At 47.1% G+C, this 57,671-nt stretch carries 42 protein-coding genes and 1 pseudogene (1 of these 43 running past the window's edge); 17 read left to right on the top strand and 26 right to left on the bottom strand.

Annotation, left to right across the window (positions count from 1 at the left end; genetic code table 11):
- The 3 genes from kaiC to NC994_RS20690 all read right to left on the bottom strand — a co-directional run.
- Positions 1-496, bottom strand: partial view of a circadian clock protein KaiC gene (kaiC, locus tag NC994_RS20700; protein WP_190415940.1) — the 5' portion only. It extends 1,070 nt beyond the left edge of the window; the window shows 496 of its 1,566 coding nt (coding positions 1-496); it begins with the start codon at positions 494-496; the stop codon falls past the left edge of the window.
- Between the two features lie 94 nt (positions 497-590).
- A complete protein-coding gene (gene kaiB / locus NC994_RS20695) occupies positions 591-905 on the bottom strand; it encodes a circadian clock protein KaiB (protein WP_190415941.1) in 315 nt (104 codons plus the stop codon).
- Positions 906-1,009: 104 nt separating this feature from the next.
- Complete coding sequence (locus NC994_RS20690; RefSeq protein ID WP_190437320.1) at positions 1,010-1,957, bottom strand: circadian clock protein KaiA; 948 nt, start codon at positions 1,955-1,957, stop codon at positions 1,010-1,012.
- Between the two features lie 371 nt (positions 1,958-2,328).
- Between NC994_RS20690 and NC994_RS20685 the strand changes: the two genes are divergently transcribed.
- The 3 genes from NC994_RS20685 to NC994_RS20675 all read left to right on the top strand — a co-directional run bounded on the left by NC994_RS20685 (position 2,329) and on the right by NC994_RS20675 (position 8,147).
- The gene (locus NC994_RS20685; RefSeq protein WP_190437317.1) at positions 2,329-5,718 is read left to right on the top strand and encodes an ATP-binding protein; all 3,390 of its coding nucleotides are present in this window, start codon (positions 2,329-2,331) and stop codon (positions 5,716-5,718) included.
- A gap of 288 nt (positions 5,719-6,006) precedes the next feature.
- Complete coding sequence (locus tag NC994_RS20680) at positions 6,007-7,014, top strand: hypothetical protein (RefSeq protein WP_190415944.1); 1,008 nt, start codon at positions 6,007-6,009, stop codon at positions 7,012-7,014.
- A gap of 56 nt (positions 7,015-7,070) precedes the next feature.
- Positions 7,071-8,147, top strand: a complete 1,077-nt coding sequence (locus NC994_RS20675) for a hypothetical protein (protein ID WP_190415945.1) — start codon at positions 7,071-7,073, stop codon at positions 8,145-8,147.
- A gap of 122 nt (positions 8,148-8,269) precedes the next feature.
- Here NC994_RS20675 and NC994_RS20670 read toward each other — a convergent pair whose 3' ends face one another.
- From NC994_RS20670 to NC994_RS20660, 3 genes are read right to left on the bottom strand one after another with little or no spacing between them, the layout of a single operon-like run.
- Entirely contained in the window at positions 8,270-8,800 is a 531-nt protein-coding gene (locus NC994_RS20670; protein ID WP_190437313.1) for an isochorismatase family cysteine hydrolase, read from the bottom strand.
- Between the two features lie 33 nt (positions 8,801-8,833).
- Entirely contained in the window at positions 8,834-9,040 is a 207-nt protein-coding gene (locus NC994_RS20665) for a hypothetical protein (RefSeq protein WP_190415947.1), read from the bottom strand.
- A gap of 10 nt (positions 9,041-9,050) precedes the next feature.
- Positions 9,051-9,188 (bottom strand): hypothetical protein, encoded by a 138-nt coding sequence (locus NC994_RS20660; RefSeq protein WP_190415948.1) that lies wholly within the window; start codon positions 9,186-9,188, stop codon positions 9,051-9,053.
- On the opposite strand from NC994_RS20660, the gene NC994_RS20655 reads away from it, so the two are divergent.
- Together NC994_RS20655 and NC994_RS20650 are read left to right on the top strand one after the other, a co-directional pair.
- Positions 9,187-9,777, top strand: a complete 591-nt coding sequence (locus NC994_RS20655; RefSeq protein WP_190415949.1) for a Crp/Fnr family transcriptional regulator — start codon at positions 9,187-9,189, stop codon at positions 9,775-9,777. The two genes, NC994_RS20660 and NC994_RS20655, sit on opposite strands and share 2 nt — an antisense overlap.
- An 85-nt stretch (positions 9,778-9,862) precedes the next feature.
- Positions 9,863-10,054: pseudogene (locus tag NC994_RS20650) on the top strand (DUF202 domain-containing protein); the annotation flags it as partial.
- 46 nt (positions 10,055-10,100) lie between these two features.
- Here the strand turns inward: NC994_RS20650 and NC994_RS20645 are convergent.
- From NC994_RS20645 to cysK, 4 genes are all read right to left on the bottom strand, one after another.
- Positions 10,101-11,117: a sulfate/molybdate ABC transporter ATP-binding protein gene (locus NC994_RS20645; protein ID WP_190437310.1), complete on the bottom strand. Its 1,017-nt coding sequence runs from the start codon at positions 11,115-11,117 to the stop codon at positions 10,101-10,103.
- A gap of 576 nt (positions 11,118-11,693) precedes the next feature.
- Positions 11,694-12,224, bottom strand: a complete 531-nt coding sequence (locus NC994_RS20640; protein ID WP_190437347.1) for an MgtC/SapB family protein — start codon at positions 12,222-12,224, stop codon at positions 11,694-11,696.
- A gap of 176 nt (positions 12,225-12,400) precedes the next feature.
- Positions 12,401-12,529, bottom strand: coding sequence for a hypothetical protein (locus NC994_RS20635; protein WP_277881135.1), 129 nt, complete (start codon positions 12,527-12,529; stop codon positions 12,401-12,403).
- A gap of 100 nt (positions 12,530-12,629) precedes the next feature.
- Positions 12,630-13,592 (bottom strand): cysteine synthase A, encoded by a 963-nt coding sequence (gene cysK / locus NC994_RS20630; RefSeq protein WP_190437307.1) that lies wholly within the window; start codon positions 13,590-13,592, stop codon positions 12,630-12,632.
- A 32-nt stretch (positions 13,593-13,624) separates the two neighbouring features.
- Here cysK and NC994_RS20625 point away from each other — a divergent pair, with 32 nt between their 5' ends.
- On the top strand, positions 13,625-13,753 hold the full coding sequence (locus NC994_RS20625) for a hypothetical protein (protein WP_277877696.1): 129 nt from the start codon (positions 13,625-13,627) through the stop codon (positions 13,751-13,753).
- Between the two features lie 11 nt (positions 13,754-13,764).
- Here the strand turns inward: NC994_RS20625 and NC994_RS20620 are convergent, their stop codons facing one another.
- Positions 13,765-14,052 (bottom strand): Rrf2 family transcriptional regulator, encoded by a 288-nt coding sequence (locus NC994_RS20620; protein ID WP_347276948.1) that lies wholly within the window; start codon positions 14,050-14,052, stop codon positions 13,765-13,767.
- 215 nt (positions 14,053-14,267) lie between these two features.
- Between NC994_RS20620 and cysE the strand changes: the two genes are divergently transcribed.
- Complete coding sequence (gene cysE / locus NC994_RS20615) at positions 14,268-15,002, top strand: serine O-acetyltransferase (RefSeq protein WP_190437305.1); 735 nt, start codon at positions 14,268-14,270, stop codon at positions 15,000-15,002.
- 87 nt (positions 15,003-15,089) lie between these two features.
- Here the strand turns inward: cysE and NC994_RS20610 are convergent, their stop codons facing one another.
- Complete coding sequence (locus NC994_RS20610) at positions 15,090-18,575, bottom strand: GAF domain-containing protein (RefSeq protein WP_190437302.1); 3,486 nt, start codon at positions 18,573-18,575, stop codon at positions 15,090-15,092.
- A gap of 151 nt (positions 18,576-18,726) precedes the next feature.
- Entirely contained in the window at positions 18,727-20,736 is a 2,010-nt protein-coding gene (locus tag NC994_RS20605) for an AAA-like domain-containing protein (protein ID WP_190437288.1), read from the bottom strand.
- Between the two features lie 597 nt (positions 20,737-21,333).
- Between NC994_RS20605 and NC994_RS20600 the strand changes: the two genes are divergently transcribed.
- From NC994_RS20600 to NC994_RS20575, 6 genes are all read left to right on the top strand, one after another.
- Positions 21,334-21,561 carry a hypothetical protein gene (locus tag NC994_RS20600; protein WP_190415961.1) on the top strand — a complete coding sequence of 76 codons (228 nt, stop codon included), beginning with the start codon at positions 21,334-21,336 and terminating at the stop codon, positions 21,559-21,561.
- A 426-nt stretch (positions 21,562-21,987) separates the two neighbouring features.
- A complete protein-coding gene (locus NC994_RS20595; RefSeq protein WP_190437286.1) occupies positions 21,988-22,818 on the top strand; it encodes an Npun_R2479 family HD domain-containing metalloprotein in 831 nt (276 codons plus the stop codon).
- A 466-nt stretch (positions 22,819-23,284) separates the two neighbouring features.
- Complete coding sequence (locus tag NC994_RS20590; RefSeq protein ID WP_190437284.1) at positions 23,285-30,064, top strand: HAMP domain-containing protein; 6,780 nt, start codon at positions 23,285-23,287, stop codon at positions 30,062-30,064.
- 91 nt (positions 30,065-30,155) lie between these two features.
- Positions 30,156-30,992 (top strand): protein-glutamate O-methyltransferase CheR, encoded by an 837-nt coding sequence (locus tag NC994_RS20585; RefSeq protein ID WP_190411949.1) that lies wholly within the window; start codon positions 30,156-30,158, stop codon positions 30,990-30,992.
- 164 nt (positions 30,993-31,156) lie between these two features.
- Positions 31,157-31,771, top strand: a complete 615-nt coding sequence (locus NC994_RS20580; protein WP_190411999.1) for a chemotaxis protein CheB — start codon at positions 31,157-31,159, stop codon at positions 31,769-31,771.
- Between the two features lie 182 nt (positions 31,772-31,953).
- A complete protein-coding gene (locus NC994_RS20575; protein ID WP_190437345.1) occupies positions 31,954-34,002 on the top strand; it encodes a response regulator in 2,049 nt (682 codons plus the stop codon).
- A gap of 409 nt (positions 34,003-34,411) precedes the next feature.
- On the opposite strand, the gene NC994_RS20570 is transcribed toward NC994_RS20575, so the two are convergent.
- The 6 genes from NC994_RS20570 to NC994_RS20545 form a co-directional block, all read right to left on the bottom strand.
- Positions 34,412-34,546 (bottom strand): hypothetical protein, encoded by a 135-nt coding sequence (locus NC994_RS20570; RefSeq protein WP_277877538.1) that lies wholly within the window; start codon positions 34,544-34,546, stop codon positions 34,412-34,414.
- 24 nt (positions 34,547-34,570) lie between these two features.
- A complete protein-coding gene (gatB, locus tag NC994_RS20565) occupies positions 34,571-36,055 on the bottom strand; it encodes an Asp-tRNA(Asn)/Glu-tRNA(Gln) amidotransferase subunit GatB (protein ID WP_190437282.1) in 1,485 nt (494 codons plus the stop codon).
- A 72-nt stretch (positions 36,056-36,127) separates the two neighbouring features.
- Entirely contained in the window at positions 36,128-36,535 is a 408-nt protein-coding gene (locus NC994_RS20560) for a hypothetical protein (protein WP_190437280.1), read from the bottom strand.
- A gap of 58 nt (positions 36,536-36,593) precedes the next feature.
- Entirely contained in the window at positions 36,594-36,776 is a 183-nt protein-coding gene (locus tag NC994_RS20555) for a hypothetical protein (protein WP_190437278.1), read from the bottom strand.
- Positions 36,777-37,239: 463 nt separating this feature from the next.
- On the bottom strand, positions 37,240-39,900 hold the full coding sequence (locus NC994_RS20550; RefSeq protein WP_190437276.1) for a zinc metalloprotease HtpX: 2,661 nt from the start codon (positions 39,898-39,900) through the stop codon (positions 37,240-37,242).
- A 102-nt stretch (positions 39,901-40,002) separates the two neighbouring features.
- The gene (locus NC994_RS20545; protein WP_199299685.1) at positions 40,003-46,347 is read right to left on the bottom strand and encodes a CHAT domain-containing protein; all 6,345 of its coding nucleotides are present in this window, start codon (positions 46,345-46,347) and stop codon (positions 40,003-40,005) included.
- Between the two features lie 210 nt (positions 46,348-46,557).
- Here NC994_RS20545 and NC994_RS20540 point away from each other — a divergent pair, with 210 nt between their 5' ends.
- From NC994_RS20540 to NC994_RS20530, 3 genes are all read left to right on the top strand, one after another.
- Entirely contained in the window at positions 46,558-48,636 is a 2,079-nt protein-coding gene (locus NC994_RS20540; RefSeq protein ID WP_190437274.1) for a prolyl oligopeptidase family serine peptidase, read from the top strand.
- Positions 48,637-48,774: 138 nt separating this feature from the next.
- Positions 48,775-49,212, top strand: coding sequence for an NUDIX hydrolase (locus NC994_RS20535; RefSeq protein WP_190437272.1), 438 nt, complete (start codon positions 48,775-48,777; stop codon positions 49,210-49,212).
- Between the two features lie 162 nt (positions 49,213-49,374).
- The gene (locus tag NC994_RS20530; protein ID WP_190437269.1) at positions 49,375-50,493 is read left to right on the top strand and encodes a phosphodiester glycosidase family protein; all 1,119 of its coding nucleotides are present in this window, start codon (positions 49,375-49,377) and stop codon (positions 50,491-50,493) included.
- Between the two features lie 133 nt (positions 50,494-50,626).
- Here the strand turns inward: NC994_RS20530 and NC994_RS20525 are convergent, their stop codons facing one another.
- From NC994_RS20525 to NC994_RS20505, 5 genes are all read right to left on the bottom strand, one after another.
- Positions 50,627-51,109, bottom strand: a complete 483-nt coding sequence (locus tag NC994_RS20525; RefSeq protein ID WP_190437266.1) for a hypothetical protein — start codon at positions 51,107-51,109, stop codon at positions 50,627-50,629.
- A gap of 85 nt (positions 51,110-51,194) precedes the next feature.
- On the bottom strand, positions 51,195-52,544 hold the full coding sequence (locus NC994_RS20520; RefSeq protein ID WP_190437263.1) for a glycoside hydrolase family 3 protein: 1,350 nt from the start codon (positions 52,542-52,544) through the stop codon (positions 51,195-51,197).
- Positions 52,545-52,580: 36 nt separating this feature from the next.
- Positions 52,581-53,678, bottom strand: a complete 1,098-nt coding sequence (locus tag NC994_RS20515; RefSeq protein WP_190437260.1) for an FAD-dependent oxidoreductase — start codon at positions 53,676-53,678, stop codon at positions 52,581-52,583.
- Between the two features lie 153 nt (positions 53,679-53,831).
- Positions 53,832-54,302 (bottom strand): photosystem II protein PsbQ, encoded by a 471-nt coding sequence (psbQ, locus tag NC994_RS20510; protein WP_242029085.1) that lies wholly within the window; start codon positions 54,300-54,302, stop codon positions 53,832-53,834.
- Between the two features lie 79 nt (positions 54,303-54,381).
- On the bottom strand, positions 54,382-55,233 hold the full coding sequence (locus NC994_RS20505) for an alpha/beta fold hydrolase (protein ID WP_190429709.1): 852 nt from the start codon (positions 55,231-55,233) through the stop codon (positions 54,382-54,384).
- A 436-nt stretch (positions 55,234-55,669) separates the two neighbouring features.
- Between NC994_RS20505 and NC994_RS20500 the strand changes: the two genes are divergently transcribed.
- Complete coding sequence (locus NC994_RS20500) at positions 55,670-56,101, top strand: hypothetical protein (protein WP_190411960.1); 432 nt, start codon at positions 55,670-55,672, stop codon at positions 56,099-56,101.
- Positions 56,102-56,125: 24 nt separating this feature from the next.
- Here the strand turns inward: NC994_RS20500 and NC994_RS20495 are convergent, their stop codons facing one another.
- Together NC994_RS20495 and NC994_RS20490 are read right to left on the bottom strand one after the other, a co-directional pair.
- Positions 56,126-56,626 carry a hypothetical protein gene (locus NC994_RS20495; RefSeq protein WP_190437258.1) on the bottom strand — a complete coding sequence of 167 codons (501 nt, stop codon included), beginning with the start codon at positions 56,624-56,626 and terminating at the stop codon, positions 56,126-56,128.
- A gap of 331 nt (positions 56,627-56,957) precedes the next feature.
- Positions 56,958-57,374 (bottom strand): DCC1-like thiol-disulfide oxidoreductase family protein, encoded by a 417-nt coding sequence (locus NC994_RS20490; RefSeq protein ID WP_190437255.1) that lies wholly within the window; start codon positions 57,372-57,374, stop codon positions 56,958-56,960.
- Positions 57,375-57,671: the final 297 nt, after the last annotated feature.

The raw sequence follows: 57,671 nt of genomic DNA, 5'->3' as shown, positions 1-57,671 counted from the left end.
GAAAAATTTCTCTTCGTACCACAGAAGCAGCATCATATTGCTGAAAAACAGCGGTGACAGAATCGATAGAAACCCGCTTGGCTTTGTATTTACGAATGGCGTACTGAATCCGCTCAATTAGGGCGGAAAGGTCAAAGTTCCCGACGACTTCCTGCCCTTCCGGATCGGGTGAAGCATCCAGAATAAATAACTTTCCTTCATCAATTAAGCGTTGCAGATCCCAACCAAAACTGGAGGCATTTTTGATGATATCGGTAGGAGATTCTTCAAAGGTAACAAATACCCCAGGCTCATCAAAATAGGCAATTCCATGATAAAGAAATTGAACGGCAAATAATGTCTTGCCAGTTCCAGAAGTACCACTGAATAAGGTAGTTCTCCCTAAAGGTAAGCCTCCATGACTAATATCATCGAAGCCTTCAATCATCGTCCGGATTTTTTGTACTCCCACCGGAGCCAATTCGGCTTGTGGCTCAATCGGATTAGTTTTACTCATCGCTCTTCCGTCGCAAAAATTGGCTCTACTTGCAGAAACGGGCTAGGAAACCTACAACAGTTTAAAGTCTAAAGTCTTCAGTCCGAATTAAAGTTTATAAATCCGCTTCGGCTTCAGCAAGTTCTTCATAGAGAATATCTAGCCCTACCAAGACTTTTTCCCGATCTGAAAGATCCCCAATGATTTTACGGACTGGAGGCGGTAATACTTTTGCTAAGGTGGGTGTGGCTAATATTTTATCTTCCTCTGCCAGTTGCGGATTTTTGAGAACATCGATCACTTTGAGAGCGTAGACACCTTGAAACTCGTGTTCGAGGATATTTTTGAGTGTTGTCAAAGCTCGTACAGAATTGCTAGTATTTCCAGCAACGTAGAGCTTGAGAACATAAGTTTTCTTTAGCGCACTCATAGCTTAGGGATTAGGGTAAGAGTTTTGGAGTGGGAAATCGGGATTGTCTAAAGTCTAAGGTTTTTTTCGGAGTCTGCTTTAAATGAATCGCTTAAAGCGTAGGCTCATGACTCTCTAGGAATGGAACGGCGATACATTTCGCACAAGTGAGCAATGACATCAATTAAAGTCAATCGATAGTCCAGTAAGACTTCTTCACTCCGCCCCTCTAATTTCAGTTTTTTGGAAAAATCATCCATTAATTCCATGTGAATTTCAACAATTTGAGAAACAGAGAGATCGGCAAAAAAAGCCGTTGTCACAAATTGGTCGATTATTTGATTCAGTGTACTCTCTGTGGAAAAGTAACTGAGAACAATTTTGCGGTATTCTGCTCGGAGTTGCTGTAAAAGTTCTTGCTTCTCGGTTCGGGATAGATAGCGGAAAAAAGACTGTGGATTTCGCTTATAGTACACACCCAAGTATCCTAATCGCTCCTTAAGTTTTTCAGACAGCCGTCGCTGCTGTAGCATGAGAAAATTTTGAGTATGCAACTCGGTGATGGGATCGACGGTGATGGAGCGATCTGGCAGGAGACAGGTGGGAGCAAGAGTAAGAAACTGAGCGATCGCCCGTTCAATCAACCGCGCGATCTTGTCCGCTTCGGTTGCAGCTACATAAACTTCCCCAGGGTGGTAGATGTAAGTCTCCAAGGCTTGGGTAGAATTCGGGGCGGTACGGGGGGGATTTTGCCCCTCTAGGGTGGTCGATCCCTGACTGGCTTCGTCTGCTACCCCAGATAAAATCACAACTGGCAGCAGTATGCCTTGTTCGTACAAACGATTGACGAGGGGGCGCAACGATGAGTCTTCTTGTAAAACCAAACAATCAATTTGTTGCTTGTACTGCTCAACCCAGTCAAACAACTCCGGTAAGGACGATATCTGGTTTAGAAGATAGCGATGTTCTACGGCGATCGCTTCTTTGGGGGATTCGCTGCACAATGAATCGCGTAAGGACTGTGCCAGCGACTCCGAGCGCACAAAAGTACAAATAGACAGCGGATGATGCAAAACTTTAACTATTCTAGAGTAGAAATTAAATTACTGTTTGTCTGGAGACATCGCTCAGGAGGAGGATCTCTCACCGGCATTCTTCATTAACTACTTAATATTAATTTAATCATTAATCCAATTGTTATTAATTGTAATTAGTAGGCTCAAGAAGCCCCCTCGACCGAGGCATAATTGAGCAGTACCTTGTTTTTGCTTTTTTAAAACTAGCTCTACGAAATTCAACCTTTGTCAACTCCTTTTTAAATACCTATAGGCTGTAGGCAGGGAAAAACCCAAGCGCTCTCCGCACCTACTGAGCCTCAGCGATGAATTCGAGCGGCGACGTACTGCGTGCGTTCTTGTTGCACTTTCCCCTAGCTAGGTTGGTCATGTCCATATCCACTCCCAGTTTAAAGGAATTTATCGAGCCAGTTCCCGTTTGCGAACAAACAGTGGCATTGGTGAGGGTGCTGGAGATTTTTAGCTCTGGTAGTTGCGATCGCCTGGTGGTGGTCAGCGAACAACAACATCCACTGGGAGTCATCAATCTGCGGGCAATGATGCCTCATCTTCTAGTAACAAATTCGTTCAGCCAAAAAAATTATTTAGTTGCTCCTTTGACACTGGATTTACAGCAACCCCTGTGTCATCTGAATTTTCCGCTGATTGAACGGTTGACAACGTTACCGAGTCAGCTTTCTCTGAAGGAATTTCGCCTGTATTTGCGCTCATGCAATTCCCAAACACCGCAACATTGGGCTGTGGTCGATCCCACTCATCAATTCTTGGGTTTGTTAGATAGCCAGCGGATCTTGAAATTCATGGCAACCGCCGAAGGCAGCGAGGAATGGGGCATCGGCAGTAGTCAGAAGAGAGCTTCCCAAGCCTATACCCCAGGAGAACTCCAAGAAGACGCGATCGCCTTGCGGGAAGCAACCGCGCTCCGAGAAGCCGCCCTCCAGGCATCCGGACATCTACGCAAACCGCCCTTCCCTTGGTCAGTCGCAACAAACACAGTTCAACGCCCTGCTGCGGAGAAGCCGACAGGGGGACAAGTGGGGCAATCGCACGGCGGGCACAGAACCTTAGTGCAACTGTTGGAACAACTGCCATTGCCTTTAAGGTTGCAAACAAGTTCTGGAAAAGCGATCGCCCAGAACCTAACTTGGCGTCAGCAGATTGGGGAAAGCTTTAACCCACCCGTAGTACAGCAAGAGGCACCTGCCAGATTAGATTCCTTGCCCTCGGTGTGGAGCGAGATATTCGCCGGAAGTTCTAGCGCCCAGGAAATTCAGCCTGCTCGGCGATGGGAGCCTTCAAAGCAAAGCAACCGAATCGATTTGGGTGCAGATGAAGCCTCTGTTAGCAGTGATTCTGCCAGCGTGATGTCAGCGACAGAAGCCACCCTGACTCTAAATAACCCTCTCGATAATTCCTCAGCAACCCAACCTTCTAGAACCTGGAAAAAGAGCAACGAGCGCATTTGGCAGTTTGTCAAAATTCCCCTGTGGCAGAACGGGGCTGAGTTAGAACTTCTCGAAACCTTAGACAAAACCCCAGTACAGGAGTTCCGAGGAAATTCTTATCTTCCCGCTTCTTCCTCTTCACTGAATCCTGACCCGCAATCTTCAGCACTCGGCACTGACTTATGGCTGGTGATGGCAACTGATATCACGGAACAGCAGCAGGTTGCCAAGGAACTAACGGCTAAAAATGCGGATTTGGTGCAACTCAACCGGATGAAAGATGAGTTTTTAGCCTGTATCAGCCACGAACTGAAGACTCCCCTAACTTCCGTGCTGGGTTTATCCAGCTTGCTCAAGGATCGGGTACTGGGACAGCTGAACGAGCGTCAGGAACGCTATGCAAAGCTGATTCATCAGAGTGGGCGTCAGTTGATGACGGTGGTCAACGATATTTTAGATTTGACCCGCATGGAGACGGGGCAGTTGGAACTGTCGCCAGAACCCGTGAATCTTCTGACAGTGTGCGATCGCGCTTTATCTCAAGCGAGACAACTCCAGACCTTGAAAGACCAACCGGCGACGGGGCATGAACCAGTCAGCAACGCCAAAGAGGAACTGGGTTTTACGCTCAGTATCGAACCTGGATTAGAAACGATTGTGGCGGACGATTTGCGTCTGCGCCAGATGCTCACGCACCTGCTTTCCAACGCCCTCAAATTTACCGAAGCGGGCGGCGAAATTGGACTGAAAGTTAGTCGGTGGGAAGGCTGGATTGCTTTTACTGTTTGGGACACTGGCATTGGTATCCCAGAGGCAAAACAACATTTAATTTTTCAAAAATTTCAACAGCTAGAAGACCCGATGACCCGCCGCTTTGACGGGACGGGGTTGGGGCTGGTTTTAACCCAAGGTTTGGCTCGTCTGCACGGTGGGGATGTTTCCTTTATCTCCAAACCCGGTGAGGGAAGCCAGTTTACCCTGCTACTTCCTCCGATTCCCCCGACGCGCAAGGAGGAAGGAAGCCGGATGAAGGCTCAAAAAAATCGGGATGCATCCTTCACTCCCCATCGTTCATCCTTGAACCGCAATCGGTTGATTTTGATCGTTGAAGCCGCACCCCAGTACATCGACCATCTCACTCAGCAACTCACCAGTTTAGGCTATCGAGCTGCGATCGCTCGTTCCGGGACAGAAGCCCTCGAAAAAGCACGGCGATTTCAGCCACAAGCCATACTGCTCAACCCTTGCTTGCCGCTGCTTTCCGGCTGGGACGTGCTGACTCTGCTCAAATCAGACGACCAAACCTGCCACATTCCAGTCATCGTGACAGCCGCTAACGCCGAAAAAGAGCAAGCCGCCTCCAACCGAGCAGATGGCTTTTTAACACTGCCAGTCCAGGTGGAAACTTTACGCCACAGCCTGACTTGTTTAACCAAGCCAAAGCAATGCACCAACGTCAGCCTGACGATTTTACATCTCACTTCTCTTGAGCAAGCCGCGATAGAATTCTCGCCCACCGCATTGGGACTCTCGCCAAATCACCGGGTTCTAGAAGCCGACGATCTAGAACAGGCAGAACTTCTGGCTCGCGTTTGGCAGCCGGATGTCGTTATCCTCGATGGTGGGGGTCTAGAAGATCCGCTTGTCTATCTCCAACAACTTGCCTCACAGACGACCCTAGCTTCTCTACCTTTAGTAACGCTAGATCGCCCAACGACTGAGGCGGCAAATCAAGTGAGCAGTCTTTGTGTCTTTCCCTGTTTGGCAGGAGATGGGAACGATCACACCGCCGCCTTATTGCAGGTGATTCAGATTGCCGTCGGGATGAGCTGTAAGCCAAGCATTTTAGTCGTCGATGCGCGATCGCTGATGGATTTGTCGGCAAGCGTCAATCGCTACCCGACCACCGAAGCCTTCGACCCTCGATTGTTCGCGAAACCCCAGCGGGGCAGCTCGAAGGCATCGCCTCTGATTCACTACCTACAAAAAGCCGGGTTTAGAAGTATACTTTCGCGCTCTTGGACTGAAGTATTGCGGCAACTTCAACAGCAAAACGTTGATTTATTGCTGATCGATCTGGCAGACATGGAGCTAAATCCAGCCTTGATGGAGGCGCTGGCTTCCTTGAGACAGATGCCTTTTCTGCCGCCGATTTTGGTGCTTGAGCATCAAAATGATGGGGTCGATGAACCTACCTTAGAGTTGCCGGAAATCCTCAGCGCGATCGCTACCAAAATTCTGCGCGTGCCCACCCTATCGATGGCAGAAGTGTTAGACCAAATTCACCAAACCCTTACCCAATCAACCTACTAACTCTCATCCCCACCTCACCTTCTCGTTCCCCGGTGCAGGGGTACGGCATTGCCGTGCCTGCTGAAATGTTGGCATGGGCGACTACCTGCTCAGGCCATCTATAAGCAGTAACTTTTTATACACCTGTTTCCCGGCGTATTTTCCCTTGACAATGCCATAATTCCTTGAGTATATTGCACTAGTAGTAGAACATTTGTTCTATTTAAAGGCTGTGTTCCTGGTTAGATTGCGACACTCTGCTGTAGGAAATTTACCTACGACGGAGCAACTTTTTTATGGAGAAAAAGCATGAATAAATTGGCGTCCAAAGACAGCAAAGAACAGATTCTGGAAGCCTTCAAACAACTAATTGCAGACAAGAAAAGAATCGAGTCAAAAATCGCGACTAAGGAACAAGAAGCAGAAAAAGAAAAGAACAAAGAAGTTCTTCAAGCAGCTTCTAATTATACCATCGATAGTATTGTCAAAGGTCTAGCCGATCTGCAATTAGAGTTTGGCGGAATTGTTTTTGGACTCTCCGCAAAATTAACGGGTGAAACTTCAAAGTTAGACGAACTAAAACGGGCGCTAGACATTGAAACGCAGCATTTGCAAGAACTTCAGCAAATCAGAGTAGTAGCAGATGCGCTGCACATCTTAACGCAAGGACACCAAGAAAACCTAAAATCCCTTGAACAAAAAATAGCCAGCGAACGGGAAGCACTGGAAAAACAACAGTCTACCATCCGCAAATCTTGGCAAAAAGAACAGGAAGAATTTGAAACGACACTCCAAGAACAAAATGCTCTATTAACTGCCGAACGCCAGCGGGAAGTTGAAGAATATCAATACGATTTAGAACGTACTCGGAAAATAGAGACAGATGAGTACGAAGAAATTAAGCGAAACCTGGAACGGGAATTGCAACAATCTGAAAAAGAGAAAGAAAAACAGTGGTCAGAGCGAGAAAACAGTCTGACAAAGCGTCAAGCAGAATTTACGAAGCATCAAAAGAAAATAGAAGGATTTCCTAAAGAATTGGAGGACGCTGTTAAAAAAGCCAGAGAAGAGGCAATTAAAGACGTTCACCAAGACGCTAAAGTGCAAGCTGATTTGTATGAAAAAGAGTGGGAAGCGACTAAACAAGCGAATGAATTTAAAATTCAATCCCTAGAGCAGACAATTAAAAAACAATCTGAACAAATAACAGAAATGACTGCTCAACTTCAAGCTGCCTTGAAGCAAGCACAAGATATTGCCATGAGAGCCTTTGACAACTCCTCCGCTAAATTAACAGGCACGGAAAAGAGAAATTAGAAATTCGCTTTTATCTGGCTCCATAAATAGCGGTTCTCAAAAATAGGAGATTATCAATGGCAAGAAAACCCAACGACAAAAACACCAAGGCTGAAATCTTAGCGGCGTATGAGGAATTAAGTAAAGAGAAAGCAGCGTTAGACTCGCAACTGAAGCAACTGAATCAAAGTAAACCACCAGCGATTAAAGAGAAACAACCATTGGAATCGAGGATAACAATGAATCAGGCTGCTGCGGATCAACAAAAAATGGAGCGGGTAATTGAAAGTCTGGCAAAGCTGCAATTAGGATTCGGGAGTGCTGTCAGCGAGTTGTCAGAGAAACTGACATTAGAAGCTTCTAAGCTACAAGAACTCAGGGGTTCAGTCGCCACAGAAGTTAAACAATTAGAAGAACTACATAATTTAGAAATCGCAGAAGGAATGTTGGATACGCTCATCCAACAGTATGAAGAAAGTTCCAAAACTTTTGAAGAGGAACTTAGCCAAAGACGTGAAAATTTAGAACAAGAAACACTAGAGCAAAAAAACGCTTGGTTCAAAGAGCAAGAAGAACGTAAACGCTCGATTAAGGAGCGCAATGAAACGCAAGCTAAAACGCGCCAGCGGGATGCTAAAGAGTATAAGTACGATCTAGAACTCCAACGCAACATCAACCAGGACGAGTACGATCAAACCAAGAAAGGTTTGTATAAGCATCTGGAAGAATTCCAACAAGAAAAGGAAAAACAGTGGGATGAGCGGGAGAAAGCGATCGCTGAAGGAGAAAAACAATATGACGAGGCGAAAGCTAAGGTAGAAGTATTTCCTAAGGAACTGGAAGCGGCTATCAAAAAATCCAAGGAAGAAGGCAAAGGCATCGCCCATTACCAAACCAAAATTAAGTCTGATTTGTATGCTAAAGATGTGGAAATGCAAAAGCGTTTGCACGAACAGAGAATTCAGTCGTTAGAGGAGACGATTCGCAATCAGGATGCGCGAATTCTCAGTCTCTCGAAACAACTCGATTCAGCCCTCAAGCAGGTTCAGGATCTGGCTGTTAAAGCGATTGAAGGGGCATCAAATGCTAGTTCCTATCAGTCATTGAAAGAAATCACGCTGGAGCAAGCGAAAACCCTCCAGAAAAACAAATAAGATGATTCGTTCGGTTGCATAGATTGTAGAGACGCGAAGCGGTGCTGCTTGGCGTCTCTCGCGTCTCTATAGAGGGAAAATTCTCGCGTCTTTTTACTAACCGAACTATTTATCTGCTGCTTCTACGGCGCAGCTAGCATGCCTCCTCCAAGACCCGCATCGTGCAACCTTTGGGCACCAATATTGCGGCTGAGTACCGCTAGTCCCGCCAAATGCGCTTGCAAACCGGCTGTACTGGCGCAGCAATCAGTCAGTACAAGTGGTTCAATGCCGATATCGAACAGATCCATTGCAATCTTCAACACGCACATATCGGTATCGATACCGACGACAGAAATCCGCTCAATCGAATTTTCGCGCAGGTAGTTCACCAGTTCTTCTGGCATTCCGCACAGTCCCGACTTTGAGAACACAAGTTCTGGTTTGGCAAAGGATTCGAGTTCTGAGACAAGGTTTGTTTCTGCGTCGCTGTCGCAGCCGTGCCAGTTCAGAAAGCGATAGTACGGCCCGTCGGACACATTGATAAAGCGTGTAAACAGAATTGGCGCGTACTCGTGACGCTGGAGAAGGCGGACAACACGCTCCGGGATATGATGCGTGAAGTCGTTGATAAAACCAGATTGCACATCGACGATGAGTAATGGCTCGGACATCTAAACGCTTCCCTTCAACAGCCTTGCTTTCTACTATGAGCCGATTATCTCGTAACCGCCCCCTGTAGCCGCATCGTACATTAGAGCGATCGCGTCATCATCTTTTGACTGCACAGCTTTTGACTGCACAGAGTCAATCAATACAATTGCACCCAAATAATCGGGCAATTCCAGCGAGTCAAGCAATTCTTGTTCGCATACCGTGCTATCAATTGCCGCACAATTTCGGGAATGCGACAATTTTGTTTTTTTAATCCACAGTTTTCCTAGCGGAATATAGTATATTTGGTGAAACCTCTTCAACGCATCCCCGCAACCAGCGTTCGGCAACTGTAATTGCGATCGCTCTGGATTTTCGTAGCTGTTTTAAAATTGGATGACTATCCATGACTGCTTCCCCGTTTTTATTACCTAGCTCTGCTCACCTGAAGCGACGTACATTTTCTCGGCGCTCTCTATTACCCTTAGAGCAGAATTATCTCTGGCAAATTGAGACTGGGGTAGTTCGCACCGTAACCTGGCTCGAAGACGGCACAACCATCACGCTCGGTTTATGGGGACCAGGAGATATTGTTGGCAGAGTGCTATCCAAGGCTAACCCTTATCAAATTGAATGCCTAACGCTGGTAGAGGTAAAAGTTCTGCCGGTTAGCAAGTGTCACGAAGCCACCGAGTCTATGATTCTGCATATTCAGCAATTTCAAGAATTCATAGAGATTCTGCATTGCAAATCGGTGGATGCTTCCCTCCTGCGACTGTTAACTTGGCTGGCGAAAAGGTTTGGGCGTGAAATCGAGCAAGGAAAACAGATCGATTTGCGCTTGACACACCAGGAAATTGCCGAACTCATCGGTTCTACCAGAGTCACGGTGACGCGACTGCTCAATGAATTTGAGAAGCGGGGAATTATTCAGCGCCTGCCTCATCGCTTCATTGTTCTGCAAGAGCAACAACCGTTCTGGCACTACGAAATTTAATCCGATTAAACTACATCCCTTTCAGGGGTATAGAGCGTGAATGGTGAGCGATACAAAAAGTAAAGGGCGGTAGAATTCATCGCGGGTGCGCGATCGCTTGGCAAACGAGCGCACCTATCTGGGGTGGATGCGGACAGCGATCGCTTTGATGGGTTTTGGCGTCGTCATCGTCCGCCTTCGCAACTTCTTTCCGCCCCAGGCGCACCGTCCAGGCAATGGCTGGAAGTTGGGTTTAGTCTTCTCTCTAGTGGGTCTGGTAACGGTGCTACTTTGTACTTGAGTCATTGCAGCACCTAACAGTAACGTTGTTTCTACTTAATTGCTCAATTTAAAGAGTATGCGGGGAAGGTCTTGGCGTGTTGGGGTTTGACATAAACTAGCTGCTGGGGTTGCAGTTGCAACTGGTTTAAGCGATCGCGCGTAATATAAGCTGTCACTTCCTGACCATCCTTAAAACGCAACTCAATTTGAACTTCCCAACCTAGATGCACGATGCGGTTGACCTTGGCTGGGGCAGCATTTTCGTCAGGCACCGTATGGATCGCGACATCGTGGGGACGCAAAAACACATGAGAAGTTGGCGACTCCAAGTTCGACAAGCGAAAAATACCAGCAGAACTTGGTAGAACATTCACTGGACCAACGAAACTCATCACAAACGGGGTTGCTGGATGGTCATAAATCTCTGCGGCAGTCCCGACCTGTTCCACCCGACCTTTGTTAAACACCACAATTTGATCGGCAAGTTCCATTGCTTCTTCTTGGTCGTGGGTAACAAACACAGTGGTGACATTCACTCGTTCGTGTAACTGTCGCAACGAAGCTCGCAATTCTTTCCGCACTTTCGCATCCAACGCTCCAAACGGCTCATCCAACAGCAAGACTTCAGGATCGACAGCCAAAGTTCTCGCCAAAGCCACCCGTTGCCGCTGTCCCCCAGAAAGCTGAGAGGGGTAGCGATCGCCAAAGCCATTGAGCTGCACCAAGTCTAAAAGTTCCTCTACTCGGTGTCGAATCCTGACTTTGGGCGCTTTGCGTAACTCTAGACTAAAGGCAATGTTTTGGCGAACAGTCATGTGTTTAAACAGCGCATAGTGCTGAAACACAAAGCCGATGCCGCGCGATCGCACGCTTTGCTGGGTCACGTCCCGATCGGCGATTCTGATTCTACCGCTGTCTGGAGTCTCTAAACCTGCAATCAGCCGTAATAAAGTGGATTTCCCCGATCCAGAAGGTCCCAAAAGCGCCACTAAAGAGCCACTTTTAATATCTAAATTGACCCCTGAAACCGCCTGAAAAGAGCCAAATCGTTTCGATACGTCTTCAATCAAAATACTCATAGCGACTGTTTCCCAATTTTCTTAACGTGCGGGTTTCCTTGACAAAAAACCGAATTAGGTTAGATAAATCCCTTGAATCTACGGTTTATCGCTCAACTTACTGTACATTTAATACCATAAAACTGAGAACACTTCTACCTGAAGGATGAGGGTGGCTGGTTCGATGAGGAACTCCGTCGGGAAGATCGCTCACGAGAACGTCGCTCACGCTTTGATTTCAAGGCACTGAGGGGCGAGGAGATGCCATACACACGCACTCTTTTCTAATTCCTAAGTGCTGTAAGATTTAGGCAATTCAATCTACAGTTTACGGATCAAGATTCCTTAATTTGCGGTCAAAATCTCTTCTAATTCATCTTTTCTAGGCTGGCTAAACAAACTCAGCTAAGTGCGATGAAGAAGGGAAAATCGCATCCTGACGTACCCGTAGAGATAATCAAAAGCCCAGACTACAAGAATCGCATCGCTTCACATCGAAGCCGCGCCATATCTGACCAATGTAGGCGGCAGGACGCCGGAATCTACTGCAACTGAATTTACTTTCACCCCTCGCTCTTAAAAGTCCTAAAAGCGAAGTTATTGCTGCGCTGCATCTTGATTCGATGCAGCGTCTTTTTCCGGTGTTTTCGTCCGATTGTCATCGTGAAGACGAATCAAGGGAGACTTCTTGAGTTTCTTCACTCCACTAAGAACCACCAATGCAAATAGCGTTCCAATCAGACTCATTCGCCATAATCCACAGCCTGCGGCTGCTCCCAATCCAGCCGCCAACCAAATAGTTGCGGCGGAAGTTAGCCCCTTGACTTCGGCTTTTCTAAGTGTTTGATGAGATTGTTGCAGAATCATTCCCGCACCCAGGAACCCAACTCCCGTAGCAACGCCTTGGATGGTGCGACTCAGAGCATTGGAAGAAGAAAAGGTATTGTCACCATCCACCTGCAAAGGAATCATTACAAATGCGGCAGCGCCTAAGCTAACTATCATGAAAGTTCTCAAGCCAGCAGGTCTACCAGGCTGCTGGCGGTTCATGCCAATGGCACCACCAACCAGTAGTGCAGTGGTAAGTCTAAAAGTTACACTCTGCCAATCGCTTGGGCTAAAAAACATCGAACTCATTGCTGGAACTCCCAGAACAACTAGAATACCGATCCCTCAGTCCCCCAACGTACTGATTGAAAACTGGGCTATGGTACTCCAGTTACTTGTGACTGGCTAGGCGATATCTTCCCTATTTCACAGTAAATACGGTAATCCGCCCGATTTACTGTACTTTAAAAATCAATTTAGGTTAAGAATCGGTTAAAAGCAACCATAAAACTAAACTGGCGATCGCTCTCTCCGCTTGCAGAGAATGCAGGGGCACCTCTGGCGGGTGCCCTGCCTAGAGTGATGTCACCTCCCAGAGGTGCCATGAATGTTTTTACTGGGCGATCGCAAATAAAATAAATGCGATCGCGTCTTGCATCAAAGTATTAGCACTAATGCACTGATACAACGACTCCAACCGTTGGTTTAAACCAGAACTGGATAATCCTGAATTTCCGGTTCTCGAAATAACGGTGTACTCAGATAACGTTCGCCAAAACTGGGTTGCACCATAACAATCAAACGACCTGCATTCTCTTCACGTTTAGCAATCCGAATTGCAGCACCTAAAGCAGCTCCCGCAGAGATACCCGACAACAACCCTTCTTCTCGACCCAAGCGGCGACCGTAATAAATCGACTCCTCATCCGTAACAGCAATCACTTCATCGATTAGCTCTGTTCGGAGAACTTCTGGGATGAATCCAGCACCAATCCCTTGAATTTTATGCGCTCCCGCCTGACCGCCAGAGAGAACTGGACTGCTGACGGGTTCTACAGCGATCGCTTTAAAACTCGGTTTTCGTGCCTTGATGACCTCAGCCACTCCCGTCAGCGTGCCACCCGTCCCAATTCCCGCAACCAAGAAATCTACTTCACCGTCAGTATCAGCCCAAATTTCCTCGGCTGTCGTTTCCCGATGGATTTGGGGATTGGCTGGGTTGCGAAACTGTTGCGGTACAAAAGCATTCGGAGTTGTCGCCGCAATTTGTTCGGCTCTGGCGATCGCTCCCTTCATGCCTTCAGCTCCAGGAGTCAGTTCCAGCTGGGCACCATAAGCTTTGAGCATCGCCTGCCGTTCTTGGCTCATCGTCTCTGGCATCGTCAAAATCAAGGCGTAGCCTTTCGCCGCCGCTACCATCGCCAGCGCAATGCCAGTGTTGCCAGAAGTAGGCTCAATGATAATCGTTTTTCCCGGCTGAATGAAACCAGCTTCCTCAGCAGCTTGAATCATGCTGACGCCAATGCGGTCTTTTACTGAAGCAGTCGGGTTCATCCCCTCCAACTTCGCAACAATTCGCGCTACACAGCCTTCAGATTGCGGAATCCGATTCAGCTCAACCAGAGGCGTATGACCAACTAATTCCGTGACATTATGAGCAATTCGCATCTTTACTACTCCGCCAAAGTTAGATGTAAAACATGGACTCAACTGTTGACTCTCATCCCATTTCGAGAGCAGATCCTGTAACGTCTCGCACTGCAAGACGGCGTGAAGCGATCGCCCGTGGCGAATCCTATCTGTCGGTGCTTCCTGTCAAATTTCCTTAATCGCAAAGTCTTCAAGGGTTTGCGAAGCAGTTAGACTCAAGGGTTCCAGTTTCTCTGTCCCCTCTAAACAAGCCAGCACCTGTCACACCGTAATTCGCTGGGGTTCCTTCGCCAACAAATAACCTGATGAAAGCGCCTCGTTGACTGAGGACTAAACCGCAGCGCCACAACGTCATCAACACCTGCGCTAAATAGCGGTCTGGTATTTGTTGACCGGCAGCGATGTGGTCTATTTGCAGGATGTCTCGCGGCTTGTGGTGGCTGGCTAGTTCTAGGAGAGCCAGGAAAGCGTACCTCACCTTACAGGACAGTCCATCGCATGGGATTCTCTCAAGCCAAGAACGTTTTCCACTATACTACGGTTCGTCGATAGGAATTATGCAGTTTTAGGATTGTTTTTGTAGATAGGCTATGGCATACTCCTACTTAGGAGCAAAATTACGGTATCCCTACCAAATTACGGGGGATTCAATTTGCTTGCTATCCATCTCACACTTGAAGGGAGAAGCGCCTCTTGCTGAAAACTGCGATCGCTGATTTCCAAATAATTTTTCAGCGCGACCCAGCGGCACGCAATTGGCTGGAGGTGCTGTTCTGCTATCCAGGCTTACAAGCACTTTTCTTTCATCGGGTGGCGCACTGGTTTTATTGCCTTGGGTTTCCCTTCATTCCTCGCTTGATTTCCCACTTGGCTCGTTTCTTCACGGGAGTTGAAATTCATCCAGGAGCCAAAATCGGCAAAGGCGTTTTCATCGATCACGGCATTGGCGTTGTGATTGGAGAAACTGCAATCGTGGGAGACAACGCTCTGATTTACCAAGGCGTGACGCTCGGCGGTACTGGCAAAGAAATAGGCAAACGCCACCCAACATTAGGAGAAAATGTCGTAGTGGGAGCGGGGGCGAAGGTGTTAGGCAATATCCAAATTGGGAATAGTGTCTGCATTGGTGCCGGTTCCGTTGTTTTACGGGATATTCCGTCACATTGCACGGTCGTTGGCATTCCGGGTCGAATTGTCCGCCGCAAAGATAATTTGGATGCTTCCGTTAACAATGAAAGCCTGCAAGATCCAGAAGCGGAAGTAATACGGGCTTTGTTTGACCGGATTCAATTTTTAGAGGAGGAAATTGAATCGTTAAAAATTCAAAGAAAGGTACCCGTTGCCATGCACGCTAGCCTTCAGAAGGCGATCATTTCAAATGCTTCTAATCGGCTGATTACGGAGTTCCTCGACGGGGCAGGCATTTAGATAATTTTAGATAATTTAAAACTTCAACACTGTTTCTTAGTAAGGCGGGATGGGGTTATTCCCAAAGTACTGAACCAACACTTAAATTTACAATTCACTCAGGTTGTCTCGAAGCGATCGCTCTTGTTTTTTAACTGCTGCCAAAAGTTCGGCATTTTGGAGGATGACTCCAGCTTGATTATTAAAAATTTGCATATATTTTTGATCGCTGTCATCAAAACTAGCCCTAAAATATTCCGGAGCTTCCTCTTGTAGAAATGCCAGCTGATCGGGACTGTCATATTCTGGAAAGTCTCCTTGCTTTCTTTTATTCACTAATTGAGTCACGCCAATCAAATCACCATCGGGACTAAAAACTGGCATACATAGTAAGCTACAAGTGCGATAACCTGTCTGAAGATCGGTTTTTTTGGCTGTCTCCGAATCTGGGCGAGAATATAAATCAAAAGGAATATTCAAAGGCTCTCCAGATTCGGCAACTTTGCCAGCATAACCTTGTCCTACTTTCACCCGCAATTCTTTTACCGAACCATCGTCAAAGGGAATCTGCGTCCACAATTCACCAGGCTTTTGATCTAAAATCCACAAAGTACTGCGGTCGGCATTCATCAGTTTCTTAGCTGCTTCCATCACCCGTTTGAGAATTTCTTGAAGATCCAAACTGCTTTGATTCACTGAACGAGCTGCTGCCATTAATGCGGCTGCCACTCGTTGCCCTCTAGCCGTTTTATGATAAGAGCGGAAGCTTTCTAAAATCATTTGAACCATTGGGGCATTTTCCGCAAATCGTTCTTCATCTGCTTTGGTAAAGCCCTGTCGATCGATTCTTTCTGCTAAGGATGCAGTCCGATCGCCAAATCGCTTTAATTTGTTGAGTAACTGAATAACTGCGACTAAATTTCCCTGCTCATTTAAGAGTGGCAACGCCAACATTGTATAAGTGCGATAGCCGTTTTTTTTGTCTTGCTCTTTTGCTGCATCAGAGCGAGGATCGTCATAGAAATCGAAGGGAATATTGATAACTTCTTTGCGGGCTGCCACTTCGCCCACAATTCCTTTATTAGCAGGTATCCGAATTTCTAAAGAACCATCTCCATCGGCTTCGGCGATAATTGACCAAAATTCATGTTTGTCTTCATCTAATAAAAAGATACTCGTGCGGTCGGCACTCAAAGATTTGCCCATTTTTAGAGTAATCGAACGCAAGGTGCTATCTAAAATATCATCAAAACCCTGGTTATCCATGACACTATTGAGCATCGCCAGAGTTTGACTGACCACATTTTTTTGTTGAGATTCTGCCTCTTGTTTGACGCTGGCAAATTTCTGGGCATTTTGCAGAGCAACCCCCGCTTGAGAGTTAAAAATCTGCATATATTTTTCACTATTCCCATCAAAACTAGCCTTGAAGCATTCGGGGGCTTCGGGCCAATGATCTGGGTTATATTCTGGAAAAACACCCGGTTTCTTTTTATTCACTAATTGGGTAACACCCAGTAATTCACCATCAGGGCTGAAAACGGGCATACACAGTAAACTACAAGTTCGATAACCCGTCTTCTGATCTGTTTTCTTAGCTGTCTCCGAATCAGGATGCTCGTACAGATCGAAGGGAATATTTAAAGTTTCTCCCGATGCAGCCACTTTGCCAGCGAAACCTTGCCCTACTTTGACTCGCAAGTCTCGAACAGAACCGTCCTCAAAAGGAATTTTAGTCCATAGTTCATTTGCCTCTCGATCGATTAGCCAAAGCGTGCTGCGATCGGCATTCATCAGTTTTTTTGCCGCATCCATGACGCGACCCAAGACTTCTTCAGAGTCAAGGCTGCTTTGAGAGAGCGATCGCGTTGCTTCTGTCAGTGCTTCTGAGGCTTGTAGTCTTTGGGTTAATTTGTAACAATACTGACATCTTTCTAGAATTCGTCGAATTGCCGGAGCATAGTCAGCAAACTGTTTTTGATCGGCTTCTGTGAAACCGTATTTATCAATTCTTTCTGAATAACGAGCTTGTGGATTATTCGGCTGCTTTAACTTATTCAGTAATTGAACAACAGCCACTAAATCTCCCTGCTCATTTAATATTGGTAAAATTAACTCGTTGTAGGTGCGATATCCCTTATTTGTATCTGATTCCTCCGCTTCCAACTCAGCGGGATCATCGCAAAAACTAAAGGGAGTGCTGACAAATTTTTTGAAATATGTTAATCGTCCTTTAGTTTCTTTATTTGACAAAATTTGAAGTTCGGGATGATTTCCGTCTTCATGCCTAGCAATAATTGACCAAAGTTCACTTTTTTCTTCATCTATAAAGAAAACTGTTGTGCGATCTACACTCAGTAGTTCGCCCATTTTTAAAGTAATAGAACCTAATATTTCTGAAAGAATATCATCAAATGTTTTGCCTTCCATCACGCTAAGCATCGATAGAAGTTTTTGTTCTTGGGTAGCAACAACTTGCATGAAGTCGGCGTGCATATCCGCTAACGCCTTGTTTACCCACCTCTCGTTAAATACAGAGGCATAAATGCGGTTACATACCTTTAACTTCCCTTGCCGCTTGACAATTACTCCTGATAGTAGTAGTTCGATTTGCTCTGGACTTTCGTCAAATGCTAATTCATCTTGTTGCAAAATTAACTGATAGAGATCTAGTAGCGCACGGCTTCGTTGTCCAATTCGGAGAATGCGATCGCGTATCGTCTTTAGATGCGGTGGTTCATCCATTGCTTCCCAACTCTCGATGATCCGCGAGCGCACTAATCTCTCAACCCAATCTGGGATTTGGCTAATGGGTAATAAGTTTTGCTCTGCTTGTTGAAGGACTAATTTACAAAGTTTTTGGGTAAGAAACGGCTGTCCTCCCGTCCAATCTAATACCGCTTTTAGCATTTCTTGAGGATTGCTAATTTTCCCTGCTAACCCCCCTGCTAAAAGCTGCGCTTCGTGTAATTGAAAGCCATATAATTCAACCGCCCGACCGATATTAAAAGGAGTCCGGTTTTTGTCTTGCATCAAATCAGAGGGACTCGCTACTCCTAGCAAGGCAAAAGTCAGACGTTCGTATTCATTGCAAGCACGAATAAACGCAAAAAAGTCATCAGTCTTAAAATTTAAGCTAAGGACGTTATCAATTTCGTCGATAAAAATAACAATTTTCTGGCTGACTGATGTTAGCAGCTCTTGTTCGATAAATTCACTCAAGCGCTGCACCGGAGGTAAAAAAGCGCGATCGCGCAACCAACTCTGTAAGTTAATCTTGTCTGAAAGCTGGAAACTCGTCACCAACCGCCGCATCACTCCGGCATACCACTGATCCGGCGTAATATCTTGGCTACCAATTTTCGTCAAGTCTATCGCTGCACAGGCAAATCCTTCCGCTTGCAACTTGTGCATCGTTCGCACCCGCAAGCTAGTTTTCCCCATCTGCCGAGAATTTAACACATAACAAAACTCTCCTGCCTTCAACCCTTCGTAAAGGTCAAAATCTGCCTGTCGCACTACATAAGTAGGAGCATCAAGAGGCAAATGTCCACCGACTTTATAGTTATAGCCTGGGTTTGGCTGTTGACTCATAAGGGCTTCTGATTGGGTAGAAAACACCATGCTTCTGACAAATGAGTTTTTTGTGAGTAATGAATAACTGCTCTATACTTTTAGCTAACAGTTATCTAAAATTTGCCTAAGAGATAGCTCAACTATTAACTCAACTAATCCCTATTAATTTTTAGTTTTTAATTGACAAGCGATCGCTAAAATATTGCCGATATAAATCGAAGCGCGGCGTAACATAATTGCCCTGCAACTGTACCAGCCCCATACTATGCAATTTAAATGCTGGCACCGACTCTAATTCAATGGGTGTGTCTGCCATCACTACTTTAGCGAAAGCATCTGCTAACTCTGGATGTTGTTGCAGATTCCATAAATGTCTTCGCAAATGATCATCGTAAAGTCCCGCCTCTGTGGGTGCAGTTTCTAACAGTTGATCCAGCGTAATCGTTTGCTGCGCGATATGATAAAGCGCCAATCGGACTAAATAAGGATGTCCACCAACTAGCCTCATTAATTGCTCAACCTGCGTTGCATTCAAATTCAGTCCATGCCGCTGAGTTAAATCTTGCACCTGTTCCGGGCTAAAGTCCGGTAACTCAATCGGCAACCCTACATTAAACGGGGATTGATTGACATTCAGAGGGATATAAACTTCCGTTGAGTGTACCACCACCAGCCGGAGTTGTTGCCAGCGATCGCTATCGCCATTCCCATAGCCAGCTTCCTCATACCAAGCCCGCAACAACCCAAAAAAATCGTCAGCAATTTTGGGATATTGAAAAACCCGATCCACTTCATCTAACCCTAATACTAACGGACTGTCAGATGCTGACAGCAAACAATCCTCAAAATAAATCGTGCAATTATCTTTACTACCAAAAGTATCCGTCCAATAATCATCTAATTGATGAGGAAGGCGCAGCTTTCGAGAAATTCGGGCACAAAACCACCGCAAAAGTTGATTTAAATCTGTAAAAACTGCCGTATCCGCGTGCTGAAAACTCAACGGTACCGTCCGATAACCTTGCTCGTTTGCTCGATAAAGAATCCTCGCCATCAGCGAAGTTTTCCCCATCTGTCTCGGTGCCTTGATCCGAATCAAAGCGCCTGGTTGCAAAATCTCCTTGTAACACTGAGTTTCATAAGGAACTCGCTCTACATAAAACGCAGAAGCCAGACGCACCTGACCATTGGGTAACTCTGGTTCTGCTACTGGCAGGGGTGCATCTGAAGAATGCAGGATGACGGATGTCCCTTCATCCTCCTGGGAAATTAAAGGAGTTAGGCTTTCAGGCTTCTCTAGAGATGAATCGATTGATTCCTCAGGTATCCCCACGGATATCCTAGTTAAATCTGCCTCTACAACGCCGGACTCCACGCTTCTTGCCAGTAAACTCAGAATTTTTTGCACAATACTTGGAGTGTCAGCAGGCGAGTTCCACTCAAATTGTTCATTTCCATCAAGATAGCTGCGTAAATCGTGATTTAGCGGAGTATTCGAGGGACAATTAACGCGAATTGTTAGCACGGCTGGCTTATTCTGAATAGAGCGCAATTCCTTCGCTCGTCGCAACTCTTCGATCGCCATTTCACTTACCGCCGTTTGGGGAGAAATTAGCAGCAAAAAGTAGTCGCATTGCTGTAACTCTGTATCAATTTGAGAAAGAAGAGGCGGCGCTGACCATCCGATTTTTTCTGAGGAATGTCTCTGACCCTCGCCTTTCTGGACATCCCTTGTAGGTGCGCCTACACTCGCCATAAAGGCTGTGTATCCAGAAGCATTCAGGGTTTCGTAAAATTGAGTCGCTAGTCCCCTATCTGGCTCCTGTGCGCGGTGCGAGATAAAGATTCTCTTCGTAAATCCCTCTACTTCTTTTTGGGAATGGTTCTGGTCCTTCAGGGGTGGCACTTCTGCTGAGTGCGACTCCTGCTTTTGAGCGCGTTCTATGGCTCCTTTGAAATTTTTTTTGCTAACTCTTTCCTCCAAAACTACCGAAAGCTTCTTCCATAATTTATAGCCAACATCTTTTTCTACATATTGAGGATTCAAAGGATAAATATCTTCATAAGTTTTTCCTTCCCAAGATCCTAGAAATATTTCCCTTTCCAGATCGTTTAAGTGCTTTCCTGTTTTAACAAAAATTATATCGTCTATAAATCTTAATGCTTCGTTAATTTCCATGCTTGCTTGAAAGGGCTATTTGATAACAACTTTAGGTGTTCAGAAACTTCTTTTTTATCGTTTTCTTTTTGCTCTAGCGAAGAAAGTGTATAGCTCAATTAAGGCTAGTGCGTCTTTCGCGGTTTCTTAAAAACAGATTAAAAATCGAGCAAATTTGCTATATTTAACATTTAATAAATTTTGCAACCTGATTCACATAGGAAGGTTCATTTTAAGAGATCGATCGATTAAGTTTACATAGCGTTCTCACCTCTTGCCAATAAAAATCTTGATCAGTCTTTATCTGAAAATAGAAACTGATGGAATCAAGGGCCTATTTAAAATTGCACCTTGCGTATATTTGATAACTTTTTATAAGTGCAACCAAACAGTAAGCCTAGGATTACTTCCTATTATAAAAATGTAGCTGCCACAGCCCGTCGATGGCAATAAAGCGGACAAAACTCCCCTGAGCCAGGGACTCCTTCTTTCTAAGCTCTAAGGGAATCCTGATGGCTGAGTCTAAAGCGTGACGGTCTCCTGCTATTAATCTTCTTACACCTATTAGAGAATGTCTGAAAAGTCCTAATTGAGACGCTTAAACGGTAGAGATATCCCTTGCATCCCCGCGAAGCAGCGCGGATGCGCGAAAGGGATGTGCGATCGCGCATCCGCGCCGCTACACGAACGCTAACGCTAGAAAAAAGGGCAACTTTTGACACTTCTCAGAAATCCTATTGGCTTTACTGGCACTATACTGGCGATTTTCTCTTTCTCCTCCTTGTTACTAGAGTAGCGGTGCTCCCATCGCAGCAATTCGTCGGCTGTGTTGCAGGCAATTACTGAAATGGTATTACACCACCTTAAGAAACCCTGGGAAGGTGCAAGCAAAAACAATCTCCTATAGCAGATAACAGAGGAAAGACTGGAGGTTTCCTGAACTTTCCTGGGGTTTCCTGAATTAATTAGGTCTGATGTGTAACAGGGGTTAGCCAAACTGAATGCTCTCGCGTCTTCAGTTTTGCTGTAGCCTGAAAAACACTCAGAACTTCTGAGCTTTCCTGGTTGCGGTCTGCATAAAGGTAAGTGAAACTACTGATAGAAGTAGCAAGTAAGCGTGTTTTAATTTAGAAAATGAATAAAATTAAACGCCCTATAAGAGTAGTTTTAGGCCAATCAGTAGACGCTTCAAAATTTTAATCAATTTATAACAATTGATTTTCTTTAATTTAATTTTCTAAATGCGCTCTCAATTTTATCAGGGGACTAGAGATGTTTAATCCCACAATGGTGATGATCGATACCTTCGTTGAACGCCTGCGAGCTGCCTATTGCCGTACTTACGGCGGTCTTAAACCAGACTACCCTGATATCATCGTCTGGGCTGGAAACATGGCTCTGGAAAATATTGCTAACAGCGACGCCCTTTATCACAACGTCGAACACACCATCTTTGTCACCTTAGTGGGACAAGCAATTTTGCGGGGCAAACATATCCGCTTTGGGGGAGTTTATTGCGAAGATTGGTTGCACTGTATCATTTCTTTGTTGTGCCATGATATTGGCTACGTGAAAGGAGTTTGCCTGCAAGATCGACCTAGTGAAAGGGTGTATGCCACAGGTATCGACAACTTGCTCATTTCGCTGCCAACCGGATTAACCGATGCTAGCCTTACACCTTATCATGTAGATCGCGGAAAACTGTTTATTGAGGAGCGTTTTGGCGGTCACAAACTGATAGATACAGAAACCATCAAGAACAATATCGAGTTAACTCGTTTTCCTGTGCCAGCAGATGCAGATCATCAAGATACTAATAACTTTCCAGGCTTAATTCGTGCCGCCGATTTAATTGGTCAACTTAGCGATCCGCGCTACTTGCAAAAAATTAGTGGATTGTTCTACGAATTTGAAGAAACTGGGGTGAATAAAACCTTGGGTTACAAAACTCCCGGAGATTTGCGAAGAAACTACCCGAAGTTTTACTGGAATGTCGTTTATCCTTACATCCAGGATGGATTACGCTACTTAGAGCTGACGCAAGAGGGAAAGCAGATATTAGCAAACCTCTATGCCAATATATTTGTGGTAGAACACGAATAGATTTCATGCCCAAAATTAATGCTCAAAGTTTAGCATTGCTGACAATTGAAATTGTGTAGGGGTACCTCTTGTGGATGTCCCTACAAAATTGTCTTCGTTTCTAGGCTACTCTGCTTGTAAGGGAGAGAGGATGCGATCGCATCCTCTCTCCCTTGCCCTTAGCGCCTACCCCTCAACCCAACTGATTCTTGATATATTAATGACTGACACAGCGACCTTGTACTCATAAACTCAAACAAGTCTCGGAAAACAAGCATCTACGCACCACTGGTTAGCGACAACGCGGCTGTTGAATGATAAGTAGCAATGCTCAGCCTGCGTCTTGTAACGAGAAGTTAACACGTTTGAGTCGCCCAACAGTATTCAAAAAGGGTCGCAGTGCGTCAGAATCATCATTGATATGACAGAATTTTGCACCAGTTACTCAGGCTGCGACAAAAAGTAACCATCCTCGAAGGATAAAGCTATGCCCACTGCACCGGCAACCCCCGATACCGATAATCTCGATGCCAAACAGCTCCTGAGAACGCTCGTAGCTGTTAAAAAAGGTGACTTTTCTGTCCGGATGCCGATTGACCAGACTGGCATGGCGGGGAAAATTGCCGATACGCTCAACGACATCATTGAGATGAATCAGAGGATGGCGACTGAGCTAGAACGGATCAGCACGGTTGTTGGGAAAGAAGGAAAAATCGCCCAGCGTGCTTCGATTGGAACGGCAGGGGGTTCCTGGTCAGCAAGTGTAGATTCTGTCAATACGCTAATTACAGATTTAGTTCAACCGACCGCTGAAACTGCTCGCGTGATCCGGGCAGTTGCCAATGGCGACCTATCTCAGAGAATCGCACCGGAGATTGAAGGTAGAGCCTTGCAAGGGGAATTCCTCCAAACCGCACAGGTCGTCAACACGATGGTGGATCAGCTTTCCTCCTTTGCCTCAGAAGTCACGCGGGTTGCCCGTGAAGTGGGCACCGAAGGCAAGCTGGGCGTGCAAGCAGAAGTGAAGGGCGTCGCTGGCACCTGGAAGGATTTGACCGATAACGTCAACTTGATGGCAGGAAATTTGACCGCCCAAGTCCGGAACATCGCCGAAGTGACGACTGCGGTTGCCAATGGCGACCTTTCTAAGAAAATCACCGTCGATGTCAAAGGCGAAATTTTAGAGCTGAAAAACACTGTCAACGTCATGGTGGACCAGCTCAACTCCTTTGCATCAGAAGTGACGCGGGTTGCCCGCGAAGTAGGTACGGAAGGTAAACTGGGCGGTCAGGCAGAAGTTCGTGGTGTTGCCGGAACCTGGAAGGATCTCACCGATTCGGTGAACTTGATGGCGGGGAACTTGACAGCGCAGGTGCGGAACATTGCAGAAGTAACGACGGCAGTAGCAAATGGCGACCTTTCCAAGAAAATCACGGTTGATGTCAAAGGCGAAATTTTAGATTTGAAGGACACCATCAACGTGATGGTGGATCAGCTCAACTCCTTTGCCTCGGAAGTCACGCGAGTTGCCCGCGAAGTGGGTGCAGATGGGAAGTTGGGCGGTCAGGCAGAAGTGAAAGGAGTTGCCGGAACTTGGAAGGATCTCACCGATTCGGTGAACTTCATGGCAGGAAGTTTAACCTCCCAGGTGCGGAACATCGCAGAAGTGACGACGGCGGTGGCAAATGGCGACTTGTCGAAGAAAATTACTGTCGATGTGCGCGGGGAAATTTTAGAGCTAAAAAACACCGTCAATACGATGGTGGATCAGCTCAACTCCTTCGCCTCGGAAGTGACGCGGGTGGCGCGTGAGGTGGGTACGGAAGGGAAACTGGGCGTACAAGCAGAAGTCGGTGGAGTTGCCGGAACTTGGAAGGATCTCACCGATTCGGTGAACTTGATGGCGGGGAATCTAACCGCGCAGGTGCGGAACATCGCGGAAGTGACGACGGCGGTAGCAAATGGCGACTTGTCGAAGAAAATTACTGTCGATGTCAAAGGGGAAATTTTCGAGCTGAAAAACACCGTCAACATCATGGTGGATCAGCTTTCTTCCTTCGCCTCGGAAGTGACGCGGGTGGCGCGGGAGGTAGGCGCAGATGGGAAGCTGGGGGGTCAGGCGGAAGTACGGGGCGTTGCCGGAACCTGGAAGGATCTCACCGATTCGGTGAACTTTATGGCGGGTTCTTTGACCGCGCAGGTGCGGAACATCGCGGAAGTGACGACGGCGGTGGCGAATGGCGATCTTTCTAAGAAAATTACCGTCGATGTCAAAGGCGAAATTTTAGAGCTAAAAAACACCGTCAACACGATGGTGGATCAGTTAAACTCATTTGCCTCAGAAGTCACGCGGGTGGCGCGAGAGGTGGGAACGGAAGGGAAACTGGGCGTGCAAGCAGAAGTGCGAGGCGTTGCCGGAACCTGGAAGGATCTCACCGATTCCGTGAACTCGATGGCGGGGAATCTAACCGCACAGGTGCGAAACATCGCGGAAGTGACGACAGCGGTGGCGAATGGCGACCTTTCTAAGAAAATTACCGTCGATGTTAAGGGCGAAATTTTAGAGCTGAAAAAGACGATCAACACGATGGTGGATCAGCTTTCGTCCTTCGCCTCAGAAGTAACGCGGGTGGCGCGAGAGGTGGGTTCGGAAGGGAAACTCGGCGTACAAGCAGAAGTGCGAGGCGTTGCCGGAACGTGGAAGGATCTCACCGACTCGGTGAACTCGATGGCGGGGAACCTCACCGAACAAGTGCGAAACATCGCGGAAGTGGCGACGGCGATCGCAAATGGCGACTTATCTAAGAAAATTACCGTCCAAGTTAAAGGCGAAATTTTAGAGCTGAAAAACACGATCAATATCATGGTGGATCAGCTTTCGTCCTTTGCCTCGGAGGTAACGCGGGTGGCGCGAGAGGTGGGTTCGGAAGGGAAACTCGGCGTGCAAGCAGATGTGCGAGGGGTTGCCGGAACCTGGAAGGATCTCACCGATTCGGTGAACTTCATGGCGGGTTCTTTGACTGCACAGGTGCGAAACATTGCCGCCGTGACGACGGCGGTGGCGAATGGCGACTTATCCAAGAAAATTACCGTCGATGTTAAAGGGGAAATTTTAGAGCTGAAAAACACCGTCAACACGATGGTGGATCAGCTCAACTCCTTTGCCTCGGAGGTGACACGGGTGGCGCGAGAGGTGGGGACGGAAGGGAAACTCGGCGTACAAGCGGAGGTGCGAGGGGTTGCTGGAACCTGGAAGGATCTCACCGATTCGGTGAACTTCATGGCGGGAAGCTTGACCGCGCAGGTGCGAAACATCGCGGAAGTGACGACGGCGGTGGCGAACGGCGACTTATCTAAGAAAATTACCGTCGATGTTAAAGGCGAGATTTTAGAGCTGAAGAACACGATCAACACGATGGTGGATCAGCTCAACTCTTTTGCCTCGGAAGTGACGCGGGTGGCACGAGAGGTGGGAACGGAAGGAAAACTGGGCGTACAAGCGTATGTCCGAGGGGTTGCCGGAACCTGGAAAGATTTGACCGATAACGTCAACTTGATGGCGGGGAATCTAACCGCGCAGGTGCGGAACATCGCCGAAGTGACGAAGGCGGTGGCAAATGGCGACCTTTCTAAGAAAATCACGGTTGATGTCAAAGGCGAGATTTTGGATCTCAAAGACACGATCAACGTGATGGTGGATCAGCTTTCCTCCTTCGCCTCAGAAGTCACGCGGGTGGCGCGAGAGGTAGGAACTGAAGGGAAATTGGGCGGTCAAGCGGAGGTGCGCGGCGTTGCCGGAACCTGGAAGGATTTGACCGACAACGTGAACTCAATGGCGGGGAACTTAACCGCGCAAGTGCGAGGCATCGCCAAAGTGGTAACGGCAGTTGCCAATGGGGACTTGAAGCGAAAACTGATGCTGGAGGCGAAGGGAGAAATTGAAACCTTAGCCGATACGATCAACGAGATGATCGACACGCTGGCAACCTTTGCCGATCAAGTCACGACAGTGGCGCGAGAGGTCGGAATTGAAGGGAAGCTGGGAGGGCAGGCGAAGGTGCCGGGAGCTGCCGGAACCTGGAGAGCGCTGACCGACAACGTGAACGAACTGGCGGCGAATTTAACCACGCAGGTACGAGCGATCGCAGAAGTCGCGATCGCTGTAACCAGAGGCGACCTCACCCGGTCGATTTCCGTCGCTGCACAAGGCGAAGTCGCCATCCTCAAAGACAACATCAACCAGATGATTGCCAACCTGCGGGAAACAACGCAGAAGAATACCGAGCAAGACTGGTTAAAAACCAACCTCGCCAAATTTACCCGGATGCTTCAGGGACAGCGAGATTTGGAAACCGTCTCCAAACTCATTCTCTCGGAACTCGCTCCTCTGGTATCCGCGCAACACGGTGTGTTTTACCTGATGGAAAGTGGCGAGCAACATCAGGCATTCCTGAAACTTCTGAGTACCTATGCTTACCGCGAGCGCAAGCATCTCGCCAACCACTTCCATTTAGGAGAAGGCTTGGTGGGACAATGCGCCCTGGAAAAAGAACGGATTCTGCTCAGCGAGGTGCCGGACAACTATATCAAGATCAGCTCTGGCTTAGGGGAATCGACTCCGCTGAATGTTGTTGTGTTGCCCGTCCTCTTTGAAGGGCAAGTGACAGCGGTGATTGAACTGGCTTCTTTCCGGCGATTTAGCGAGATTCACCTTACCTTCTTCGATCAGCTCACCGAAAGCATTGCCATCGTTCTGAACACGATCGCCGCTTCGATGCGTACCGAAGAATTGCTCAAGCAGTCCACCGCACTGGCAGAAGAACTCCAAACCCAGCAAAAAGAACTCACAGAAACCAACAAGCGACTGGAACAACAAGCCAAATCACTCCAGGCATCCGAGGAACTGCTCAAGAATCAACAGGAACAGTTGCAGCAAACCAACGAAGAACTGGAAGAGCGATCGCGCTTACTCGCGATGCAAAACCGCGAAGTCGAGCGCAAGAATCGAGAAATCGAACAGGCAAGACAGTCGGTGGAGGAAAAAGCCGAGCAACTGGCACTCACCTCGAAGTACAAGTCGGAATTCTTGGCGAATATGTCCCACGAATTGCGGACGCCGCTAAATAGCTTGTTGATTTTGGCTCGTCTACTTTCTGATAATCCAGAGGGGAACCTGACGCCGAAGCAAGTCGAATACACCCGCACCATTCATTCCGCAGGCACCGATCTGTTGGGACTGATTAACGACATCTTGGATCTGGCAAAAATTGAATCGGGAACGATGTCGGTTGACATCGATCAGATGTTATTTACCGATTTGCGGAGCCAGATGGAGCGAACGTTCCAGCAAGTGGCGCACGACAAAGGACTCGCCTTTACTGTCGAATCCGACGAAAGACTGCCCAAGGGAATGTATACCGACTCGAAACGGTTACAACAAGTCCTGAAGAATCTGCTCTCGAATGCCTTTAAATTTACGGATCAGGGTGCAGTCCGATTACGAGTCGAGCTAGCCACAGGCGGCTGGAGTTCCGAACAGGGGAGTTTAAATCGCGCCCAGACCGTCATTGCTTTTGCCGTCAGCGACACAGGGATTGGGATTGCACCAGATAAGCAGAGAATTATTTTTGAGGCTTTTCAGCAGGCGGATGGAACAACCAGCCGCAAATACGGCGGCACGGGTTTGGGCTTGTCAATCAGTCGAGAAATTGCCCGACTGCTGGGCGGAGAAATTCGTCTGGTGAGCAGTCCGGGACAGGGAAGCACGTTTACCCTCTATTTGCCGCAAGCTTATCAAGATGGGGCAGCAGGAATGAGTCCGGAAGTGCGAAGTATCCTTCCAGGAGCGAGGAGTCCCGTCGCTCCCAGTACCCTCGCACCCAGTATCCCTCAGACCCTTGATGTTCGACCGGCAATTCCACCGGCAACTCCACTGGCGACTCCACCAGCAACTCCACTGGCGACTCCACCGGCGAATCGAAACGACGGCGTTCGTTCCTCCAGTCTCGGAGAGGCAAGTGTCGCCGCGAGTCCCTACCCGCGTTCTGCACACATGGCTGACATTAGCGATGACCGGGACGATATCCAAGCGGGCGATCGCGTGTTGCTAATTGTGGAGGACGATATCAATTTTGCCCGGATCTTGTTGGATATGGCACGACAACAAGGCTTCAAAGGGCTGGTGGCGTTGCGAAGCGATACGGCTCTGGCAATGGTGCGAGAATATCAGCCGGATGCGATTACTCTAGATATCCGGTTGCCGGTGATGGATGGCTGGACGGTGTTAGACCGTTTGAAGCACGACCCAGGCACTCGTCATATCCCCGTGCATATCATCTCCGTCGAAGAAGTCCAGCAGCGCAGCTTGCAACAAGGAGCGATCGCTTATCTACAAAAACCTGTCAGCAGCGAAGCGTTAGCGCAGGCGCTATCTGACATTAAGGGATTTGTCGAGCGCCCCGTGAAGAACTTGCTGGTCGTAGAAGATGATGAAACTCAACGCCACAGCATTGTCGAACTAATCGGCAATAGCGACGTGCAGACGACAGCGGTAGGCACTGGGACAGAGGCACTCGAAGAGCTGAGAACCGGGCACTATGATTGCCTGGTACTGGATTTGGGACTGCCGGATATGACTGGATTTGAGTTGATGGAGCAAATCAAACAGGAGCCTAGCCTGACGACACTCCCGATCATTGTTTATACCGGCAGGGAATTAACCAAACAACAAGAAACCGAACTCAAGCGCATTGCCGAGACGATTATCATCAAAGACGTGCGATCGCCAGAACGTCTTCTGGATGAAACCGCCTTGTTCCTCCACCGAGTGCAGGCAAATTTACCCCGCCCGAAACAACAAATTCTGGAACAATTGCATCAAACCGATCCGGTTCTGACTGGCAAGAAAGTTTTGATTGTTGATGACGATGTGCGGAATATCTTTGCCCTCACCAGTATGCTGGAACTCCATCAAATGGAAGTGTTGTATGCCGAAAATGGCAGAGATGGCATTGCGAAGTTGCAAGAACGCCCCGACATTGATATTGTCCTGATGGACGTGATGATGCCGGAAATGGACGGTTACGAAACCATGCAAGCCATTCGCCAACTCGATTCATTCGCAACACTACCGATGATCGCTCTCACCGCCAAAGCCATGAAAGGCGATCGCGAAAAGTGTATTGAAGCGGGTGCGTCCGACTACATCACCAAACCTGTAGATACCGAGCAATTGCTCTCCCTGCTTCGCGTCTGGCTCTATCGATAAGGCAAAAGAAAAAAGGCAAAGAAGCAGCAAAAGTTCTTGCTGTTTCTTTGTCTCTGTTTCTTTTACCTTTCTACCTTTTACTTTTTACTGTATGAACACGCCCAAAAATAGCAGCGAACTTGAAGATATTGAAATTCAGTTGCTATTGGAGGGCGTGTATCGTTACTACGGATTTGATTTCCGAAATTATGCTCCCGCTTCACTCAAGCGCCGCATCTGGAATGCGATTCGTGCGGAGCATTTAAGCAGTGTATCCGCGCTTCAGGAAAGAGTCCTCCACGATGCAAACGCGATGGAGCGATTTCTGCTCGGTCTCTCCGTCAACGTGACCGCCATGTTCCGCGATCCGACCTTTTATTTAACATTTAGAAATAAAGTTGTTCCCTTATTGCGAACATATCCATTTATTCGGATCTGGTGTGCAGGTTGTTCAACTGGAGAGGAAGTTTATTCAATCGCAATTTTGTTGCAAGAAGAAGAGCTTTATCACCGTTGCCGCATCTATGCAACCGACATGAATGAAATGGTATTAAGAAAAGCCAAAAGTGGCATTTTCCCCCTCCATTTAATGCAGGAATATACTCAGCATTATCTCAAAGCAGGCGGGATTAAGTCTTTTTCGGAGTATTATACCGCTGCTTATGATAGCGCTATTTTTCGGGCGTCCCTCAAAGAAAACATTATTTTTTCTCAACATAATCTAGCGATCGATGGTTCTTTTAATGAATTTAATGTCATCTTATGTCGCAACGTCCTAATCTATTTCAATCCATTTCTTCAGGAACGGGTTCACAATCTTTTGTACGATAGCCTTTGTAGATTTGGAATTTTAGGATTAGGTCGTCAGGAATCCCTGAAAACCACTCTATACGAAAAACACTATGAGGAGTTAGAAAATCATGAAAAGATTTACCGAAAATTGGCTTAATTAAAACTTTCTAATTACAAATTACACATAAATGCAAGATTTCCCAAATCAATGGAATAAAAAGGAGGTGAACATTTTTTAGGTCAAGAGTAGTAGGTAATTGGAAATCCTTCACTACCCACCCGTTTTATTGAGTTTTGCCCATCTACTGATTCATGGTGAGTATGACTTTTGATATTGTTGTTGTCGGCACATCATTAGGTGGGTTACAAGCTTTAACCGTAATGCTCGCAGGTCTACCAAATACTTTCCCAGCGGCTGTGGTTGTCGTCCAACACCGTCACAAAGCCTCTGATAACACGCTGAGCTTCTTTCTCCAGCAGTACAGCACTTTGCCGGTGGCGGAAGCGGAAGATAAAGAAGAAATTCTGCCTCGACGGGTATACCTAGCTCCCGCTGATTATCACTTACTGGTGGAACCCCGACAGGCATGGGGACACCGCCAAGGTCGGTACGGCGGCATCGCCACATTAGCACTCTCCACTGAGGCTCCTGTATGCAATGCCCGACCGTCGATTGATGTGCTGTTTGAATCGGCGGCTGATGCTTATGCACAGAGAGTTATCGGGGTGATTTTAACCGGAGCAAGCCAGGATGGTGCGAAAGGCTTGGCAAAAATTAAAGCACGCGGCGGACGGGCTATAGTACAAGAGCCTGCAACAGCAGAAAGCCGGATCATGCCGGAAGCCGCGATCGCATCTGTAACGGTAGACTGGATTGTGCAGCTCCAAGACATTGCCCCTCTTTTAGTCAACCTTTGTCAATCGGCTGTGAGGTGAAAAAATCAGATATGTGACGCCAAAGCCCTAGTAGCTCAACAGCCGAATCTAGACACATCAAATCTTCATCTAAAAACCCTGGATTCTGGTTTCTAAAATTTGTAACTTTGGATAGTGGTATCAATAGCGAAACAGTGACAGGCTCGACAAAGCCGCTCAAACAAGTCCCGACCTTCCAGAAAATGCAGCCCGAAGAAATAGTTAACGTCCTCCTTGTGGACGATCACCCAGAAAATTTACTGGCTTTGGAGGCGATCCTGGGCAGCCTCGGTCAAAATTTGGTCAGAGCTACATCGGGCGAACAAGCCTTGCGATGTCTGCTTGAGCGGGATTTTGCCGTGATTTTGCTTGATGTCCAGATGCCCGGTCTAGATGGATTTGAGACGGCAAAGCTGATTCGACAACGACAGCGATCGCGCCACACGCCGATTATTTTCCTAACCGCATTTAGCAGCAGCGACTCTCTGGTTTTCAAAGGTTATTCCCTGGGTGCAGTAGATTACCTGCTCAAACCACTGGAACCGGAAATATTAACCTCCAAGGTGGGGGTGTTTGTTGACTTGTTCAAGAAAACCGCAGAGGTGAAACGACAAGCGGCACAACTGACTGCTGTTAACTCAGAACTTAGGCAAAGTGAAGAGCGTTTTCGCTCGTTAAGTGCCTGCTCGCCCTTGGGCATTTTTATGACCGATATTGAAGGGCGCTGTACCTACGCAAATCCGCGCTGCCAAGCGATTTGTGGCTTGACACCCGATCTCAAAACGGGAGTTTTAACCTCGCTCTATGAAGAAGGCTGGTTGCAATCGGTACATCCAGAAGACCGCGATCGCGTCTATACACATTGGTCTACTTGTATGAGCATCGGTCAGGAATGCTCTAACGAGTTTCGCTGTCAAACTCCGGAGGAGATTGTGCGTTGGGTTTACCTCCGCTCCTCCCCGATGCTGACCGATACCGGCGAACTTATCGGTCATGTCGGCACCCTAGAAGACATCACCGAGCGCAAAGCCGCAGAGGAAGCCCGCGCTCAGATGATCCGCGAACAGGTGGCACGACAGGAAGCCGAGGCGGCAAACCGGATTAAAGATGAGTTCCTCGCAACTCTGTCTCACGAACTCCGCACTCCCCTCAACTCGATGCTGGGTTGGACTCAACTGCTCCGCAGCCGCAAGTATGATGAAAAGACGACAGCCCGTGCCCTGGAAACAATTGAGCGTAACGCCAAGTTACAGGCGCAACTGATTGAGGATATTCTCGATGTCTCGCGGATTATTCGCGGGAAGCTACGGTTAAATATCTGTCAAGTTAATCTTGTCCCCGTGATTGAGGCGGCGCTGGATGCGGTTCGTCCGGCGGCTGAGGATAAAGGGATTCAATTGGAAAGCGTACTCGATCGCGCCGTGGAACTGGTTCCTGGCGATCCTAACCGCTTGCAGCAAGTTGTTTGGAATCTACTCTCCAATTCGATCAAGTTCACGTCTTCAGGGGGAAAGGTGCAGGTGCGCCTTTTCAAGGATGGCGATCGCGCTCAAATTAGCATCAGCGACACCGGCGTGGGCATCAGCCCAGATTTTCTCCCCTATATTTTCGATCGCTTCCGTCAAGCAGATAGCACCACCACCAGGCGCTATGGTGGCTTGGGACTTGGTTTAGCAATTGTCCACAACTTAGTGGAACTGCAAGGCGGCACGATTGAGGCAAGAAGTGAGGGAGAAGGGAAAGGGTCAACATTTATCGTGAAGCTGCCAGTAGTATCCGATCAGCTCAAGACTTGCGATTTGGAGTCTATCTCCTCAGGTAAAAAAGTCGCGATCGCGTCTCCTCCCTCTCTAGAAACGTTGCAGGTGCTGGTGGTGGATGACGATACAGATACCCGCGATTTTTTGAGGGCGGCGCTAGAACAATACCACGCTCAGGTGACGGCTGTGGCATCGGTTCAGGAAGCGATGCAAGCTCTAGAACACTTAAAACCCGATGTACTGGTGAGCGACATTGGAATGCCTAATGAGGACGGTTATGGCTTGATCCGCAAAGTGAGAGCTTTGGAATCTCAGCGAGGAGAAACGAGCATTCCCGCGATCGCGCTGACTGCTTATGCCAGGGGTGAGGAGCGATCGCAGGCACTCGAAGCAGGTTTCCAGGTACACCTGCCTAAACCCGTTGAGGCAATCAAATTAATTGCTTCTGTGGCAAACTTGGCGGGGCTGAGTACAAAGCTCGCAGACGTGTAGCAATCTCTAAACCAATCGTTCTTTCAATCAGGCGATTTCTATAACGAGATTGCTTGCTAGCCGCACGGCTGTAAGCGTTGGTTAGGCGATAGATATCCCGCGATGGGAGCAGGACTATCTGTTCGCGCCGATCGTCTTGTCGAAGAAGTCGAACGTCCGGTACAGCGCCTTGAGCGACGCTTCGCGTGTCTGCTTGTAGGTCGATCCGATGAAGCTGTGACCCATTCCCATACAAAAAAAGGCATAAAAAAAAGGAGAGCCACTTGGGCGACTCTCCCGATCATCAGGGTGCATCTACTAAACAAAATATATCACTTGGGGATGAGGGGTGTCACCCCTTATTTTGTTTTTTTCGTGAAGTTTCCTCGCTTTTATGTGAAGTGAAGACGAAGATAATTGTCAACATAAATCAGGCAAAGGGTTGTGCGGCAAATGTAGCAGATACGTATTTCTGCGAGCGATCGCCTGCACATCCGCTACATTTTCTACCAGCACCCGTTGCCTGGGCTTCAGCCTTGCGGAGTAGGTTTTGACGACTCCGCAAGGCGGTATATTTTGGCTTGTCTAACTAACTGTTCAACTTCTGAGCCATCATTTGGTTCGTGAGTTTCGGGTCAGCTTGACCTCCTGTTTGCTTCATCACCTGCCCCACAAAGAAACCCAACAGCTTAGTTTTACCGCTGCGATACTGTTCCAGCTCTTTGGGATTTGCCGCTATAACTTCATTGATGATTTTTTCCAGCTCACCCTTGTCAGAGATTTGCTTGACTCCTTTGCTCTCTACCAGTTCTTTCGCAGAACCCCCTTTAGACAGCAACTCTGGCAGAATCTCTTTAGCGATTTTGCCGCTGATAGTTCCGTCTTCAATTAAGGAGATGAGTTCCGCGAGGATCTGGGGTTTGAGGGCAATTTCAGCGATATTCAGTTTAGCGGTGTTGAGATAGGCAGAAATATCACCCATCACCCAGTTAGCCGCTTGCTTGGGATTCGCCTTGGCAGAAACCGCCGCTTCAAAATACTCCGACACCGATCTATCGTCGGTTAGGACGCGGGCATCGTAAGCAGACAAACCCAATTCACTTTCGTAACGATGACGTTTTTGCGCTGGCAGTTCCGGCAGTTCCGACTTCCACTTAGATAATTGCTCAGCGGAGACTTGTATGGGAGTTAGGTCGGGTTCTGGGAAGTAGCGGTAATCGCTAGAGCCTTCCTTCTTCCGCATACTCACTGTGCGTTGGCTACCTTCCTCCCAAAGCCTGGTTTCTTGAATAATTCGCTCGCCGGATTGGATGGCTTCAATTTGCCGGTCGATTTCGTACTCAATCGCCCGTTGGATGGCGTTGAAGGAGTTCATATTTTTGATTTCGACCTTCGTGCCAAACTCCTTCTGACCAACCGGACGCACGGAGATATTCACGTCGCAGCGCAGCGAACCTTCTTGCATATTGCCGTCACTGACGCCCAGATAGCGGACAATCCGGCGCAGTTCTTGGGCATATTCAGCAGCTTCAACCCCCGAACGGATATCCGGTTCGGAGACAATTTCTACCAAGGGAATGCCGGTGCGGTTGTAGTCTACTAAAGAATAGGTAGAACCAGAGAGTCTTTCACTACCCGCATGAACCAATTTTCCAGCATCTTCTTCCATGTGCAGGCGAGTGATGCCAATCTTTTTGCGGATGGGATTGCCATCTGCGTCAGTTAGCTCAATCTCCAGCCAACCATGTTCGGCAATGGGCAAATCGTACTGAGAAACTTGATAATTTTTGGGCAGATCGGGATAAAAATATTGCTTACGGTCAAATTTGCTATAAGGAGCGATCGCGCAGTTGAGAGCCAAACCGGCTTTAACCGCGTACTCCAGCACCTTTTGATTCAGCACCGGCAATACTCCAGGCATTCCCATACACACTGGACAGACATTCTGATTGGGCGTCGCACCAAATTCGGTGGAGCAATTACAGAAAATCTTGGTTTCGGTACTGAGTTGACAGTGAGTTTCCAGACCGATAATAGCTTCGTACTGAGTTTTAACCGGAGCAGCAGTCGTCATGAGCTTACAGAGTGCAGATAATTGCAACACTTCGGCTCTATTTTAGCTTTGTCTTAACCTCGCAGCCCTTAATTAATCAAAAACGACTTCTGGATTCATGTCTGCTGGTGATTTCCAATCGATTCCGTACTCTGCTTTTAAAATACGTTTCTTCTCAGCCCAGAATCGCTCGGCAAAGGCTGCGTCTCTTGGTTCGTTCGCCAGGTTTTCGTCTGCTTTTCGACCGGCGTCTGCAATCAGTTGTTCATATTTCGGAGCAAATTCTTTTAAATCGTGCTTGATTTCCCCTGGATTCTTCCCCAGGTTCAGCCTTATTTGAACTTCCCGAACTAGCTTAGGAAAAACAAAGGCAACATAGCGATCGCGATACTTCTCACTTTGACTGACATCATCTGGCGTTTTTTGGAGTCCTAGTCTCGCCCCGACTCCTAATAAGGTTAGGCTTAATAAAATTCCTAGAATAACCTTTGAGGATTTCATCAACTAACTCTCCTAAATTAGGGAATGCCCAACATCTTAGCATCAGAACTAAAGATGTCTATCCGCTCATTTTCATCTGGATAAAGTAGAGGATGCACGCTTGCGATCGCGCGGTTCTAGTCCGGTTTAAATCTTGCAGCGAGAGATTAAAAATTGCGAACCGCCACAATTCGGCGCTATCGGGATTACTCTCAAATAATTTAGCTTCCGTTAGATAGTCAGAAGCCGAGTTGACTTCCAAAATGAGTCTATAAAAGCGAAATAATTTAGCAATATAAATTTTGAAAGTATTACTAATCTAATGAGTTTCGATTTTATTTTTAGGGATATAAAATTAGTCGTTGCTTCGCAAGCGACGCCGAGAAAACAAAGGAACAGAAATAGATGAATTCACGACGGATCTAAATCTTTTGACGATTCAGGTTGAAGAAGCGCGATCGCTGAAATTCTCTCTTTTTGCATACGCCTTTTGGCTTGTGAATATGCTAAAAAAAACCAGCCACTCGCGGCGACTGGTCAAGCTTGCTGTGTTGGGAGGAGGAAAACCTGATGCCAAGACGAAAAAGCTATGCAATTATCCCGTAGATAGCCAACCTGCGTCTCGATACACTAAGTCGTCCCTTGTTAAGGAATGTAACACATTTTTTTCAAAAGCTGCAATATTTATTTACAAACAGTCATTTGTGCGTGTGCCAACTTGTGCATTAAATGCCGAACAAAATAATGTAAGTTCCCCAAGCCGCAGCTAAACAGGCAATAATCGTTGACCAGATAGGGTGCCGACTGAGACTGGTAATGCCGCCTTGGGTTCGTAGGGTTTCTAAGTCAATCCAGGGAGTCGCGCCTCGCCGAAACCATCCAGTTGCAGTGACTTGCCGATTTACGAAGTCGCTGGGACGAGTGGACAAGGGTAAAAGATTACCAATAGAACCCAGCTGAGAGCAATAATGTAACTTAACCAAGCCGGTGTCGGTTTGCAAGATTAAATCCTGTCCCAGCCAGTTGCTAATCCCTTGACGCCCCAAGAGTTTTCCTTGCAGACGCACCGGCTGACTATCCACAGGTAAAGCATCGATCCGAGTCGATAAATCGGATAGGTTGGGGTTCGTTTGCAGAGTGGAAGCTTTGATATCTGGAAAGAAGGGATTGATCCGCAAAAAGGTGCCAATGCTAAAACCTATCGGCAGACAACCGACGAGGATCGTCCAGTAATCGTCGAGTATCCAAGCGAGTTGCCGGATTCCCAACCAGCTGCCAATCCACCCCAACAGCCAGAACAAGCACCCCAAGGCTAAACCAGACAAAATGCCAAAGAAGGGGGCACCTTGTAACCAAAGTTTTGACTTCTTAGTTTTGAGCGAAGATGCTCGAATCCGCTGTTCGGACATTTGAGTGAAGTCAAGTTCTGTCTCTAGTTTCCAGTGGCGGGCGTAGAGGCATAACAAGTACAGGCGATCGCCCATTAAAGGATGGCTGTTGTTGATGACCATCCACTGGCGATGGGGGTTGAGATAGCCCCATTGCAACAGGGATTCCCAAGGCGTCTGGGAGGGAAAGCTGCCCAAGCTGATGGCTTGCCGATATCCCACTGGCGTCAGTAAATCAAAGCCTTCCAAAAGCCAGCGGGTAGACTGGTGTTTTTGGATATCAGCAGCAATGCCACGGGTAACTTTCAATAAAGCGCGGGAGAAGGCATTTGGGTTGCCAGTGATATCTGCCGCTATGCGATCGCTATAGATAATTCGCAGCCGCGACAGCCACAAACCGATAAAGCAAACTAGCCAAAATAAGCCGTAACTCAAAGCCGAAACAACCACCGCTGGAATCTTTAGCAGGGGGCTTTGTAAGCGGTCTCCCCACTGCGCGACTTGTCGGTACAAGGTGTAAGGAATCTGGGCGATTAGCATGATGAGGGACATCACTGCCAAATTCAATCCCAACGGTAAACAAGCCAGGGCAATCCACCAACAAGTCCAAGCCCAGTCTGAGTTCCTCAACAGGCTAAAAAAGCCTCCAATCAGGAACATTATGGTTGCCATCACCAAACCGACCAACTTGTTTTGGACAATGTGCCCCAACTCGCTGGCATAGACTGTGGCGATTTCATCCTCTGCCAGTTGATCTAAGAGTCCTTGACTGACCACAATTCGGGCAGTGCGAGGCAGATTTCCATAAGTGAGTGCGACTGGGGCGCTGATGGGTAAGATCCGCAAAGTCGGCACGGGCAAACGGCGCTGTCCGCAATAGCGGGGTAGCATCTTGGCGGCTTCCGGGCTGGATTTAGACAGCGCTGACAGCGACAGCGGTTGCATCTTCTCAAATTGCTTGAGGAAGAAGTCTAGTAGCCAGGGAGACAGACACGCTAGCAGAACCAACACGGTCACGATAGGCCAAGTCGGGTCTTCGTAAAAAGCTGGGATAGGCTGCAAAAATGGCAGGTTGATGAGGAAGTTGTTCGTCGTCGTCATCAAGAACTGCACGAAAACGCGAATTACCCAAAAAAGCGCGATCGCCGTCCCTGCTTGAAGCACCCACAGACGTTCTGGTTTCACTGCTGGCATTGCTCGCCATCCTTTGGCGCGTCCTGCTTGACGCCAGCCAATACTACTGGTCGATTCTAGAATTTTCTCATCTGTGGGCGTCTCAGATGGCGTTTCAGATGGCGTCCCAGAAATGGCCCCTGTGTCTGCTGCTGTATCTGGCGCAATCGGTGCTTCTGTCGGGGCAGCTACTTCTGCCTCTAGGTTGCTTTCCGCTTCTTTCCCTTTGTCCTGTACTAGGGGTGAGGTGGAGGGTATTGCCTTTTGTACCGGCTTACGGTTCGCCCTGACGCTTTCGGAGGCAGGTTGAGCGGCTTTTGCCTCCTGTGCGGGTGAAGTGGCAGGCGTTTGCAAGGGGACAAATCCGGTCGCGTCTAGCGCAGGCGACACGGATGGTTGAGGCTTTTGGGGCGGTTGGTCTAAGGGAACAAATCCGGTGACATCTGACGCCGGCGCAGCCCCTTTTGTGGGTGAAGTAGCAGGCGTTTGTAAGGGGACAAACCCGGTCGCCTCCGAAGTTTGGGGAGGGGAAGGCGTTTTTTGAAGTTGAGGATAACGATTGACCAAATTAGCCAAATTCCGCTCTCCCCAGTCCTTCACCTTGGGGTATTTGCTTTGACTGAGGGTTTGACAAAGCGATCGCGCTTTGTCGATTTCGCCAGTGCGTTCATAGGCAACCACCAGCCCCATCTGAGCGCGAAGGACTGTCTTTTGACTCAACTCAAACTCGCAAACGCCTTCTAGGTGGGCGATCGCATCTGGATAATTTCCCTGTTTCAGGGCTGCTAGACCAGCTTCCAGAGAGGGATTAGGAACAGAAGCCATAAAAATTCAACAGCACTCGGCTTCCTTCCAAGATACCCTCACTTCAGCGATCGCCTATCATTCAGCCAATTTTGAATTTTCAACCGCAGATGGCTACCCGTTTCAGTTGGATTCACCAATTAAAGTAAAAGCCGCCCAGTCTCTAGGGTCGGGGTGGTGTTTCATGGTTGTCAGCATCGCTTGCCGCAATGCTTGGGAGCGATCGGGGTTGAGCTGGAGATTTTTGTAAAACTCGGTCATTAAAGAGGCTGTTGGTGCATCGGGAACCGACCACAAAGAGACAATGACACTCGGAATACCCGCACTAATAAATGAACGTGATAAGCCAATCACGCCATCCCCGGTAATTTTGCCTCGTCCAGTGTCGCAAGCACTCAAAACGACTAATTCTGCATTGAGCTTCAGGTTTAAGATTTCAGAAGCCGTGAGTAAACCCTCATCTGAACTGGATGGAGCCAAAGCGATCGCACTGTTCAATCCCTGGATATCATCAAATATCCCATGTGTTGCCAGATGGATAATTCGGGCAGAAGGCAATGCTTGCGCGATCGCGGCTTTAGTCGCTTGCTTCCCTGTAATCGCCTGAGTCTTGAGCAGTTTAGCAATCTCTTTAGCTTCCTGTTCCGCCCCCGACAAATTCGATAACTGCTCGGCGGGTTCTCCAGGGTTCAGCACCACCTTAGGCATCGTGGGATTGCCGACTATCAACGCATTCTTGCTAGAAAAAGTCCGTGTATCCCCCAAAACCCGTTTTGTGCGCTGATGGGTTAAATCCAGCATTTGAATTGAGGGAGCCGTCAGAATGGTATGTTTTTCTATCAGGTATTTGCCAGAAGCATCTTGGAGAGCTGGAAATGGCGCGAGGAACAGCGCATCTTGTGGGATAAAAATCACGCGAGCATTTGGATCAACAGGTAGCTCTTCCGCAATGGGTTCAATCAGCAGTTGATGGAGTTGCTGTAATCGTTTGGTCGGGCTTTCTTCCTCTATCAGTTCCGCTACAATACCGCCACCGCGCCCCCTTACCCCTATAGATTCACGGGTATTGGCTACGAGGTCTTGTAGAGAAAGATTCTGTTTCTGCCATAGTGGTTTGAGGTCACTGCGACGAAACGTTACTTCACCTGTGGGTTTGATGACCCAAATATAGAGTTCTGATTCTAGGTTTTTTTCTTTCCCTTGAACTTTGAAATTATCGTAAATAATCGAATATTCAACAAGGGTTGCATTTTGTTCCTTGGCAACTTTTTTAATCAGTTCAATATTGGGCGGAGTAATGCTAAATTGCTCTTTCGGGTTAGGAGATAATCGAGAAGCCAGTAATTCCACAAAAGCCCGCGCCCTGCCCCGTTCGGCAATTTCCAGTGCTTCATTAGTTTTGTTCTGAACAATTAAAACTTCTTGTAGTAGGCGGTAAGTACGAGCTTGCCTTTCAAAAATGGAAACTTTATTAGCATCTTCTAACTTAATTCGTAAATCTTCCCAAATTTTGATAGCCTCACGGAGGTATTTTTCGGCTTCTGTGACCTTGCCAGCTTGACGCAGAGCATTAGCAAGATTATTCAAAGCATTGGCTTCACCTTCCTTGTCTTCCTGTTGCCGTGCTTTTTCTAAACTTGAGGAGTGTAGAGCGATCGCCTTTGCCGCATCACCAAGGGTTAAGTAAGTATTTCCCAAACCTGCCAGGGCTTCAATCGGTCTTACTTCTGATGCTTCTTTATAATATTGAAGGGCTTTGTTATAGTCACCCAAGGACTGGTAAATTTGGGCCAAACTGACTTTATCTTCTGCTACGCCAGCACCGTTTCTCTCAGCTTGGTCAATAGTTAAGGCTTGCAAATAATCTTGAATTGCCTGTTCAGCGTTGCCTTGAGAGTTGTAAGCATTGCCTCGACTTCGTAAAATCTGTGCTTGGCTTTTTGGGTTTGGATTCTGCTCTAAGATTTTGAGTGCATTATTGTAAGACTGAATGGCTTTGTCATAGTCAGCCAAGGAATTGTAAACAGTTCCCAGTTTTGAGAGATTCTTTACCTGCTTTTCTAGGTAATTGAATTCTTTAGCAATAGGTAAGGCTTGGGAATAGGACTTAATGGAATTGGCATAGTCGCTGAGGCAATAGTAAGCATTGCCCAATTTTTGCAGAATATAAGCTTCATTCTCCTTATCACCAATTTCTCGGTAAATCTTTAGTGCTTGTTGCCAAGGAGATAATGCCAAGGCACAATTTGGAGCATAAAATTCTAAATCCCTCAGTCTGTCTGCTTTCGCTTTCGGGGAATAAGGGGGTGCAGTCAAACTCAAAGTGGCTAACAGCTTACCAGAGGTGTTCCACATACGGGCGGTGCCGTCATTTGATGCAGTGATAATGCGCTGTCCATCTGGACTAAAATTGGCACTGTTAACCCATCCTTGATGACCTTTAAGTTCTGCTACTAGATTGCCAGAAGTATCCCAGACACGGGCGATTTTGTCCTGAGATGCGGTAACAATCATCTTGCCATCTGCACTAAAAATGGCGTTGTTAACACTGGTTTTATGCTTTGTAAATTCGGCAAGCAGTTTGCCGGATAAATCCCACACACGGACGATGCCGTCACGGGGAGCGAATTGTTCAGTGTCTTCAGAGAAAAAAACTTTTTGTGTACCGGATGCGGTAACAATAAGCTTGCCATCCGGGCTAAAACTAGCGCTTTCGACTTCTTCCTGATGTCCAGCGAGAAGGGCTAACTGTTTCCCAGATAAATCCCACACACGCGCGGTTTGGTCTACAGATGCAGTGATAATCAGCTTGCCATCTGGACTAAAACTGGCACTGCGGACCCAGCCTGAATGTCCTTTGAGTTCTACTAATAACTTGCCAGAAATGTCCCATAAACGGGCATTGTCACCACCAGTGACAATTCGCTGTCCATCTGGGCTAAAACTGGCACCGATGACCCACTCCTGATTGGCTTTGAGTATTGCCAGTTGGTTGCCAGACAAATCCCATACGCGGGTGGTTTTGTCATGAGATGCGGTAACAATTAACTTGCCATCTGGGCTAAAACTGGCACTCGTTACGCTCAATTCATGACCTTTGAGTTCTGCTAACAGCTTGCCAGAGGTATCCCACACGCGCCCAATACCTTCACTAGATGCAGTAACAATCCGCTGTCCATCTGGGCTAAAACTGGCATCGTCGATCCACCCCTGATTAACTTTGAGTTCCGCTAACAGCTTGCCAGATAAATCCCACAACCGGGCATTGCCATCAACAGTGACAATCCGCTGTCCATCTGGGCTAAAACTGGCTACCCTTACTGGGCGCTGATTTCCTTGGAAGTTTGCTAGCAGTTTGCCAGAGGTATCCCATACGCGGGCAGTGCCGTCATCAGATGCGGTAACAATCAGCTTGCCATCTGGACTAAAGTTGGCACTCCTCAAACTCGAAGCAAAATCTTGGAGTTCCAGCAGCAATTTGCCAGAAGTATCCCATACACGAACAGTTGCGTCATTAAATGACTCAGATTTGGTAACAATCAGTTTGCCATCCGGACTAAAGCTTGCACGGTTGCTGTCAAGGTTGCCGCCGAAGATATCCTGATGCACTTTAAGTTCTGCTAAAAGCTTGCCGGAGGTATCCCACACGCGGGCAGTGCTGCGATTAGATGCGGTAACAATGCGTTCGCCATCTGGACTAAAACTGGCACTATCAATAGTGCTATTCTGATATCCTTGGACTTCTGCTAGCAACTTGCCAGAAATGTCCCACACACGGGCAATGTTGTTGTTGGATGTTGTCACAACAAGCTTTCCGTCTGGGCTAAAGTTGGCTTTAACAAATAATTTCCTACTCTCCTTGAGTCTAGCTAGCAACTGACCAGACAAATTCCATACACCGGCTGTTCCGTCATCGGATGCAGTGACTATTAGTTTGCCATCGGGACTAAAGTTGGCACTTCTGATACTTCCCTGATGTCCTTTTAATTCGATTAGGGAATTACCAGATAAATCCCAAATACGGGCAGTACCGTCATCGGATGCAGTGACTATTAGTTTGCCATTGGGACTAAAGTTGGCACTTCTGATACTTCCCTGATGTCCTTTTAATTCGATTAGGAGATTACCAGACAAATTCCATACACGGGCAGTACCGTTATCGGATGCAGTAACAATTAGCTTACCGTCTGGACTAAAACTGGCGCTGTTGACAAAATAAGAATACCCTTTAATTTCGACCAGCAGCTTACCGGACATGGCCCACACACAGGCAGTGCCGTCAGTGGAGACGCTGAGAACATGCTGTTTGTCCGGGCTAAAACTGGCACTACTACTGGTTTTTCTGAAGACTATCTCTCGTTGGGTTTTTGGCTTATCAGAATCAGGTGTTTCAAGCTGCTGAAGTTGGGTTAGCAGTTTGTCAGACAAGTACCACACACGGGCAGTGCCGTCACCAGATGCAGTGATAATCCGCTTGCCATCTGGACTAAAACTGGCGCTTTTGACGGAATCCTGATGTCCTTTGAGTTCTGCAAGCAACTTGCCAGAAATATCCCATACACGAGCGGTTCCGTCATAGGATGCGGTGACAATCAGTTTGCCATCGGGGCTAAAACTTGCACTGTTGACATAGCCCTGACGCCCTTTGAGTTCTGCAAGCAACTTGCCGGAAATGTCCCACACATGGGCGGTTTTGTCCAAAGATGCAGTAACAATCAGTTTGCCGTCTGGGCTAAAACTTGCACTGTTGATACCACTCTGATGCTCTGTGAGTTCTGTGAATAACTCACCAGAAATATCCCACACAGAGGCAGTACTGCTGAACGAACCTGTCATAACAATCAGCTTGCCATCTGGACTAAACCTCACCTGACCAATACCAGACGACCTTTTGAACTCTGCGAGTAACTTGCCAGAAGTATTCCACACACGGGCAGTGCCGTCATCAGATGCGGTGACAATCCGCCGTCCATCTGGACTAAAATTGGTAATGTAAATTGCGCCAGAATGCCCTTTAAGTTCTGCGAGCAACTTGCCAGAAGTATCCCACACACGGGCAGTTCCATCATCTGACGGGGTAACTATCAGCTTGCCATCCGGGCTAAAATTGACACTCCAGAAACTGTTTTGAAGTCCTTTGAATTCTGAGAGCAACTTGCCAGAAGTATCCCACACATGGGCAGTCCCATCAGATGATGCAGTAACAATCAGCTTGCTATCCGGACTAAAACTGGCACTGTTGACAGCGCCCTGATGCCCTTTCAGTTTCACCAGTTGCTTGCGTGACAAGTCCCACACACGAGCCGTTTCGTCAGTAGATGCGGTGACAATCAACTGTCCATCTTGGCTAAAGCTGGCACTGCTAACATTGGCTGAATGCCCTCGTAGTTCAGTTAGCAACTTGCTGGAGGTATCCCACACACGAGCGGAGCTGTCACTAGATGCGGTAACAATCCACTTTCCATCTGGGCTAAAAGTGGCACTGTTGACACCGCCCTCATGCTGTTGGAGTTTACCTACCAAATTGCCCGAGGACTCCCACACCAAGGCAGTTCTATCAACAGATACGGTGACAATTCGCTGTCCATCGGCGCTAAAACTAGCACTTAAGACACTGTCAGTATGCCCCTGTAGAGACGCGATTAATCGCGTCTCTACGCCAGAGGTATCCCAGATACGGGCAGTTTTGTCATCAGAAGCGGTAACAATCCGCTTCCCATCCGGACTAAAACTCGCACTCCAAACCGTATCAGTATGCCCTTGTAGAGACGCGATTAATCGCGTCTCTACGCCGGACAAATCCCAGACACGGGCAGTTTTGTCAGCAGATGCGGTGACTAGACGTTTGCCATCTGGACTAAAACTCGCACTGTAGACACTGCCTGAATGTCCTTTGATTTGCAGCAGTAACTTGCCCGAGGTGTCCCACACGCGAACCGTTTTGTCAGCACCTGCGGTGACGATACGTCCTCCATCGGGACTAAAACTGGCACTATAAACATTGCCTTGATGCCCAGTAAGTTCCGCTAGCTGTTTGCCCGACAAATCCCACACACGGGCAGTACCGTCAAACGATGCGGTGACAATGCGCTGTCCATCAGGACTAAAACTGGCACTCCTGACACTCGCTGAATGCCCCCACAGTTCCACTATCTGCTTGCCAGAAATATCCCACACCCTCGCGGTGCCGTCAGTTCCTGCGGTGACAATCAACTTCCCATCCAGGCTAAAACTAGCGCTGTTGACACTTCCTTCATGCCCTTTGAGTTGAGCTTCTTGTGCGAAGTAATCAATAAAGCTGCCTGATACAGCAGGTTTGGCGGCGGGATTTTGGTCTAATTTCTGGTTATGGGGGGTTTGCGCGATCGCCTTCATATCGAATATGACTGGAAAATTGACAGGCAATGGGGTTGAGACACTGAAGGCGAACCAGGGGAGAAAAAATAGACCAATTCTTTGGAGACGCATAAATCTCAATGAGGACAGTGCGATCGCGATTATCTACTGGACACATATCTCTCACAATTTGGCACTTATGTAATTTGATCTTTAGTTTTTTGCCAGAAACTGGGTTTCTCAAAGAATTGCCCGTGCAAACTGGATTGAGAAGGGAGCGATCGCCCTCTTGACAACCAAATCTGGCGCTAGACTGGACAGTGTTGCCAAGAGTCCAACCCTATGTCGTATCCAGATAAACCCCTCACTTATCCCACTAGCCAAAAAGTCGATCAAGTTGATGACTATCACGGGACAAAGGTATCTGACCCTTACCGTTGGCTAGAAGATCCGGACTCGGATGAAACTAAGGCTTGGGTTGAGGCTCAAAATCAAGTTACTTTTAGCTATTTAAATGAAATTCCGGTTCGGGAAAAAATTAAGCAGCGGCTAACCGAACTGTGGGACTACGAAAAATACAGTCTTCCCTTTAAAGAAGGCGATCGCTATTTTTACTTCAAAAACGACGGCTTGCAAAATCAAAGCGTTCTCTATACATTAACGTCTCTGGATGGCGAGCCAAAAGTTTTGCTAGATCCCAACAAGCTTTCAGAAGATGGCACCATTGCTCTGTCGGGGATTGCGATTAGCGAAGATGGGAATTTGATGGCGTATGGTTTATCTACCTCTGGTTCAGATTGGCAAGAATGGAAGGTACGCGACGTTGAGACGGGCGAAGACCTTTCCGATCATCTCAAGTGGATTAAATTCTCTGGCGCGTCTTGGACTAAAGACAACCAAGGCTTTTTCTATAGCCGCTACGATGAACCGAACGAAACAACCAAATTAGAAGACGTTAATTACTATCAAAAACTTTTCTACCATCAGCTGGGTAAGCCACAGTCCGAGGATGTCCTGGTTTATCAGCGCCCTGATCAAAAAGAATGGGGATTTAGCGGTGGCGTTACCGAAGATGGACGTTATCTGATTATCAGCGTTTGGAAGGGAACTGACCCCAAAAATCTGATTTTCTATAAAGATTTAACCGATCCAAACGCTGAAGTTATAGAACTCATTAGTGAGTTTGAAGCTAGCTATAGTTTTATCGACAATGATGGCTCAATCTTCTGGTTTCGCACTGACTTAGATGCGCCTCGCGGTCGCGCGATCGCAATTGATACCTTCAATCTTCCCTCCTCTCCAGTAAGTAAAGAGGAATGGCAAGAAATCATCCCGCAGGCGGAAGAAGTCCTTGAAGGTGTGGGTCTACTCAATAATCAGTTTGTGACTGAATATCTAAAAGATGCCCGGACTCAGATTAAAATCTTTGAGCTGAACGGCTCCTTTGTGCGGGAAGTTGAGTTACCGGGAATTGGTTCGGCTGGAGGTTTTGGCGGTAAACGCTACGATACGGAAACTTTCTATAGCTTCACCAGTTTTACCACACCTGCCACTATTTACCGCTACGACATGGTTAGTGGTGAAAGTACAATTTTTCGTCAACCGAAAGTTGATTTCAACCCTGATGATTACAAGACAAAGCAGATATTTTATCGCAGCAAAGATGGCACCCATCTGCCCATGTTTATCACCTACAAAAAAGGGCTGCAACTAGATGGAAGTAACCCTACTTATCTCTATGGCTACGGCGGTTTTAACGTCTCCCTGACGCCTAGTTTCTCGGTTGGCAATCTGGTGTGGATGGAGATGGGCGGGGTCTATGCTGTCCCCAATTTGCGCGGCGGCGGCGAGTATGGAGAGGAGTGGCACCAGGGCGGCACGAAGCTAAATAAGCAAAATGTCTTTGATGATTTCATCGCGGCGGCGGAGTGGCTAATTGCTAACGGCTATACAACCCCGGAAAAACTTGCTATCGGCGGCGGCAGTAATGGGGGATTGTTGGTGGGTGCGTGTATGACTCAGCGCCCGGATTTATTCGGTGCGGCGTTGCCAGCGGTGGGAGTGATGGATATGCTGCGCTTCCATAAATTCACGATTGGCTGGGCTTGGACTTCGGATTATGGTTCTCCGGAAAACCCGGAGGAGTTCAACGCGCTTTATGCCTATTCGCCGCTGCACAACCTCAAGCCTGGGACATCTTATCCAGCCACGATGATTACAACAGCGGATCATGACGATCGGGTGGTGCCTGCCCACAGTTTCAAGTTTGCTGCCGCTTTGCAAGCAGCTCATACAGGTGTTGCACCCGTATTAATTAGAATTGAGACTAAAGCAGGACATGGGGCTGGGAAGCCAACGACTAAGATTATTGAGGAAGTTGCGGATCGGTGGGCTTTCCTGGTGCGGGAGGTGTTCGCGTAGCGGCGCGGATGCGCGAGAGCGATCGCTCAACTCAAATCGATTGCTATCTCACTCAATCATCAGTCATTATCTGCCTGGTTTGAAGAGCAAATCCAAGGAGCAATCCCCTATCAAACATCGCCAAAAAAGATAAGTTCCATGAATCTAAAATCAGCCCAGCGTTATCAACAATCGGCGGTCATCCCCTATCGCATCAAAAACGGAAAAATCGAAGTTTTGTTGATCACTTCCTCAACAGGAAAACGCTGGGTGATTCCTAAAGGAATGATTGAGCCGTTTATGACCCCGCAAACTTCGGCAGCCAAAGAAGCCTGGGAAGAGGCGGGAATCATCGGTCAGGTGCTACCGACTTTGATGGGGACTTACGAGTATCAAAAAGGGGGAGGCACCTGCCAGGTTGAGGTATTTTTAATGCAGGTGAAAACGGTGCTGGAAGTTTGGCCCGAAGCTAGCTTTAGAAAGCGACAGTGGGTGAGTGTGAAACAAGCAGTTAAGCGCGTTGAGGAAGCCGAACTCAAACGCATTTTCATGACTTTCGCCAATACCTTATTCACTCTACAATCACCTCTCGAATAGCCTGAATCGTTGATGGGGCTACAAGTGTAGGTATTTTTCAGGAATCTTTGAAAATCGCGGCTTCTGCTAAAACTGAGTAGAGCGATCGCTCTTGTTGATGCACGCGATCGCTCTACTCCCATCGCTCAATATTTAGTCGCTAGACGAGAAGTAAGCGAAGTTATGCCAGATCGAAAACAACCCAATGGTTGCCGTAAAATGCTGCGGCGCACTTTTTTATTTTTAGTAGGTTTGGCACTTGCTCAATTTTTAACCGAATTCTTCTCAATTCCCCAAAACCGCTCCAATTTTGCTAGTCTCGTTCGTCAGTTATGGGAGAAAGCGATCGCTTTCTGGGAGTCTCAAAACGGAGTCGCTCAAAACCCTTTACCTAGCAGTACGCCAACACCAATAAGCAGCGTTTCTCCTGAGCCTTTACCTTCGCCAACTCCAAAAACCAGCGCCACGCCTAAACCATCTCAACCGTCCTCCAAAACCAAAGTAAATCCCGCTGTTGCCAAGGGAAAACCCGTGCAAGTTACCCAAAAAACAGTGGCTGGGGTGTCTTTTTATCAAACCACGATTGACCTCTCTGACCCAGAAACTTTCATCACTCTGGGCTTAGCAAATAATGCGACTTATGCCAACGGGCCAACGGTGAGCAATGGTGATGAACCTTTTGCCAAGTTGGTAGCGCGTCAGAAGGCTGCTGTGGTAGCCAATGGCACCTTTTTTGATAAAAGTAACCAGAAGTGGGTGATGGGTAACATGGTGGCGGCTGGCAGGTTTCTTAAATACAGCCGCTGGGAAAATTATGGGACTACCTTGGGGATTAAAGCAGGTAATCAATTAGAAATGATTACCGCCCGAACAGAAGGACAGCCGAATTGGGATCAACACTGGTTTTCAATTACTTGCGGACCAAGACTGATTAAACAAGGAAAAATTTCTATCTCGCCGCAATCAGAAGGCTTTGCCGATCCTCATGTTCTCGGTGTAGGATATCGGACTGCGATTGGGTTTCCAGCGAATCGAAAACAGTTATTTTTAATTTCTTTTCTTGCTAGTCTATCTTTACAACAAGAAGCCAACATTATGAAAGCGATTGGCTGTATTGAAGCAATGAATTTGGATGGTGGTGCTTCAGAAGCTTTAGCCCATAATGGAAGAATTTTACTTCCCGCAGGACGGAACCTGACGAATGTAATTGTTGTTTATGACACTAATTATCCTGCTCCTTCAGCTTTGAAAACATCTTGGCAACGCTTTCAAGCAGGCGATCGCCCCTCGATTCCTTTATAGCCGTCCCAAATGATTCGTGAAGGAGAGATTACCCGACTTCTCCAGGAAGTCGGGGATCTGAAGCACTAGCATCTCACCCCTAAAATAGGATTGCTTTATCAGCTTCCTCTTTAGATTTATCTTTTGAACAGCGTTAAGCATTCGCAGAGAGAAAAGGAATACTCTCAGCAAGCGGATCGTTAACACTTATCCCTTGTTTACTTGCCCAATACTCACTTAAAAAGTGAATTTGTCTCAAGCCAACAATTAGATTTAAACCTGGTACAAAAATCCACCAGACAATCAGTGGTTCTTTCATCCCAGCTTCGCTGTAGAGTTCGTTTACAGTTTTATAGAGTCTGAACTGCACAATGTAAATCCAGGCAATTCCCAGCAAGGAAAACCAACCAAACCAGCCAGGAACATCAGGATCGAATATACGCAACAATTGGGGAACTGCTATCCCCAAAACAAAAGGCGCTAAGCATAAAGTTCCTGACCAACCATAACCTTTGTAGCGACGTAATTCTTCTTGAATTATCCACTTATACCAACCGTAATACAGCATCAGGGTAATAATCGATAAAAGAATCACTTGCCAGAGGGGACGGGGTTTTCCTAGAGGCTTACTAGACATATTGACGGCTGAAGTGCTAAAGTTTTGCTCTATTATTTACATTTATTAATATACAGCAAACACCTCGCTAACGCCGCCTCTAATCTCACCCGTTTGTTCCACTTATCGGCAAAACTTTGGGCAATCCATAGAGAGCCTTTTTGGTTTGCTCTAACCTGTTGCTACTTTTTATTAGCAGTTCATTCTCTAATTGTCGCTTATTATCAGCTTTGATTAAAGCATCCATCGCTTCATAATATAAATCGTGATCGTAAGCAATCAATATCAAATCGGCTCCGGCATTCAGCGCCTTGACAGTAGCATTTCTCAAACCATCTTGACTGTTGTAAACTGCATACATACAAAAATCGTCAGTGATTAAAACCCCATCCTGTTGCCAATCATTTCTAATCATGCTAATTACTTTCTGGGAAAAGGAGACGGGATGTTTAGCATCTACCGCCATCAATTTAGCATGACCCAACATTGTAAAAGCCTGAGAATTACTCATTAATGTCCGGAAGGGTACCCAATCATCCTGCGCTAATTCATTCACGGAAGTATGCAATTCTGCACTTTCAAGATGGGTGTCGGTCTCTACTCTTCCCAATCCCGGAAAATGCTTAATCGTACATCTAACCCCATTAGCTTCTAACGTCTGACAATATAATAAAGCAAATTTTTCAACGACTTTTTTATCAGATGAAATAGCTCGCTTATAAATCTTAGAAAATTTATCGTTTGGATTAATCACTCCTTTGTTTAAATCCACCACAGGGGCAAAATTTAGATTGATTCCAATTGTAGATAGCTCACTTGCCTGAATTTTGGCATACTTGATGACTTTATCTTTCGCTTGTTCTAGATTTGCCGACTCAGAAATTACTTTTGATAATTGAGGTAATTGGGTTAGAGGGGGAGATAATCGAGATACTACACCCCCTTCTTGATCGGTCGTTATCCATAAAGGAGATAAACCTTGACTGCGGCGAATCTCCTGCAAAGCATTAATTTCTTGCTTGATATCTTCTTGGTTTTTATTTCTAATATTTCTGGTTGTGAGAAATATACCGCCTATGGCTTTTTTAGAAACTAGCTTCTTTACTTCATTTAAGTCTCGGTAGCCAATAATAAAGTGCTGACCCAGCTTTTCTATTTGGGATGGGTTGGCGTGGAATAAACTTTGTTTCAGTAAATTGAATCTTATTTCAACTGTTAAAGCTGTAAAAAGACTTAGGCAAGCAATCACTAGGAGTGTTTTATTCAGGAATTTTTTTTTAAGCTTCGAGAGAGTAAAGGCTTTGATTTCAGTAAAAATCAAAGCTAAATTGATTGCGATTAAACCTAAAAATAAATAAAACTTTATGCTTGGGAGGAAAGGCGCTTTTAAATTAAAGGCAAGGAATAGAAGTGCGATCGCTAAAAATACTTTAAGTATTTTAAGTAAATTAACCATTTAAACAGAAAAGAAAAACTAGACATAGTTTGACGATTATTTATCTTGATTGAGCGATCGCTCAATCAGTTCCCGAATCGCTTGGGCGGTGGCGGGTGCGAGTAAAACGCCGTTGCGATAATGACCTGTGGCGAGAAGAACATTGCTGTAACCGGGCAGAAGACCGATAACAGGGGCGGGGCGTCCTTCGGGGCGGGGACGCAATCCCGACCAAGTTTTAAGGATTGTGGCTTCTTCTAGACTTGGGCAAAAAGCGATCGCTTGCGCCATGACTTCATCCAGATGGGCGGCATCTGCCACTATCTCATCCCCATTATTGGGAAACTCCACCGTCGCACCAACCCAGTATTCTGTGTCCGTTACGGGCACAATGTGGACATCATTGCCTGTAATTGTCGGCTGGAAATCTGCGCGCCCCATTGGCTGCGCTAGGCGCAAGTGCAACGCTTGTCCCAATACCGGGCGGATATCAATCGGTTGTTTTAAAGACGCTGTGAGTGGGGTGGAACCAAGCCCCGCTGCCACAATTAACCAATCAACATCAACTTGCCCTGCGGTTGTTTGAATGTGGCGAATGTCCGTCTTTGTTGCTTCCTCTTCTAAGACGGTGACGCCAAATTTAAAGGTAACGCCGTTGCGTTGAGCAGCATCAACCAGCGCTAAAGTCAGAGCAACCGGGTCGAGTTGCCGATCTTGGGGAGAATAAATCGCGCCGATTATCTCATGACTCAACTGAGGACAGCGAGACTGGAGTTGGGCGGCGTCCCAAATTTCCAGGTGCCAGCCTTGAGTGTGGCGAATTTCTACCAGTTTTTCCCAACGAGATAAATCTTCACCGGCAAAGCAGAGCATCAGAATTCCCTGGCGGTTGAAGGGGATCTGACGGTCTAAAAGCGCTTCTAGCTCTGGAATCAGGGTTTCATAGCGCTGGATGCTAGCCTGCCGCATTTTCCAGGCATTGCCCTTAATTTTGTGACTGATCGCGCCCATCAAGACGCCCAATGCAGCGCCAGTGGCGGCTTGTGCGGGTGGTTGCTTGTCCAAGACTGTAATTGTTAGCCCTGGAATTAGACTGAGTTCATAAGCGATCGCAGCCCCAACAACGCCGCATCCAATAATTACAACCTGACTCATCTGAGAGCGCATCAGAAAGAGCGCATGAGAAATGGGTAATCGGTAACGGGGTAATCGGTAATGACGATCAGCCCTGAATTCTGAGTCAGTAGCAACGAACTCATGACAAATGACCCAGGACTAATAATTTTTTCCCAATTACCCCTTAATTGGCTATGCCTTCGGAATCAAGTTCATAAAGGCGTCGAACTCTTGCAATACAGAGCGGAAATTTGTCACCGCTTGCTGATAATCCGCCTCTTTCGCAGCCTGATCGATTCTGACCAGATCGCTGAACAAATCTTTTGCTGCTTGACGCGCCGCCTGTTTGTCCTTAGGAGCCAAGCTATCCGCCACACGGTTCATATTCCGTCGCAAATCTCCTAGTGGCCCGTGAATAAATGTACCCACATCTACCCATCGCCGTTGTTGGATGAAGGTTTGCAATGTGTTAAGGCGATCGCGCTGTTCTTGAATTCCCGGAAGCGATTGCTGAATCTGCTCAATCTGAGCCGCCGTGTAAGTAGGAGCCGATTTCGTTGCCGCAGTTGCACTACCGCAACTAATCATAAATGTGGCTACCACTGCCAAAATTAAACCCAAAATAGACCGATAACGTGCCATCATGCTATTTTTTGAAACCATGAATCAAATTTCCCCTGTTATTTTAGAGAAAAATCGGGAAAACGCGAGAGGAGAAGAGAAAAAGAGATGATATCACCCATTATCCAATTGCCTGACGACGCAGAAACCCTTGAATCGCATCGCTGACTTTGTCCGACCAATGGTCTTGAGGATAATGCCCGACTTCTTCCATCTTCATGATTTCTGCCCTCTGGATGGAACTCGCCAGCTGTTGCGCTTGAGTGAAGGGAAGCCAGGGGTCTTTCATCCCCCAGGCAATTAAAGTTGGCTGCGTCCAGCTTTGAAAACCGGATTCTATTTCTGCCATCGACTGCTGAAGCTGGAGATTCCGCACGGTGTACAGGAGACTTCGCCCCGCATCCGAACTTTTGAGGTAGGGACGGCGGTAAACGTCTAAATCCTTATCTGGGATGACGTAACGGCTACCACCTTCTAAGGTTCTGTCCACCAAGAGCGGGTCTTGCGTCATCATATCGCCGACAAAAGGCAGACCCAATTGTTGAATCTTCCAAGGCAGCTTGGCAGTCGTTGCCACAGGTGTATTGAGGATAACCAAGCGCTCGATTTGGCCTGGATGACGCAGAGCGTACTGGAGTCCCACAGAACCCAAAAATCCCTGAACAACCAGATAGAATCGCTCGATTTCTAGGTGTTGGATGAATTCTGCTAGTGCGTTGATGAAGGTATCGGGTGTATACGCAAAGTCCCGCCGCTCTGGTTTCGCCGAGAAGCCAAAACCAATCCAGTCAGGCGCGATCGCTCTATACCCTTTCTCTGCTAATCCGGGCATTACCCCGCTCCAGCTATAACTCTGCGACGGCAACCCGTGCAGCAGCAGAACTGGCAGGTTATCACTTCTACCAATCGGATTCTCTTCCCGGTAAAACCATTCCAAGGAACCGATCTTGATTAATTGCTCATTGGTTGACACTATCTTTGCCTGCACATCTCCCGGTTGCTTGAGCTTACCGCAAAAGCGGGAATCTCCGGCAAAGCAAGTCAAGTTTTAATTTTAGTATCCTGGTTAAAATTGCATCTACAATTCCGCTGTTGAAATATTAGAATTTCAAGGATTTCATGATAATTTAGCAATTTTTTCTGGTATATTATTAGGAGTTTATATTTATTTTTTACTCAATTCTTTATAATGGAAATTTAAGGGCAAGTTCAAAAAACGCACATATTTCCATTATTTGAACATACCTTAAAAAATAGCACTTGTATAGTATCCAGATTTACCATTCTTATCGCGTCAATGAATAAACTTAAAGAAAGATGCTCTACCAAGTTGCGAAATAGAGAACATCCTGTTATATTTAAACGCCAAAACAACTGAAAACGCGCAAGTTTAGGGGAACCCAAGCGAAGTGAATGCAGCTGAACAGGCCACAAACATACAAGTCGCTAGTAAGATTGCTGCTGTTGTCAATCTCTACAAATCTGAGTTTCCTGATGCAAGAGCAGATTTAAAACCTTGGGCAAACGACCCGGATACTAGAGAGTTAGTCGATCCGGATTCAATTGATATCGGCTTCCATTTTCCTGGCAGAAGTCGCTTATTTCAAAGCCGCAGCATCTTGGTACAGATTCGCTTTTACGAAGACCCTGTGACTGGGATTCGCCGTGCTATCGGTGTCGAATTAGCAGGTTTTGACCATAAAGGCAAACAGTGGTTACTCTCGACCGTAGAGGAGTGGCAGTTTGTCGGGGAATCCCAGCCAGTGCCTGAAGTAGGAGAAAAGCTGAAGCACTTTTGTCGGCAAATATTTGAACTGTTCAACAGCGAAGAAATCGCTTAAGTCGAATGGGTAATCCCTAGGGAATTACTCGATGACTTGGGTTGTCTGAGCAATGACTACCGGCTTGCCTTCAAATTCGGCTTCCATTTTCTTCTTGACATTTAAATCATTCGTTAAGTTGTACTCTTTCTCAAAATCAGCCAGGACGAATTTACGAACTTGCCCTGTCACCGTAACATTCTTACCTTCAGCGATCGGAACTGTGGCAGAAACTGCATTCAAAACCAACACTTTTTCGCCACTGAATATTTTGTCGTCTTCTAACTGAAACGCTTTGGGACCAATAATTTCTTCAACTTCGCCACTGACCGTTACTGTTTGACCGATCAGTTGATCCGTGTTTTGAGCAACTTTTTCAACGGCTGTGGTAGGTTCAGGGGCAGGCGCTTCTTTCTGGACAGCTACGCAACCAGGAAGAAGCATGGCAAGCAGCGCTAATGCGATCGCGCCGCCACTGTTCCAAAATCCTTCGGAAAAGCTCTTTGTTCTATCGGCAACCCGATTATTCGTAAATCTCTTGTTCATTGCCCAAATCTCCTAAATCTACTTCGCAGCTAGTCGCTACAGCAGTAGATAACCCCCCGATCAAACCTTGATAAAGCTTTTTTCCCGCCCTTGTTAAATCACCGCACCAAGCCAGCAATTGCAAAACCAAGCCACCAACTTTTAAGCGGCGACTTTTCGCAACAGGACAGCGATAGCTTAGTATTATTTTAAAAACGAAAACTACTGCCTAGCGTCTACCTGGGGAAGGAAAGCTTTGGCGAGAGTATCCCAATGCTTCCCCTCTACTTTTAGGGTGTTGCCTTGTTTGGGCGATCGCTTTCAGTTTTCTACTGAATGTTTTTGTGAGTTCTTATTCCGTAACGCATCCCGTAGAACAAAAACTAACTGGATAACTAGATTGATAAGTGGAAGAACGCTTGCCAAAAATAGTGTAACGGTTATCGCGGATTTGTTCGTAAGTGCGATCGCCCATCCACTTCACCCCTGGTAAAGCTCGATATGCATCCACAAATACGCTGCCCATTGGCAACAATCGCCCAATTTCTTCTGCTGCATCACTTCCCTGCCACCGTCTCTCAGGCGTATCGGCATCAATCAAGATCATTCCCATTTCACAATCTTGGGATGTAATTCCAAAGTGCTTGAGGGCTTCTATATCTTGCATCGGGATGTACTGAAACATCTGCCCCTTATCTAAACCTTCCAGCAGTTGCACAAGAGTGACGCAGAGATTACAGTTGCCGTCATAAATTACGTGGTAAGTCATTGAGTTAACGGATTTTTTTATAAATAATTTGAGACATATTTTCGGAGCGTATATCTAAGATGTAGAGTTGATTTAACCTCAATGACTCAACATCTGAATAAGGAAGATAAGTAGCTGGGACTAATTAAATATAAGATGGCATAAAGCCCCTAAACGAAGTTTTCCATTATTTATGCCTGCTCCTATTCGGATTATCTTAAGCGAAGCAGAGGACTCAATGTTAAGCGAGTTGCGAGTTGCTCAAACCGTGCCGCAACGGACGCGCGACCGCGCCCACATGATCCGCTTAAATGCACA

This window comes from Trichocoleus sp. AS-A1, assembly GCF_039962015.1.
Taxonomy (GTDB): domain Bacteria; phylum Cyanobacteriota; class Cyanobacteriia; order Cyanobacteriales; family FACHB-T130; genus FACHB-T130.
Note: the sequence above shows the minus strand (reverse complement) of the source record. Positions and strands in the feature narration are given on the sequence as shown.

Coding starts and splice junctions, on each gene's coding strand:
- NC994_RS20520 (WP_190437263.1), bottom strand. CDS start 52,544: ATGGTTAATTTACTTAAAATACTTAAAGTATTTTTAGCGATCGCACTT.
- kaiB (WP_190415941.1), bottom strand. CDS start 905: ATGAGTGCGCTAAAGAAAACTTATGTTCTCAAGCTCTACGTTGCTGGA.
- NC994_RS20595 (WP_190437286.1), top strand. CDS start 21,988: ATGTTTAATCCCACAATGGTGATGATCGATACCTTCGTTGAACGCCTG.
- NC994_RS20535 (WP_190437272.1), top strand. CDS start 48,775: ATGAATCTAAAATCAGCCCAGCGTTATCAACAATCGGCGGTCATCCCC.
- NC994_RS20655 (WP_190415949.1), top strand. CDS start 9,187: ATGACTGCTTCCCCGTTTTTATTACCTAGCTCTGCTCACCTGAAGCGA.
- NC994_RS20560 (WP_190437280.1), bottom strand. CDS start 36,535: ATGAAATCCTCAAAGGTTATTCTAGGAATTTTATTAAGCCTAACCTTA.
- NC994_RS20590 (WP_190437284.1), top strand. CDS start 23,285: ATGCCCACTGCACCGGCAACCCCCGATACCGATAATCTCGATGCCAAA.
- cysK (WP_190437307.1), bottom strand. CDS start 13,592: ATGCGAATTGCTCATAATGTCACGGAATTAGTTGGTCATACGCCTCTG.
- NC994_RS20625 (WP_277877696.1), top strand. CDS start 13,625: ATGGACTCAACTGTTGACTCTCATCCCATTTCGAGAGCAGATCCTGTA.
- NC994_RS20660 (WP_190415948.1), bottom strand. CDS start 9,188: ATGGATAGTCATCCAATTTTAAAACAGCTACGAAAATCCAGAGCGATC.
- NC994_RS20585 (WP_190411949.1), top strand. CDS start 30,156: ATGAACACGCCCAAAAATAGCAGCGAACTTGAAGATATTGAAATTCAG.
- NC994_RS20610 (WP_190437302.1), bottom strand. CDS start 18,575: ATGAGTCAACAGCCAAACCCAGGCTATAACTATAAAGTCGGTGGACAT.
- NC994_RS20575 (WP_190437345.1), top strand. CDS start 31,954: ATGCAGCCCGAAGAAATAGTTAACGTCCTCCTTGTGGACGATCACCCA.
- NC994_RS20525 (WP_190437266.1), bottom strand. CDS start 51,109: ATGTCTAGTAAGCCTCTAGGAAAACCCCGTCCCCTCTGGCAAGTGATT.
- NC994_RS20680 (WP_190415944.1), top strand. CDS start 6,007: ATGAATAAATTGGCGTCCAAAGACAGCAAAGAACAGATTCTGGAAGCC.
- psbQ (WP_242029085.1), bottom strand. CDS start 54,302: ATGGTTTCAAAAAATAGCATGATGGCACGTTATCGGTCTATTTTGGGT.
- NC994_RS20495 (WP_190437258.1), bottom strand. CDS start 56,626: ATGAACAAGAGATTTACGAATAATCGGGTTGCCGATAGAACAAAGAGC.
- NC994_RS20550 (WP_190437276.1), bottom strand. CDS start 39,900: ATGGCTTCTGTTCCTAATCCCTCTCTGGAAGCTGGTCTAGCAGCCCTG.
- NC994_RS20605 (WP_190437288.1), bottom strand. CDS start 20,736: ATGGAAATTAACGAAGCATTAAGATTTATAGACGATATAATTTTTGTT.
- NC994_RS20670 (WP_190437313.1), bottom strand. CDS start 8,800: ATGTCCGAGCCATTACTCATCGTCGATGTGCAATCTGGTTTTATCAAC.
- NC994_RS20530 (WP_190437269.1), top strand. CDS start 49,375: ATGCCAGATCGAAAACAACCCAATGGTTGCCGTAAAATGCTGCGGCGC.
- NC994_RS20645 (WP_190437310.1), bottom strand. CDS start 11,117: ATGAGTATTTTGATTGAAGACGTATCGAAACGATTTGGCTCTTTTCAG.
- NC994_RS20515 (WP_190437260.1), bottom strand. CDS start 53,678: ATGAGTCAGGTTGTAATTATTGGATGCGGCGTTGTTGGGGCTGCGATC.
- NC994_RS20490 (WP_190437255.1), bottom strand. CDS start 57,374: ATGACTTACCACGTAATTTATGACGGCAACTGTAATCTCTGCGTCACT.
- NC994_RS20635 (WP_277881135.1), bottom strand. CDS start 12,529: ATGGCACCTCTGGGAGGTGACATCACTCTAGGCAGGGCACCCGCCAGA.
- NC994_RS20685 (WP_190437317.1), top strand. CDS start 2,329: ATGTCCATATCCACTCCCAGTTTAAAGGAATTTATCGAGCCAGTTCCC.
- NC994_RS20580 (WP_190411999.1), top strand. CDS start 31,157: ATGACTTTTGATATTGTTGTTGTCGGCACATCATTAGGTGGGTTACAA.
- NC994_RS20675 (WP_190415945.1), top strand. CDS start 7,071: ATGGCAAGAAAACCCAACGACAAAAACACCAAGGCTGAAATCTTAGCG.
- gatB (WP_190437282.1), bottom strand. CDS start 36,055: ATGACGACTGCTGCTCCGGTTAAAACTCAGTACGAAGCTATTATCGGT.
- NC994_RS20540 (WP_190437274.1), top strand. CDS start 46,558: ATGTCGTATCCAGATAAACCCCTCACTTATCCCACTAGCCAAAAAGTC.
- NC994_RS20545 (WP_199299685.1), bottom strand. CDS start 46,347: ATGCGTCTCCAAAGAATTGGTCTATTTTTTCTCCCCTGGTTCGCCTTC.
- NC994_RS20640 (WP_190437347.1), bottom strand. CDS start 12,224: ATGTTTTTTAGCCCAAGCGATTGGCAGAGTGTAACTTTTAGACTTACC.